The 56,793-nt window shown below is 50.1% G+C and carries 60 protein-coding genes and 1 pseudogene (1 of these 61 only partly in view); 22 read left to right on the top strand and 39 right to left on the bottom strand.

The features are described 5' to 3' along the window. The 16 genes from ACFQRK_RS09680 to ACFQRK_RS09605 form a co-directional block, all read right to left on the bottom strand. Positions 1–106, bottom strand: partial view of a PepSY-associated TM helix domain-containing protein gene (locus ACFQRK_RS09680; protein WP_379005986.1) — the beginning only. Its footprint begins 1,535 nt before the window's first position; the window shows 106 of its 1,641 coding nt (coding positions 1–106); it begins with the start codon at positions 104–106; its stop codon lies beyond the left edge, outside the window. Positions 107–109: 3 nt separating this feature from the next. Then, a complete protein-coding gene (locus ACFQRK_RS09675) occupies positions 110–391 on the bottom strand; it encodes a hypothetical protein (RefSeq protein ID WP_379005985.1) in 282 nt (93 codons plus the stop codon). A gap of 16 nt (positions 392–407) precedes the next feature. Then, entirely contained in the window at positions 408–740 is a 333-nt protein-coding gene (locus tag ACFQRK_RS09670) for a hypothetical protein (RefSeq protein ID WP_379005983.1), read from the bottom strand. Between the two features lies 1 nt (position 741). Beyond that, positions 742–1,962, bottom strand: a complete 1,221-nt coding sequence (locus ACFQRK_RS09665; RefSeq protein WP_379005981.1) for a DUF4374 domain-containing protein — start codon at positions 1,960–1,962, stop codon at positions 742–744. Positions 1,963–1,974: 12 nt separating this feature from the next. Further along, positions 1,975–4,299: a TonB-dependent receptor gene (locus ACFQRK_RS09660; protein WP_379005979.1), complete on the bottom strand. Its 2,325-nt coding sequence runs from the start codon at positions 4,297–4,299 to the stop codon at positions 1,975–1,977. A 414-nt stretch (positions 4,300–4,713) separates the two neighbouring features. Beyond that, the gene (locus ACFQRK_RS09655) at positions 4,714–4,884 is read right to left on the bottom strand and encodes a hypothetical protein (RefSeq protein WP_379005978.1); all 171 of its coding nucleotides are present in this window, start codon (positions 4,882–4,884) and stop codon (positions 4,714–4,716) included. Next, on the bottom strand, positions 4,874–5,098 hold the full coding sequence (locus tag ACFQRK_RS09650) for a hypothetical protein (RefSeq protein WP_379005976.1): 225 nt from the start codon (positions 5,096–5,098) through the stop codon (positions 4,874–4,876). The genes ACFQRK_RS09655 and ACFQRK_RS09650 overlap by 11 nt, the downstream gene beginning before the upstream one ends. 402 nt (positions 5,099–5,500) lie before the next feature. Further along, entirely contained in the window at positions 5,501–5,974 is a 474-nt protein-coding gene (locus ACFQRK_RS09645) for a DUF5675 family protein (protein ID WP_379005974.1), read from the bottom strand. Continuing rightward, positions 5,975–6,532, bottom strand: a complete 558-nt coding sequence (locus ACFQRK_RS09640) for a DUF6266 family protein (RefSeq protein WP_379005973.1) — start codon at positions 6,530–6,532, stop codon at positions 5,975–5,977. Positions 6,533–6,614: 82 nt separating this feature from the next. Further along, a complete protein-coding gene (locus ACFQRK_RS09635; protein ID WP_379005971.1) occupies positions 6,615–7,256 on the bottom strand; it encodes a DUF6266 family protein in 642 nt (213 codons plus the stop codon). Positions 7,257–7,713: 457 nt separating this feature from the next. Further along, positions 7,714–8,229 (bottom strand): beta-barrel fold lipoprotein, encoded by a 516-nt coding sequence (locus ACFQRK_RS09630; protein ID WP_379005969.1) that lies wholly within the window; start codon positions 8,227–8,229, stop codon positions 7,714–7,716. Positions 8,230–8,288: 59 nt separating this feature from the next. Further along, on the bottom strand, positions 8,289–8,606 hold the full coding sequence (locus tag ACFQRK_RS09625) for a hypothetical protein (protein WP_379005968.1): 318 nt from the start codon (positions 8,604–8,606) through the stop codon (positions 8,289–8,291). 21 nt (positions 8,607–8,627) lie between these two features. Next, positions 8,628–9,476 (bottom strand): LytR/AlgR family response regulator transcription factor, encoded by an 849-nt coding sequence (locus ACFQRK_RS09620; RefSeq protein WP_379005966.1) that lies wholly within the window; start codon positions 9,474–9,476, stop codon positions 8,628–8,630. Positions 9,477–9,524: 48 nt separating this feature from the next. Next, positions 9,525–10,604 carry a hypothetical protein gene (locus ACFQRK_RS09615; protein WP_379005964.1) on the bottom strand — a complete coding sequence of 360 codons (1,080 nt, stop codon included), beginning with the start codon at positions 10,602–10,604 and terminating at the stop codon, positions 9,525–9,527. A gap of 45 nt (positions 10,605–10,649) precedes the next feature. Further along, positions 10,650–11,582 (bottom strand): hypothetical protein, encoded by a 933-nt coding sequence (locus ACFQRK_RS09610; protein WP_379005962.1) that lies wholly within the window; start codon positions 11,580–11,582, stop codon positions 10,650–10,652. 80 nt (positions 11,583–11,662) lie between these two features. Continuing rightward, positions 11,663–11,785, bottom strand: coding sequence for a hypothetical protein (locus ACFQRK_RS09605; protein ID WP_379005961.1), 123 nt, complete (start codon positions 11,783–11,785; stop codon positions 11,663–11,665). Positions 11,786–12,112: 327 nt separating this feature from the next. Here ACFQRK_RS09605 and ACFQRK_RS09600 point away from each other — a divergent pair, with 327 nt between their 5' ends. From ACFQRK_RS09600 to ACFQRK_RS09580, 5 genes are all read left to right on the top strand, one after another. Continuing rightward, complete coding sequence (locus ACFQRK_RS09600) at positions 12,113–12,763, top strand: hypothetical protein (RefSeq protein ID WP_379005959.1); 651 nt, start codon at positions 12,113–12,115, stop codon at positions 12,761–12,763. Positions 12,764–12,847: 84 nt separating this feature from the next. Next, positions 12,848–13,342, top strand: a complete 495-nt coding sequence (locus ACFQRK_RS09595) for a MauE/DoxX family redox-associated membrane protein (RefSeq protein WP_379005957.1) — start codon at positions 12,848–12,850, stop codon at positions 13,340–13,342. 124 nt (positions 13,343–13,466) lie between these two features. Beyond that, positions 13,467–13,787: a hypothetical protein gene (locus ACFQRK_RS09590; RefSeq protein ID WP_379005955.1), complete on the top strand. Its 321-nt coding sequence runs from the start codon at positions 13,467–13,469 to the stop codon at positions 13,785–13,787. Between the two features lie 52 nt (positions 13,788–13,839). Beyond that, positions 13,840–14,319, top strand: a complete 480-nt coding sequence (locus ACFQRK_RS09585; RefSeq protein ID WP_379005953.1) for a hypothetical protein — start codon at positions 13,840–13,842, stop codon at positions 14,317–14,319. Continuing rightward, a complete protein-coding gene (locus tag ACFQRK_RS09580) occupies positions 14,265–14,864 on the top strand; it encodes a hypothetical protein (protein WP_379005952.1) in 600 nt (199 codons plus the stop codon). The genes ACFQRK_RS09585 and ACFQRK_RS09580 overlap by 55 nt, the downstream gene beginning before the upstream one ends. On the opposite strand, the gene ACFQRK_RS09575 is transcribed toward ACFQRK_RS09580, so the two are convergent. Genes ACFQRK_RS09575 through ACFQRK_RS09565 form a run of 3 tightly spaced genes read right to left on the bottom strand, consistent with a single transcriptional unit; the run spans position 14,813 to position 20,644 of the window. Beyond that, positions 14,813–16,264: a TlpA family protein disulfide reductase gene (locus ACFQRK_RS09575; protein ID WP_379005951.1), complete on the bottom strand. Its 1,452-nt coding sequence runs from the start codon at positions 16,262–16,264 to the stop codon at positions 14,813–14,815. The genes ACFQRK_RS09580 and ACFQRK_RS09575 overlap by 52 nt on opposite strands. 10 nt (positions 16,265–16,274) lie before the next feature. Beyond that, positions 16,275–17,627 carry a RagB/SusD family nutrient uptake outer membrane protein gene (locus ACFQRK_RS09570; protein WP_379005950.1) on the bottom strand — a complete coding sequence of 451 codons (1,353 nt, stop codon included), beginning with the start codon at positions 17,625–17,627 and terminating at the stop codon, positions 16,275–16,277. An 11-nt stretch (positions 17,628–17,638) separates the two neighbouring features. Then, a complete protein-coding gene (locus ACFQRK_RS09565) occupies positions 17,639–20,644 on the bottom strand; it encodes a SusC/RagA family TonB-linked outer membrane protein (RefSeq protein WP_379005948.1) in 3,006 nt (1,001 codons plus the stop codon). A 659-nt stretch (positions 20,645–21,303) separates the two neighbouring features. On the opposite strand from ACFQRK_RS09565, the gene ACFQRK_RS09560 reads away from it, so the two are divergent. From ACFQRK_RS09560 to ACFQRK_RS09550, 3 genes are all read left to right on the top strand, one after another. Beyond that, complete coding sequence (locus tag ACFQRK_RS09560) at positions 21,304–21,696, top strand: hypothetical protein (RefSeq protein WP_379005946.1); 393 nt, start codon at positions 21,304–21,306, stop codon at positions 21,694–21,696. Then, complete coding sequence (locus ACFQRK_RS09555) at positions 21,696–22,718, top strand: glutaminyl-peptide cyclotransferase (RefSeq protein ID WP_379005944.1); 1,023 nt, start codon at positions 21,696–21,698, stop codon at positions 22,716–22,718. The genes ACFQRK_RS09560 and ACFQRK_RS09555 overlap by 1 nt, the downstream gene beginning before the upstream one ends. A gap of 105 nt (positions 22,719–22,823) precedes the next feature. After that, a complete protein-coding gene (locus ACFQRK_RS09550) occupies positions 22,824–23,945 on the top strand; it encodes a GNAT family N-acetyltransferase (RefSeq protein WP_379005943.1) in 1,122 nt (373 codons plus the stop codon). A 27-nt stretch (positions 23,946–23,972) separates the two neighbouring features. Here ACFQRK_RS09550 and ACFQRK_RS09545 read toward each other — a convergent pair whose 3' ends face one another. After that, positions 23,973–24,335 carry a transposase gene (locus ACFQRK_RS09545; protein WP_379005941.1) on the bottom strand — a complete coding sequence of 121 codons (363 nt, stop codon included), beginning with the start codon at positions 24,333–24,335 and terminating at the stop codon, positions 23,973–23,975. 13 nt (positions 24,336–24,348) lie between these two features. After that, positions 24,349–24,891 carry a transposase gene (locus ACFQRK_RS09540; RefSeq protein ID WP_379005940.1) on the bottom strand — a complete coding sequence of 181 codons (543 nt, stop codon included), beginning with the start codon at positions 24,889–24,891 and terminating at the stop codon, positions 24,349–24,351. A gap of 1,103 nt (positions 24,892–25,994) precedes the next feature. Here ACFQRK_RS09540 and ACFQRK_RS09535 point away from each other — a divergent pair. Next, a complete protein-coding gene (locus ACFQRK_RS09535; RefSeq protein WP_379005938.1) occupies positions 25,995–27,896 on the top strand; it encodes a PAS domain S-box protein in 1,902 nt (633 codons plus the stop codon). Between the two features lie 140 nt (positions 27,897–28,036). Then, positions 28,037–28,282, top strand: a complete 246-nt coding sequence (locus tag ACFQRK_RS09530) for an ABC transporter permease (RefSeq protein WP_379005936.1) — start codon at positions 28,037–28,039, stop codon at positions 28,280–28,282. Positions 28,283–28,372: 90 nt separating this feature from the next. Here ACFQRK_RS09530 and ACFQRK_RS09525 read toward each other — a convergent pair whose 3' ends face one another. Both ACFQRK_RS09525 and ACFQRK_RS09520 read right to left on the bottom strand, forming a co-directional pair. Further along, positions 28,373–28,519, bottom strand: coding sequence for a hypothetical protein (locus ACFQRK_RS09525; protein ID WP_379005935.1), 147 nt, complete (start codon positions 28,517–28,519; stop codon positions 28,373–28,375). A 210-nt stretch (positions 28,520–28,729) separates the two neighbouring features. Then, complete coding sequence (locus ACFQRK_RS09520) at positions 28,730–29,251, bottom strand: AAA family ATPase (protein ID WP_379005933.1); 522 nt, start codon at positions 29,249–29,251, stop codon at positions 28,730–28,732. A gap of 549 nt (positions 29,252–29,800) precedes the next feature. Here ACFQRK_RS09520 and ACFQRK_RS09515 point away from each other — a divergent pair. Then, positions 29,801–30,253 carry a transcriptional regulator gene (locus ACFQRK_RS09515; protein ID WP_379005931.1) on the top strand — a complete coding sequence of 151 codons (453 nt, stop codon included), beginning with the start codon at positions 29,801–29,803 and terminating at the stop codon, positions 30,251–30,253. Positions 30,254–30,719: 466 nt separating this feature from the next. On the opposite strand, the gene ACFQRK_RS09510 is transcribed toward ACFQRK_RS09515, so the two are convergent. Further along, the gene (locus ACFQRK_RS09510) at positions 30,720–31,700 is read right to left on the bottom strand and encodes a DUF1259 domain-containing protein (protein WP_379005930.1); all 981 of its coding nucleotides are present in this window, start codon (positions 31,698–31,700) and stop codon (positions 30,720–30,722) included. A 510-nt stretch (positions 31,701–32,210) separates the two neighbouring features. Here ACFQRK_RS09510 and ACFQRK_RS09505 point away from each other — a divergent pair. The 4 genes from ACFQRK_RS09505 (at position 32,211) to ACFQRK_RS09490 (ending at position 35,497) form a co-directional block, all read left to right on the top strand. Then, positions 32,211–33,002: a DUF6597 domain-containing transcriptional factor gene (locus tag ACFQRK_RS09505; protein ID WP_379005929.1), complete on the top strand. Its 792-nt coding sequence runs from the start codon at positions 32,211–32,213 to the stop codon at positions 33,000–33,002. 87 nt (positions 33,003–33,089) lie between these two features. Then, positions 33,090–33,485: a VOC family protein gene (locus tag ACFQRK_RS09500; protein WP_379005928.1), complete on the top strand. Its 396-nt coding sequence runs from the start codon at positions 33,090–33,092 to the stop codon at positions 33,483–33,485. A 735-nt stretch (positions 33,486–34,220) separates the two neighbouring features. Further along, entirely contained in the window at positions 34,221–34,997 is a 777-nt protein-coding gene (locus ACFQRK_RS09495) for a helix-turn-helix domain-containing protein (RefSeq protein ID WP_379005927.1), read from the top strand. A gap of 74 nt (positions 34,998–35,071) precedes the next feature. Further along, positions 35,072–35,497 (top strand): VOC family protein, encoded by a 426-nt coding sequence (locus tag ACFQRK_RS09490; RefSeq protein ID WP_379005926.1) that lies wholly within the window; start codon positions 35,072–35,074, stop codon positions 35,495–35,497. Between the two features lie 61 nt (positions 35,498–35,558). Here the strand turns inward: ACFQRK_RS09490 and ACFQRK_RS09485 are convergent, their stop codons facing one another. From ACFQRK_RS09485 to ACFQRK_RS09445, 9 genes are all read right to left on the bottom strand, one after another. After that, the gene (locus ACFQRK_RS09485) at positions 35,559–36,083 is read right to left on the bottom strand and encodes an RNA polymerase sigma factor (RefSeq protein ID WP_379005925.1); all 525 of its coding nucleotides are present in this window, start codon (positions 36,081–36,083) and stop codon (positions 35,559–35,561) included. A 234-nt stretch (positions 36,084–36,317) separates the two neighbouring features. Then, positions 36,318–36,767 (bottom strand): hypothetical protein, encoded by a 450-nt coding sequence (locus ACFQRK_RS09480; protein WP_379005923.1) that lies wholly within the window; start codon positions 36,765–36,767, stop codon positions 36,318–36,320. Positions 36,768–36,850: 83 nt separating this feature from the next. Next, positions 36,851–38,017 (bottom strand): galactonate dehydratase, encoded by a 1,167-nt coding sequence (gene dgoD / locus ACFQRK_RS09475; RefSeq protein WP_379005921.1) that lies wholly within the window; start codon positions 38,015–38,017, stop codon positions 36,851–36,853. Positions 38,018–38,028: 11 nt separating this feature from the next. Next, positions 38,029–38,781 carry an SDR family NAD(P)-dependent oxidoreductase gene (locus ACFQRK_RS09470; protein ID WP_379005919.1) on the bottom strand — a complete coding sequence of 251 codons (753 nt, stop codon included), beginning with the start codon at positions 38,779–38,781 and terminating at the stop codon, positions 38,029–38,031. Beyond that, the gene (locus tag ACFQRK_RS09465) at positions 38,768–40,042 is read right to left on the bottom strand and encodes a DUF4380 domain-containing protein (RefSeq protein WP_379005918.1); all 1,275 of its coding nucleotides are present in this window, start codon (positions 40,040–40,042) and stop codon (positions 38,768–38,770) included. Before ACFQRK_RS09465 ends, ACFQRK_RS09470 begins: the two co-directional genes overlap by 14 nt. Next, the gene (locus ACFQRK_RS09460) at positions 40,032–41,261 is read right to left on the bottom strand and encodes an MFS transporter (protein ID WP_379005917.1); all 1,230 of its coding nucleotides are present in this window, start codon (positions 41,259–41,261) and stop codon (positions 40,032–40,034) included. Before ACFQRK_RS09460 ends, ACFQRK_RS09465 begins: the two co-directional genes overlap by 11 nt. Continuing rightward, positions 41,225–42,736 (bottom strand): hypothetical protein, encoded by a 1,512-nt coding sequence (locus tag ACFQRK_RS09455; RefSeq protein WP_379005916.1) that lies wholly within the window; start codon positions 42,734–42,736, stop codon positions 41,225–41,227. Before ACFQRK_RS09455 ends, ACFQRK_RS09460 begins: the two co-directional genes overlap by 37 nt. An 11-nt stretch (positions 42,737–42,747) precedes the next feature. Then, positions 42,748–44,484 (bottom strand): RagB/SusD family nutrient uptake outer membrane protein, encoded by a 1,737-nt coding sequence (locus ACFQRK_RS09450; protein ID WP_379005915.1) that lies wholly within the window; start codon positions 44,482–44,484, stop codon positions 42,748–42,750. Positions 44,485–44,506: 22 nt separating this feature from the next. Beyond that, the gene (locus ACFQRK_RS09445) at positions 44,507–47,551 is read right to left on the bottom strand and encodes a SusC/RagA family TonB-linked outer membrane protein (RefSeq protein WP_379005914.1); all 3,045 of its coding nucleotides are present in this window, start codon (positions 47,549–47,551) and stop codon (positions 44,507–44,509) included. Between the two features lie 132 nt (positions 47,552–47,683). On the opposite strand from ACFQRK_RS09445, the gene ACFQRK_RS09440 reads away from it, so the two are divergent. Next, complete coding sequence (locus ACFQRK_RS09440) at positions 47,684–48,727, top strand: GntR family transcriptional regulator (protein ID WP_379005913.1); 1,044 nt, start codon at positions 47,684–47,686, stop codon at positions 48,725–48,727. A gap of 151 nt (positions 48,728–48,878) precedes the next feature. Continuing rightward, complete coding sequence (locus ACFQRK_RS09435) at positions 48,879–49,049, top strand: hypothetical protein (protein WP_379005912.1); 171 nt, start codon at positions 48,879–48,881, stop codon at positions 49,047–49,049. A gap of 89 nt (positions 49,050–49,138) precedes the next feature. Here the strand turns inward: ACFQRK_RS09435 and ACFQRK_RS09430 are convergent, their stop codons facing one another. The 6 genes from ACFQRK_RS09430 to ACFQRK_RS09405 all read right to left on the bottom strand — a co-directional run bounded on the left by ACFQRK_RS09430 (position 49,139) and on the right by ACFQRK_RS09405 (position 54,356). Then, positions 49,139–50,311 (bottom strand): hypothetical protein, encoded by a 1,173-nt coding sequence (locus tag ACFQRK_RS09430; RefSeq protein WP_379005911.1) that lies wholly within the window; start codon positions 50,309–50,311, stop codon positions 49,139–49,141. Positions 50,312–50,535: 224 nt separating this feature from the next. Beyond that, positions 50,536–51,270, bottom strand: a complete 735-nt coding sequence (locus ACFQRK_RS09425; protein ID WP_379005910.1) for a cation:proton antiporter — start codon at positions 51,268–51,270, stop codon at positions 50,536–50,538. Positions 51,271–51,296: 26 nt separating this feature from the next. Further along, positions 51,297–52,121, bottom strand: coding sequence for a cation:proton antiporter (locus ACFQRK_RS09420; RefSeq protein ID WP_379005909.1), 825 nt, complete (start codon positions 52,119–52,121; stop codon positions 51,297–51,299). 60 nt (positions 52,122–52,181) lie between these two features. Next, positions 52,182–53,090, bottom strand: a complete 909-nt coding sequence (locus ACFQRK_RS09415) for a helix-turn-helix domain-containing protein (RefSeq protein WP_379005908.1) — start codon at positions 53,088–53,090, stop codon at positions 52,182–52,184. A 10-nt stretch (positions 53,091–53,100) separates the two neighbouring features. Beyond that, positions 53,101–53,445: a hypothetical protein gene (locus ACFQRK_RS09410; RefSeq protein WP_379005906.1), complete on the bottom strand. Its 345-nt coding sequence runs from the start codon at positions 53,443–53,445 to the stop codon at positions 53,101–53,103. 134 nt (positions 53,446–53,579) lie between these two features. Beyond that, positions 53,580–54,356 carry an SDR family oxidoreductase gene (locus tag ACFQRK_RS09405; RefSeq protein WP_379005904.1) on the bottom strand — a complete coding sequence of 259 codons (777 nt, stop codon included), beginning with the start codon at positions 54,354–54,356 and terminating at the stop codon, positions 53,580–53,582. A 129-nt stretch (positions 54,357–54,485) separates the two neighbouring features. On the opposite strand from ACFQRK_RS09405, the gene ACFQRK_RS09400 reads away from it, so the two are divergent. From ACFQRK_RS09400 to ACFQRK_RS09380, 5 genes and pseudogenes are all read left to right on the top strand, one after another. Continuing rightward, positions 54,486–54,611: a DUF4160 domain-containing protein gene (locus ACFQRK_RS09400; RefSeq protein WP_379005903.1), complete on the top strand. Its 126-nt coding sequence runs from the start codon at positions 54,486–54,488 to the stop codon at positions 54,609–54,611. Continuing rightward, the gene (locus ACFQRK_RS09395) at positions 54,595–54,915 is read left to right on the top strand and encodes a hypothetical protein (protein ID WP_379005901.1); all 321 of its coding nucleotides are present in this window, start codon (positions 54,595–54,597) and stop codon (positions 54,913–54,915) included. Before ACFQRK_RS09400 ends, ACFQRK_RS09395 begins: the two co-directional genes overlap by 17 nt. A gap of 37 nt (positions 54,916–54,952) precedes the next feature. Next, positions 54,953–55,240, top strand: coding sequence for a hypothetical protein (locus tag ACFQRK_RS09390; RefSeq protein ID WP_379005899.1), 288 nt, complete (start codon positions 54,953–54,955; stop codon positions 55,238–55,240). Then, positions 55,240–55,593, top strand: coding sequence for an IS66 family insertion sequence element accessory protein TnpB (gene tnpB / locus ACFQRK_RS09385; RefSeq protein ID WP_379005897.1), 354 nt, complete (start codon positions 55,240–55,242; stop codon positions 55,591–55,593). The genes ACFQRK_RS09390 and tnpB overlap by 1 nt, the downstream gene beginning before the upstream one ends. Positions 55,594–55,653: 60 nt before the next feature. After that, positions 55,654–56,685 (top strand): annotated as a pseudogene (locus ACFQRK_RS09380) (IS66 family transposase); the annotation flags it as partial. Positions 56,686–56,793: the final 108 nt, after the last annotated feature.

The raw sequence follows: 56,793 nt of genomic DNA, 5'->3' as shown, positions 1-56,793 counted from the left end.
AAAACGAAAAAGACCCTGCGAAGAAAATCACATACAGGATGGCACAGATGATGATGCCGCTGATGGTATGCGTATTGAAATAGATGTTATAATTGCGGATCTTCATACATCAGTAGTTTAACAGGTGGTAAGCACCATAAAATACCCCCATAAGTACCAGGTATATGCCCCATACCTTCCAGCCATTTTTGGATAAAAAAGCCATCAGCAGCAACACGGCCCACAGGAGGTAGCCCGTGATGAACGCGGTTACCACCACGTTCCGTTGGTCAAACAGCTGGGTGAGCAACAGGTGCAGGGATAGCATGACGAAGTAGCCTCCCACGAAACCGGCGGTAATTTTCAGGAAACGCTGCCAGGGAGAGCTGAGGTATTTCTTATTCGCGGGCATGATCAGAAAATTAGGGTTAAAAGATGACCGTTTCCAATAGCAGAGCGGCCGCGGTTACGACCACCAAGCGCACCGTATTGACGTATCGAAGCGGCCTCAGCAGCACAAGCAGGCTATAACTAGCCATGAGGTACCCCACCATGGCAAACGTACCCGACCCCGGCCCCTGCAGGTAGGCGATAGCGGCCCAACAAGCCAGGAAGACCAGCGTACCGAGGGTTCTCGCATACACCGGCTTCCCGGCCATTTTCCGCAGCCACTGCGGTTTGCTTTCCGCCTTCACCTGATCAGAGGCCACGAAAAACAGCAATGTGCCCAGAAAGATCAGTATAAACAGGGTCGTGTACATGTTAATCCAGGTGCTCGATTGCCGTAATGGTACCTCCGTTCACCCGAAGTCCCTGCGTGGCGCTCGCATTGTCCGAATCGATCTTGTAAATGTACCCCACACCCGACTTCAGGTTTACGCCCACATAGCCGTGGCGGCCGTCGCCCGCTGCGTAATTGCTCATGGAAGTCACCGAATTTATGTCGTCCACATCCGGCATGCCGGTAACCAGTTTAAACGACTTGTCGACTACGTTAATAATCCCCAGCCGTTTGCCCGCCGCGTATTGACCTTTCTCCGCTTTGGAGGTAACCAGTACGACGAATTTGTTGCGCCCTACATACAGCCAATCGGTGATGTTATACCCACCGGAAAGCTCTTCGACATTGAAGAAATAAGACTGGTCGAACTCCGTGGTCCCGGCCGGGATTTTGACCACGGCCGATGGTTTGGTGGACGAAATCTTGCCGTCGGTCACCGCTACCGAAGCCGAGAACGCATACACATCGCCGTTTTCCACTTCGCCCAGGCCGTCCACGAAATAGCGACCGATGAAGCTCGTCCGGTTGTCTTTGATAACCTTTTCCAGCTGCATCTGCGGATACGAGTATACTGCAATCCAGGCACTGTCGGGATATGCCGTCTCGAACGAAGCGCCGCAGCAGGCTTTAATGGAAAAATAAGGCGCGAATACTTTATTACCTACCTGCCGGATCCAGCTGAAGTGGGCCAGCTCGCCATTGCCGGAAGGTGCGGCGGTGTTCACTTTGCCTTCACTTTCGATCTGCAGGGTGTTGGTGTTGATGCGGTACCAGCTTGCAAACGGATTGGTGATATTGCGTGATATTTTCATGAGCAGCAGGTCATCGTTTACCGGCGCAAACGCCTGTACGGTTTCCGTCTGGAAGTTGGACAATTTGTTGAGCTTGCCGTCCACGATGTTATAGGTAGTCACCGCCCCCGGGTTTCCCTGTCCGTAAAGCATGCTGAAAAACTTGTTGTTGTGGGTTACGTAGTACCGGTAGGTTCCGTCCTGTTCCACGCCTTGGCCAGCGGTGGAGATGGATCCTGTATCCAGGCTGCTGGCAGTCAGGAGGTAGTCGGCAACCCCTGTACTGGCCGCCGGGGTCACGGCAATGATAAAGTTGCCCGGGTTATCCGGTTTGCGATCGTCTTTGCTGCAGGAAGCCAGCAATGTGGCGGCTACCATACCTAAAAGGAACGTTTTTGATTGGATATTCATCGTTTTTTGATTTTATTTTTTGTTAATGAAATAGCGGAGATTGAGGTAAAAGCCGCGGCTGGGCTTTTGCAGGCTGAAATTGTCGTACATCCGGGTATCCGTGATGTTCTTGGCTTCCAAGGCGATATTGTAACGCCCATCCTGCAGGGAATAGACCACATTGACGTCGTGGCTGATCTGCTGCGGGATATCGAGTTTGTCGCCGCCGCGGCTGGGCCAATAGAGGTAGAAGGCATGCACATAAAGCAAGTTGTAGCCAATATGCAGCGTATTTCCGGCGCGGCCGATGTCGCGCAGCACCACGGCCACATCCGCATTGCCGAAGAGGTAGGGGATATTAGGCATCTGGTCACGGTATACGGGGCTGACGCCGGTATACCCTTCTTCATATTTCTGCGTGTTCACGATGTATTGATACGTACCGGTAGCGCCGGCCATAAGCCAATCTTTGAAGGAATACCGCAGTTCGGCATCACCGCCGAAGGTTTCGACCCCGTCGCGGTTATCGGCCACGACTTTCGACTGGTTGTTATTGAGGCGGTAATAGATATAATCGTACGCGCGCCGGTAGATCAGATTGGTATTGAACGAAAAGCGGTGATTCTCACGTAATGAAAAGTCGTACGCGGCTCCGATGTTGACGTTGTTGCTCCGCTCGGGATTGAGCTGAAAGTTGGCCTCCTGGTTTTCCACGTCGCCGAAGATGTCGTACGCTGTAGGCATGCGATTGGTCAATTCGTAGGAAGCTTTCAGCTGCAATTGGGGGGTCAGGTAATAAGCGGAGGCCAGGCCATACCCCAGCTTGTTCATCAAATTGTTGGCTTCCCATCCGTCACGGTTGCTTTGCAGGATGTATTTCAGGAAGACCGTGGTGCTCCAAAGGTCTTGAATGTCGTAATTATACCCGAAACCCGCGACATTTTTGTAGGTACGCTTGGTACGCTCGTAGTCTGCATTGGTCGGATTGAGCGCGTCGCTGCCCTGCCTGCGGAAGGTGGAGAAGTTGTTGTTGAGCGTAAGCGAATGCTTTTCGGCAAAGCGGTAGTTGACCGTTGCCGTGGCGAGCCCCTCGTTGTTCCGGTATTTGTACAGGGACCGGGATCGTTCGCCACTGTTGGTTCCCGTGGGTTTCGAATTGCCGAACCAGTCAAACCGCGCATTTACGGTGTCGATGTTTTGTTCCCACCCCAGGTTGTAATTGGCATTGACCGTGACGTCCAATCCGTCGACCAAGTTTTCCTTTTTGTATTTCAGGGTGGGCATGACGGTTGTACCACGCCGGTGCCAATCTCCGAATACGGATACCATCCGTGCACCGGTCTGGATTTCCTTGTAATTCTGACCCAGTGTGATACCGGCGAGCAGTTGGTCGGCAAACCGCTTATCCACCAAGCCGACGTTGGCGATGATGGCTTCGTTGTGGTAGGTATCGTGGAAACGACGGACTTTGGTATTCGGCGCATACGCTCCCGTATTGATATCCGCCGCATCCACCGTGACTTTGTAGTTATTATCGGAGTAGTTCTGGTAGGCGTTGAGCCGCACGGTAAACCCTCCCTTTGAGGTATAAGCCGTATTGACGACGGAGCGATGGGTATTGAACGATCCGTACGAATAGGACGCGTCGATGAAGTTCCGGTACCGGTCGCCCGTCACGATATTGATGGCACCACCCAGCGCATCCGATCCCAACCACATGGGCACCACCCCTTTGTACACCTCGATCCGCTCGGCCGTATTGATCGGGATGTTGTTGATCTGGAACGAACTGCCGAAGTTGTCCATGGGAATCCCATCAATGAAATAGCGGATGTGATTGCCCGTGAATCCGTTGAGCGAAAGGTTGAAATTGGAGCCGAGCCCGCCGGATTCCCGTACACGGATACCGGCCACGCGGTCCAGCGCACCGGAGATGTCCATGGTGGTGTTGTAGAGCTTTGTGGCATCTACGGCCGTCACGTTATACGCCTGCCGATTGACCTCCTGTGCCTTGGTCAGCCCCATCACCTCAACCGTCTCCAGTTCGTTGGTCCGGGATACCAGCCTTATATGGAGCACATTCGGCCCCTGTACCAAAGCGTGTGTCTCTGCATACGGTTCAAATCCAAGGGCAGAGACTTCAATACGGACCTGTCGTTGCCGGATGTTGGATAGTTCGAAACGGCCTTCCGAATCGGTGACAACCGTCAGGTTGCCCGCTTTGATTGTTGCCCCATAAATCGGTTCGCGATCGGCACCGGTGATGGTACCCCTGAGGTTGTAGGCCGATTCCTGTGCACGGCACCACACGGCACCGCAAAAAAATAATACAGTTACGTAAAATTTAATATATTGCATTGCTTTTAATGTTCTATTGAAAGTCGGCCGTTGTACCCGCTAAAGTCGATGGCCAAAACAAATGCCGCGTTACGGAGATTGCCGTCTCCTGCGCGGTTTTTTTATTGCCGATTATGCCGTGTCCTTACGTATTTTGTCCATTCTTATTTAGACTATGTTTAAATAACGAAGCAAAAGTACTAATTGCACTGATAAATCAATGGATTATTTTAAAAAACTCTGCTCAGCTTTATTTCTTGATGAACACCGAAATACAATCCAGCATTTTGATATAAAAAAGTGTTACTATTTTTAAACACCTACTTTAAAAATAGTAATGAAATTTTACAATCGAGCCTACATCAATTTTGATAAACTAATCCATATATTCAATTAGGAAGCCGTTTGATCGTTCCATCAAACGGCTTCCTAGCGTTACCGTCTTCGGCACCAACGCTGTAATGCCCAGCTTACCGCGAAGCTTACAACAGCTCCGATAGCAGCCAGCAGCGCCGTGCGCAACACATTGTGCACGCCCAACTGGCCGATCACACTCAATAGTGTTCCACCTGTGGTGCCGATACCCAGCTGCTGATTACTCTTCATCGCCTTCCCTCCTTTCCTTCGCTGCACTTTCCACGGCTTCCAGCACACCCAGTGCCAGCGCCAAGTATTTGGCTACCACTACGAGTTTGGGCGGCAGCTTCAATGGCGAGGCGATAACCAGCTGACTGGCTACCGCGAGTCCTTCTTTGATTCGTTCGTAAATTGTCGGCTTTCCCGCTTCGGGTAGGCCAACTGTTTCTTGGTTTTCTTTCATCTCTTTGTTGTTGTTTTCGGTGATCTTTTTGGTTGCGCTTTGGATACGCAACGCAACTGGGATGGGGGGTCGCAGTTAGCAAGCCCACCGGAACTGTAACGCTCCCGTTGGTCACGTCACTAGGTTCCTTGTGGACTTGCTAAGCTGCTAGGGGAAGAAATAAGTGCCCGCCGGAACTGTAACGCTCCCGTTGGTCACGTCACTAGGTTCCTTGTGGACTTGCTAAGCTGCTTAGGGGAAGAAATAAGTGCCCACCGGAACTGTAACGCTCCCGTTGGTCACGTCACTAGGTTCCTTATGGACTTACTAAGCTGCTTAGGGAGAAGTTAACGCTCCGGATCCAACTCCCCCCAACCTACCCCTTACTGGTTTGCAACCAGTGCAGACACGGCCTAGGAAATCCTAGCGAAGCGACGGAGGTCCAGACGTGGAGCACTGGTTGCAAACCACCACCCGATCATTACCCTGTTCAATCTGCTCCATCAAAAGCGGATACACATACTTATACGCCGCGGCCGAGTGCAGCACCCGGTAATCGCCATCGATCAGCTGCCAGTACGACCCGGTAAGCAAACAACCGGCCGTGTCTGTGTGGTAGTTGCCGATGTGGATGAATACCAAACTAAAGTTTGGGATACCGCGGACTTCAACCATACCCCGGTGCAGGGATGCATAACGATTGCCGTAGTGTACATTCATGCCTGCCGTCGTATTAAAACCTAGCGTATATTCGCCTGCCGGTATAGCCGTCCGTTCCGGAATCTTGCGGTCGCGTACCGCATCTTCCAGAATGTAGCAGCCAAATAGCCCGCCGATGTACAGGTGACCGAGGGTACTGTTCTTCCCCGCAGCCACACGGATGAGTTTGGTTTCCAACTAAAACTCCCCCAAATATTTGCTGTTCGACCATTTCCGCTCCTTGCGGTCATGCACCATCAGGTACAGGTGTACCGGCTTATCTTCCAGCAATGGCGGCAATTCGAGCGCTACGCTGCCATCTTCGCGCAGTCGTTTCTCCTCGTTGATGCCGGCAACACGCAGTTCAGGGTTATAGGCACAGAGAATGAGGCGATCATCCCAAGCTTCACTCCCTCCCTCAGGGTTATCTACCAGCGACTCTACTTCAACGGTGACCATACGCCCGTAACGCGTCACTTCGGTCCGGATGGGATTCTGCAACACACCTTCGCTGAGCCGTACCGCAGCGGGATCGACGTATTGATCGGGATAATTGCCGCCTACCGCACGGAGCAGTACATACGACATGGCCCGGCCGAACGGCGTTTTACCTTTCTTCCGGGTGGCAAATCCCCGATGGATCAGTTTGCGTACCGGCGTCAGAAATTCACTGGCGAGCTTGAAGCGCTGTTGGATGGCCAAGCGGCCGTCTACCTCGTTGCTTTTCTTGCGTTCGTTATTGGATATTACGTTCATGATTTTTCTTCGTTTACTTGTTCATCAACCAAAAGAAGCGATCTGCCCCCGCGGTGGGTGGATCGCTTCTTCGTTTACTGCGTTACGCCAGCGCTACCTCTCCGAGGTATACGCTCCGCGACACATTGCGCCCTTTCCGGTCGGCCGTAAAGATCCATACATGGCCCTGGCCGGTCTGGAAATGGTTGGGCAGTGGGATGTCTACCGTGCCGTCAGCGCGCTGTGGAGGCGTGGGCGCGGTAAGGAACTGGTCGATACCCGGATGGTACAGTACGATGTACACCAAGTCATCTTCCTTTTGTTCATACATGGTATTCTGCACCGTGTCCCACGTCACGGTTAGCACACCATCCGTTGCGCTGGCCGATTCGGTACCCCCTCCGCTATATCCTTCCGCAATGCGCACCTGGCTATAATCCAGCGTATAGCCCGGATAGTCGCCCGTGATCGTGCGGCCGAGGTTTTCCTGGAACGCCACATTCATCGGTGTATGCGTGTCCGTTTTGCGCTGGCCGTAGCCGACCCGGATAAACACCTTCAGCGGTAATAGAAAGCGCATCAACAAGGTAAACTTGGCCTGCTGCATCAGCTGTTCTTCCGTGGCCGGCTTTGTACGTTTCTTGTACAGTCCTTTGATGTAGTCGATGCTCTTCCAGCTGCTGCCGATCACACTTCCTGCTTTTCCTTTGAAGCCTCCGTTGGCTCCTCTTCTGATTACTCCCATTTCTGGTCTCCTTTTTACTTTTAAATTTTTACGTTTACTCTCAACTCCATCCACAACTTTGCAATACCGGTATGCGTTGCTTCATGGAGGCAAACATAGCGTGCTGTAAATCAAAAAATTAGTAACGGAATACGGTTGACGGGGATGTGAAGGGGGGGTATCGGGAAATTGACGGGGAAGTGAAGGGATGGTTGTTTTAGCCCGTTACTCCACGACTGGGACCCCCGGCGCTCCGCTGGCATCTCCTAGGTCGTGTCTCGTAACGAACTAAAACTCTTTAACTCCCTACTTTCTCCTGCCTTTCTCCTGACATCTACTATGCGGGGATTAAGGTTTATCTAATCCGTATCTATTAAATTGATAGTCACCGGATGGATACCGCATAGATACCGCTTACGTTACGGCAGAAGAAAGGCAGAAGAAACCCAGAAGAAAGGGGGTAAAACGTGCGGAATGTCTAAAATGGCATGTAATTATCGGAACTAAAGTAGTCATACTCATCGTGGTAGTCAACCACGAGTTCACCTCCCCTTCCACTGATGGTAAAGTTTTTTTCTCCGATCAGTTTGCCGGCACGGTAAAGCGTGATTTTGGTTTTCATGGTCGATTCCGTTCCTTCTTTGGCCTCGATCATCGCGTGGTATCGCAGGTAGTTTAATTCGTCAGTGGTTTTATAGGTTGCGGCACTTAGTACCTCCAATTTTTTGGAGAAGTATTTCTTCTGACTGCTATGCTGATCGCCTTCCGCTACGGATATCTCGTCCCACGCTGCGCCAGTCACCTCCGCAGTCAGCACTTCGGTTCCCGCTACACCTATGTACATTTGCTGTGTAAAATCCTGGGTTGCCCCCTCATTAACGACCACAACTTTGAACTGTTCGGTTGCTGCTGGCTCGGGTGTGTCATCGGACTTGCACGACACTAATGCCAATGCAACTGCTACTCCAAATAATGCTGCTTTTAGATTTATCATGGTTTCATTATTTGTGCAACGGTAAAACTACTACTTTTTTTTGAAACATCCCTATTCACTTACCCACGCCCCCAATATTCCCGGCGCAGCCGCTCTACGTCGCAATCGCGGAAGTACTTCTTTCGTTTTTTCACTTTGGCTACCGCGATCTCGCCACGCTGCTGGCAGCGCAGCAGGGTGCTTTCGCTGATGCCTACGCGTTCCCAGGTTTCCTTTGCGGTGAGGTATCGGATTTCGGTCTCCTGCTTATCGCGGACGTAATTGAGGATGTTCCTTTGGTCGGCACGGATGCGTTGAATGTCGACATATAGGAGGCTGTAGACCTTGCAGCATACACAATGCGATGGCCTGCCATACCTCAAGGCATGATTTTTCATGGTAGTCGGTTAGAAAAGTGATTAGTCGTTAGGACTGTTATGGTTGTTCATCCACTCAAAAAACTCGGGGTAGCCGCGTCGGGCGCCCGTTGGTAGTTTGATGGTCTTTAATTCTTTAAGCGTCACAGATTTGGCTGCATACGTGCGGAAATAATCGGTATTTAAGATGATACTCTTGTGTATTTGCATTAAGGTGCTTCCATTCACGATTTCCATCACGTGTTGCAGCGTAAGTACGCAGGGTATCCCTTCATACGCCTTGCCAGGTGCCGGCTTCGCCACTGCTATTCCCGCTTCAGCCGCTCGCTGCTGCCTGATCTCTTGTTCAATTCTTCGTTTGTTTTCCTTCCTAAGGTCACTGATGAGAAAGAAATGCGTATGGTCTCGCCTCGACTCGATGTATACAATTTCATCAAAGTTGATTTTCGTCCGGTGGTATCTGATCGGCCCTTTGATCATGAAATAATAGTAGTCATTTCTGATCGGGACCTGCGACTGGGCTTCTGCCGTCAGCGCTCGCTTCATTCGGGTGACCGCCTTGGAAAAGCGTTTGCGCTGTATCGGCTTCAGCAGATAGTCTACGGCCTCCCGATCATACGCGTCGATCGCGTACTGGCGATGTGCCGTACAAAAAATCACCTTCACCTCCGGGGGCATCTGCAGCGTGAACGATAGGCCATCTACCAGTGGCATCTCGATATCCAACAGCACAAAGTCAACATGATTTTTCCGGAGAAACTTCAGTGCTTCCACCGGGTCGGTGAATGTCCCTTTAACGATCAGGTCGATAAATGGTGTGATAGCCGCTAGGGCATGGTCAATGGCGGGCTGCTCGTCATCCACAATGATCAGTGTAAGTTTTCTTTTCATAGTGTTTGGATAATGGTTGTTAAAAAAATCGATTACCTCATGGGTCGTTTAATAGTTAATGGTTAATTCAACGCAATACTCTCCTCCCTCCCTGCGGGTTTCCAGCAGATATGCACCTTCGTATTGGATTTCCAACCGGCGCCTTACGTTAGCCAGGCCGACGCCGTGCGATTTTTGATCGGGCACTGCTTTTATCCGGTTGCGGCACGAAAACCGCATCACGTCGTCTACGAAGCTCAATTGAATGCGTATCGGCTGCGCAGGATCATTGGCCACACCGTGTTTGACGGCATTGTTGACGAAGGATATCAGCGTGGTGGGCGGTATCGTTAAGCCGTTCGTACGATCGGTCAGCTCGTAGCTGACAAAAACGGGAAAATCCGGCTTATTCATCAGTTCCAGGTACAGAAGCATGTAGTCAATTTCCCGTTGCAGGGGTACTACCTCCCTGCCCGGCTCCCGTGCTTCCACGTGGTACATCAGCATGTCATGCGTCTTTTCCATGGATTCCCCTATCTGGCGGAATTGGCCGCCCAGCTGTCCCTTCCAGGTAAGGACCATATTGGCGTAGAAGTGCGGGGAAACTTCACCGGCCAATGCAAGGTATTCGTATTGCTGCTTTTCGTATTCGGCTGCCAGCGCCTTTTCCAATGCGGCTACTTTTGCTTCTGCCTCCAATCGGCGTGCATTGGCATATTCCACGATGCGGTATATCAAGAAAAAAACGATCGCCACCACGCTGAAATTAATCAGCGCTGTGAAAATAGTCTGCAAAAAATAAGGGTTCGTGGCTGCAATCGGCTTGCCATCGTTAAACGGTTCGGGCAGATATGGATTTACCCAGTTTACCAATCCATACGCCAGAAAAAAGACCATCACATAGCCTACCGCCAGTGTTAGTACACCGCTTACTGCGTGGCGTTGCACAAAGATGCGATTCAGTGAAAAAAATACGCCGTGGGCAATCAGCACAAAAACGGGCAGCGTGGCAACCAGTTCCAGCCAGTACATGGGCGGATACCCGAATTGGTTTTTCAGGAAGTAATAACCGGAAAAAATCGCCCAGCAAGCCACAAAGAAAATCGCTTTAAGTCGTTTCGGCCAATTAGGCAGGTTAGCTAATTTCATAACGGTTTATGTATGTAAGTTTGGTGATTAGCTAAGGTAGTAAAATTATTTTAAAACGATTTGGCGAAGCCGCTCATACAGTTGCGCTGGCAGGCGGTATGCCCGGTACGAATCTTTATGAAGCAAGAAATAATGTTCGCGCAGCCTAAACGGCAAATAAAAACGAAACAGTTCATTGATTTGCACGGTTTCCTCATTCACCATATCGCCATGCACGTAAAACCATCCCTCCCATTGCATCGGATCGTTCCGCACCACATCTGCAAGTCGCCGGTAAATCAACTGCATCGTTGCGGTGATCCACGCCGTACGGTCTTCGCTCGGTCCGATCGGATCGATATGGGGTAAAACATCGAATCGGGGCCGCTGAGCCCTGCCGAATAAGGCGCATATCGGATATATCGGCACACCGGCCAGCCTTGCCACATCGGCAACGCCCGTACGCACACGGATTTTGTGCGCCAAAAAATCCACGATCAGTTCCGATCTGCTTCCGGCGCTGCCACTGCCCATGTTGCCGTCTACGTATACCAGTAAAAAATGTCCCTCATACAGGGCACGGATCATCTTGCGGATCACCAGGGGATCTTCGGCTACGAGCATCGTAAAATCGCCCTTCTGTGCACCGAGCGATCGGTACCACGTATCGTACGTTTCTCGCTGGCTTTTCATCACATCTGCGGATACCACCAACGTAAGCGATATACCCTGTTGCACGAGCCACATGGGCAGCAAGCGGTACTGACCGGTGTGGTAGGTAGCAATAACGCCGGGCCGGGTACAATCAACCGGTGAACCAAGCGTACATGCCTCTGCTTCCAGCCACTGCGTGTGTAGCTGATCGTCGGCGACCAGCCGTGCGAAGTGCACGGCTTCTTCAAACAGCTCACCGTGGCGTTCGTAAGGAATCTCGGGTATCAGCTTTTGCACATTTGCACTAAAAAACGCAAATGCGCGCAATTGGTTATCGTCTATCATTGTTGTTCATTTGGGTACGTCCAGGTTTCAATGATCACGGAAGGTAGGGAGGCGGGCTTTTGCCCACCTCCGCTAGCCACTCAGATAGAACGGTAGCACTTGCGTTCTTTCGGAAAAAGCGTGTACGTATCCATCAGTTCTTCCATCGTGAGCGGACTATTCATCAGCGTATCGAGTAACGCTACTAACATTGTGTGATCCATCGAAATTGAATTTTGAACCGTAAAACCATGTTGCCCGGACCCGGACCGGACATTTCCGACTTCGATATTGGCCAGTGAAGTTTTTATGATATCACGGCGACCAAAGTGCAAGAAAAATGGCTAAATGAGATAAAACAACGACGAAAGGCAACTTAGCACCGGTCAATTGCTGGTTAGCCCGGTAATTACATACCAAGTGCAGATTCACCGGAGGCAAATGCACTTTCATCCGCGGGCAAGGTGCCTTACAACGAACCTTGAATCGAAAACCAAAAAATATTACCAACTTGAAAACCAAACACATACCACTTAGTAACAGACCGGCTTATGAACACGAACTCCGCATCCGAACTGTACACCGCTATCCGTGACACGTTGTTGCCGCTATTCGATCTGCCCGAACCACGCCGAGCGCAGGTTACCGAAGAGCTGCTGCCACGGGTTAAGATCTATCATACCACCCAATACCAATTGCTGGAAGAGCCGGGGGCAGCCGAAGAAGGCCAGTTTATGCTGGTCTTGCAGGGGCTGGTGGATAGCTACTATCGCTGTGGGTTTACCGACAAGTTATGGGGCCGGCATGTGTATTACCGGAACGATCCGATCTTCGCGCCGGAAAGCTACTATCGCGGCGAAGCCCGCACCGACTATATCCGGGCATTGGAACCTTCTACGGTGCTCAGCTTATCATTCGCGAGCCTCCGGGCATTGGAAGAATGGCACCAAGAACTTAACGCCAAACTCCAGCTGCTCAGGAGCCAAAATACCCGGTATTTATTGGAATACAATCTACGCAATACGTTGCCGGCTGACGCCCGCATACGGGCGTTTTTAGCGCAGCATCCTACCTTGCCCCATCGCACTACCGCCGAGGTCTGCGCCATGCACAATCACATGAGTCGGTATTGGTATTCAAGAACCGTTAAAAACATGACGTCGAATAAAAGCAGCCAGGTCGGCGAATGTAACGTCGATTAACCGTCGAGCGTTGTCAACTACCTGCCAAAAAAACTGACAACTCGTTGCTAACCACTTGCGTGCTTTGCTGCCTACCTTCGGTTTATGGCACTTATGAAATCCGATATATTGACCGATGATATGGCGCGTTGGAAACATAAACCGGATCGCCGTACCCTTACCGTCGAAATCATTTCCGTTTTGCTCATGCTGTTATTCGGTTTGACGGCTATCGATAAAGCCGTGCAGTTTGAACGTTTTTACACCGAGCTGGGCAAATCGCCATTTTTGATGGACTACCAGGGCTGGGTGGCGTGGGGCACGCCGATTGTGGAGGCCATCGTGGTTTTCCTCTTAATTTACGGCGGTACCCCGCAATTATGGGGGCTATATGCATCTGTCTTTCTGATGAGCTTATTTACCGGCTATATCTACCTGTTACTCAATTACAGCTATTATACGCCCTGCCTTTGCTCAGCGGCGCTGGAAAGTCTTACATGGGAACAGCATTTGGCTTTCAATTTTCTGTTTCTGGCATTAGCAATTACCGCTACCGCCTTACGCGAAGGACAACCCACACACAAAAACAATAAGCCATGAAAACGAAACAATCACTCATTTGGAACCGCCCCCCTTGACCGGTTACTTGCAACCGTCGGAAGGCAATGGAATTGATCTTTCCGCTACAATATAAAAATCAAGTAATCATCTAACAATACGCATTATGACAACGGCAAATAAATTAAAAACAGCAAGCAAACTCGGAACGTTGGTATTGGCTGCAACGGTCTATGTCCTCCTCGGTTCCAATCAATCGGGTGTCGAAGTGAAAGAAGATCCCCAAAAACAGGTAACGGTGCTAGACACCACCTATCAAACCATACCTCAAGAGGATGGAGGGCCTTCTGATCCGCAAATGGCAGGCACCAGGGAACAATTGAAATCGACGGTTTGCCCCGGTGACGGACAACTATGTGCTGTCGCAATCAATCCGCCCAATCCGGAGGACCAGATTTTCTGGGACGGCGGTTCCAACAAGTTCTAAGTAACGGCAAGGGGCTGCACGATCACTGCAGCCCCTTTTACAAAACCGAGCTATGAAGATTTTCATTAAGATCTTGTTGGTGATGGCAATCTCCATCATACCCATTCTTTTTATCTTTTATCGGGCAGAACTGCCTAACAGAACCGACAATGGATTCACCCGGCGCTTCGTACGGGAGCCACCCCATTTACTCAAGGAATTCGATCTCGGGCGTGACGTACGAGGTATCATCGGTACGCGACAAGGAGAGATTCTCCTGTCGACCGACCGCGCCGATCAACTAATCAGCATTTCCAAAGCTACCGGTGCGGTCCGATCTATACCAACCACTGCTTCACCCATCATGCAACACGCATTGAGCACAATCCATACGTTCGCCACGCGATTGGAGGATGATATTTATACCTTTATGATTTCAGCCGGACCGCGTTGTATGCGCTTGATCCGATTAACGCCCGGCTTGAAAACACGATCCACATGGGTTTCTTTTGCAGTGTCATTGCCGCCATGCGCCCTGACGTCGCCATTGTAAGGGGATATGATACCGCACGTTCTTCTCTGTTGTTCGGCAAAATTTCGGCAGCAGGAAACACGCTATGGGAAGATAACATCTCGCTCCCCAGCCTTGACGGCGGTCTCAGCACGGACGGCCAGTTGATCTACGATCGCCCATCCGGCCTCTTATCTTATGTGCATTATTACAACAACCGGGTCAGCGTGTTCGACACCCTGCTCCAAGCTAAGCATACGTTTACCACACTGGATACCGTAGCCCCGAAGCTCCGGCTGGATCCTACCAAGCCCCGTTGGATTATTAATAAAACAGCTTGCATCCACGAGGGAATCCTGTATGTCTGTTCGAACCTCCGGGCAGACAATGAAACCTACCAAACCTACATGAAAAACATCCCGGTGGATCGCTACGATGTAGGGACTGGCAACTATTTGGGCAGTTTTTATTTGCCCGTTGACGACGGCAAGCTGATCCGGGATATGCAGGTCATCAACGGGCGCTTGTATGCATTTTATTTCAGTGGTAGGCTTGCGGTCTTTTCATTGCCCGGCACCTCGTCATAAACGCGCAGCACGGGCACCTCTCGTTCTTCCTCCACCAGGTAAAGTCCATACCGCTTCAACTCTTTTTCCAGCACCACCATATCCAGGGGGTTGTTTACAATCAGGCCACGCCTCGGATTACGCAATTCGGATTGGGAAAAATCAATTTCAATATCAATCGGACCTTCGATTCCGCTTTCATCAAAAATCGGTGGCCCGTCGGCAAACCACGCCAGTACTTTGACAAACTCGGAAATAGCTTGGTTTCTAATCTGAACGGTCGTGTGGTTGAACGGCGCAATTGGCTCTCCACCCTTACTTTCTAATAACGTTGGTGCCTCTTTATCCGCTCTGATGAGGTAGCAGCGCTTGGTTTCGCTTACGATCTCCCCTTTGATCGGCCATGCTTTGTTGAGGTCCTGAAAAACATAAGTCAGGATCAGGCTGTCCGGGGTTGCCGGCGGAAACGACGCATTGTAGGAAAAGAGATTCTCTGCCTCATATTCCATCCGGTTGGCATAATGCAGGTACGGAAAACTGTTGGGCAGGAACGGGATCGGCAAATCCTTATTCGCGTACCGCATCCGCGTTGCGGGGTCTTTTATATCAACCTGGAGGCGCTGCGGGTTAATATTGCCCATCACGCCGACCGTAAATAACGAAAACACCTTATAGAACATGTTTAACGGGGAAACCTCCAAGTTGATCGTGTGGATGGATCGATCTTGCTCATACCTGGTAATCCGCGCCCTGCCCTGCGCACCCTTTTTTAATTGGGCAGACCAGAGCAGCATGCTATCTACCCCGCGGTCGGGGTCGTTACCCGGATCCGGCTGCTTGGCGATTCCGTCGTCCTTCACCAGCCAATCCGTCTTACTGCCGGACAGCATGGCGGCCATATTAGCGTCGGTAATCTCTTCACCGTGGGTAATTCCCTGAACCACACCTTCGGGGCTTATCACAATCACATGAGGGATGATGCGGTGCGGGAACGCCTTGCGCAACACGCTATCCTGAACAGCAAACGGTATTGCAATGCCCGCATCCTTGATTACCTCCGACCGGCTCAGCAACCTTCTGACGTTTTTTTCGGTATCCGAAGTGACCGCAATGAACTGCATCTCATCGCCGTAACGATCCTGCAAAGCCTGCACCTTCGGTAAAGCATTGATACAGGGCTGGCAGAAGGTTTCCCAAAAATCCAAGATCACGTATTTTCCGCGGAAGTCGTTCAATGTAGCCTGCGGATTCCCGAAGTTCATCAGGTAGCTTCCCAAAGGGAGGTCCGGCAAGGTATCCCCTACCGTATAGGGTTTGGCGTCCGGCGTCTGTTGGCCGAGCGCCTTGGTTAGAAACGTAGCCAGTACGGCTAGTACGATAATTACCTGTTTAAGCATGGTGTGTATGTTAAGTCCGATCATTTCCTTTCGTTTAATAGCCGTCGTTCTGCGGCACCAACTCCGGATTCCGCTGCCGCTCATTCAACGGCAACGGCCACCAGGCATCCGTGGGTTGCCAACCCGGTTTCACGGCAGTCAGCACCTCATCAATCGTTCCCGAACGCTTTAGGTCCAGCCAGCGCAGCCCCCACTCCGTAAAAAATTCCGAACGCCGTTCGGCAGCGATGGCCTGCAGGAGCGCTTCTTCCTGCACATCAAGCCCATCCAGTCCGGCACGCTGCCTTACCGCATTCAAGTCGGCCAAAGCGCCCTCGTCATCGCCAAGCATGGCCCGTGCCTCCGCGCGGATTAGGTACGGCTCCGCCAACCGAAGCACCACCAATCCCTCCGTAACCGGGTTGTTGCCGGATGCGACTTTATACTTATGGGGGTAGGTATATTCCACCTCGCCCACCACGTTGGCCGCCATCCATTCCCGCCGCCGCTCATCGCCGGCAGGAAATGCACCAACCCCGTCCGGCGCCAGGTAGAACGTCGGAATGATATCTTGCCGTCCGGGAATATAAGTAGGTGCCTGTGCCGGAAAGTTGTATGGAAGGAGCTGCCAGATGGTTTCGCGGCTGCCCAACGAGAACGTTGCCGCCGGTGCCTCCAGCACGTAGGCCGGATCATCAATAACGGCTGAAGCGGCCGCTTCGGCCCGCTGCCAGTCGCTCGAAACCCAATAAACCCGTGCCAGTAATCCCTGCACCGCACTGCGGTTGATCCGTGCCCGATTGGCAGAGGGATAGTCGCCCGAAAGCAATTCATCCGCTTTCAGCAGGTCGGCAAGGATAGCCTCCCGGACCGTGGCTGCGGGGGTGCGCCCCACGCGCTGATTGGTGCGGTAGTCCGTATGCGTGACCAGCGGAACATCGCCCCACAGGTTAGTGAGGTAGAAATAACAAAACGCACGGATGGCCAGCACCTCGCCCACCAATCGGCTTTGCAGCGGCGGGGATATTTCCCCGGCGTCTGCCAATCCCTCCAATACGGCATTGCAGCGGTAAATGTTGCGATAAAAGGCAGTCCATAGGTTATGTATGTAGCCATTGGTTTCGTCGATGCTGTTCTCAAAGAACTGCATTAACCCATTGTCGTTGCCAGCATACACCAACTGATCGGCACATAGTTCCGCAGCAATGCCCAGATTGCCCAATTGGCCGCTGGCATCGATCAGGCCGTTGTAAATGCCCGATACCACGGCGGTCGCACTCTGGTCTGACGTATACACATTGCTCCGCACCAACTGGTCTTTGGGTGCCGGGATTTCAAGAAAATCACAGCCCGCCGGCAGCCACAAAGCGACCAGCGCGAGCATATAGAAATAAATTGCTTTTTTCATGAGCGTAGGGTTTATAGCGTTATTTGTAGCCCCATGGTGAGCATGCGTAATGGAGGCAAGACGTTTAAATTGCCCGTTTCCGGATCGTTGCCCACGTAAGACGTAAAGGTGAACAGGTTTTGGCCCTGCACGTAAATGCGGCATCGGCTCACTTGCAGGCTACCCAGGGCCAGCCCGGTGAGCTGGTAGCCCAATGACAGGTTTTTGAGCCGGATGAACGAAGCATCCGAATAAGCGCCCGTAGACGAACGGAACCGATTGAATGGTGTACGGCCATCGTTGTTTTGCGTGTACCGTTGGTAAGCGGACAAGCCCTCACCGCCCTGCCACCGGTCCTGCGCCAGTACAGGTGCATTGTACCGGTATCCCGGCGGGTTGATCAGCGTCGCTATTGCATTCATTTTTTCCTGCTTCACGAACTGGAAAAACACGCTTGCCTCAAAACCCTTATACCGGAGCGTGTGGTTCCACCCCCCGTAAAACCGTGGCGTCTCATCGTAAAAGATGCTCTGCCCCATTTCCATATCCACCGTATACAGCCCCGTTTCCGGATCAATGCCCGTGTACCGCCAAAGGAGCACGTTATCCAACGGCTCTCCCACCTTGTACCGCGATGCGTTGTTCGACGTTTCCAAGCCGGGATATTCCAGCAGTTTGTTGCGGGCAAATGTCACATTGAGATCGGTGGTCCACGAAAAATCACGGCGCTGAACGGGCACAGCGTTCAGCTCAAACTCCCATCCGGCGTTCTGCACCAGCGCGGGCAGATTGCGTGTGATGGTTGCAAACCCCACCTGCGTAGGTAACGCATCTTGCAGCAGCTGGTTGCCGCTGCGGTTGCGGAACCACGCAGCCGAAAAGAGGATCCGATCGTTCAAGACACCCAGGTCAAGCGCCGCTTCCAGCTTTCGGTTGGTTTCCCACGCATAATCCGCATTGAACAACCGGTTGGGATAAAGACCCGCGATTCCCTGGTACGGATTGGCGGTGCCATACGTGTCCAGGTATTGGTAATTGCCGATATTGTCATTACCGGTGATCCCATAGCTGGCACGCAGCTTACCAAAACTCAAAACCCCGTCAATGCCCTTCAGCCAGCTTTCTTTGGAGAATATCCACGCTGCACCGACCGCGCCGAAGTTGGCATATCGCCTACCGCTTCCAAAGCGGGATGAACCATCGCGCCTCGCCGTCAGATTCACGATATAGCGCCCGGCCAATTCGTAATTGACCCGGCCAAAAAGGGATTGGTAACGGTATTCGTTATGGGACGCGCTGTTGATCAGTGTTGCAGCCCCGCTGATGGAACCCAATAGCGCCTCGTTGGAATAATTGCTGGCCTGTACGGCGGAAGCGTTGGCCGTCGTAGCCTGCCAGGTAGCTCCGGCAAGTATGCGGAGTTGCGACGCATTTGCCAACGGCGCTTCGTACGCGATCTGCGGCTCCAAAATCCACGAGTTGTTCCGGCTGGTGCTGAAATCGGCAAGCCCCGAACCGGCATAGGTCGGCGCAAATGTTGCCTTAGGCTGGATCCTTTCGCCATCCATCGTCGTTTGCGTAAACCCACCCTGAACCCTGACCGAAAGATTCTTTACCAACCGGTATGATAATATCATGTTGGTGATGAGGTTGTCTGTAGTCGATAGGTTTGTCCGGTACAATTGCGCCAGCGGACTGCTGAGCACCGATCCGTTTTCCTCCCAGGCCAGATCACCCGATTCGGTGAACGCCAATTGATTGGGCGGTGTGTAGATTGCGGCCGTGCGATCGTTCATCGCAAGGTCATTGGCATTGTGGCTGTACCCCACGCTTACGTTGGCATGCAGCCGGTTATCGGCAGATCGGTGCGTTACGTTGAGCTGAGCGGAGCCCCGTTTATCCGCTTGGTCATCACCGGGGAACACCGTGGTTTCACGTCTGTAGGAACCCGCAAGGCGGAACTGCGTACCCTCGCTCCCACCCGATAAGGCCACCTGCACGTCACTTACCTTAGCGGTGTTACCGATCATCAGTTTTTTCCAATCCACGTAGCGCGTGGTATCCCAAAGCAGCAAATCGGGTGCGTTGGTCGCTGTCGGCTCCGCGCCGTCGTTACGGAAGGCCTCGCGCCGCATCTGGAGGTATTGCTGGGTGTTCATCAGCTCCATGGTGCGAGTTACCCTGCCGAAGCCGGAATAGAGATTTACGTCCACGCCCGTCCTGCCGGCTTTGCCGCGCCTGGTGGTAATGAGGATCACGCCGTTGGCCCCGCGGCTGCCATAAATCGCCGTGGCATCGGCATCTTTGAGCACCTCGATGCTTTCGATATCCGCCGGATTGATGCTGTTGAACGGACTGATATCGCCCGCTGCCCCGCGCGTCTGGAATTGTGTGAGGCTGCTGCTCAGCCACGGCACTCCATCGATGATGTACATCGGCTCATTGCCCTGCTGGATGGAGTTGCGGCCGCGGATGCGCACGTTTACCGTGCTTCCTGGCACACCGCTGGTCTGGTTGATTTCCAACCCCGGAACCCGGCCCGCCAAGGCGAGCAACGGATTGCCCACGGGCTGTTTTGCAATCGTCTGGGCGGTAACCCGGCCCACACTGCCTGTATTGAGCCGCCGGCTGGTGGTGCCATAGGCGATGACCACGGTTTCGTCCAGCGTATTATCCGCTGTTTCCATCGAAACATCGATGGACGACCGGCCATTTATCGGCTCCTCGTATTCCTGGTAGCCGACAAAGGAAAAGATCAGAATGTCATTGACCTGTGCGGAGATGCGGTACTCCCCCAGCCTATCCGTGGCGGTGTGGATGCCCGTCCGTCTGTTGGTAACGGTGGCACCCGTTATTGCCCGGCCATCAGCAGCGGAGATCACCCTGCCGGAAATGGCAAGACGCTCCTGCTGCTGGGCGCGGGCTTCCAAACACATGATCGTTGCTACAGCCAGGAGGCTGAAATATTGTATATAAGTGTATTTAAGTTTATGTTTGGAAAGTACATACTCCTCCCCTGTGCGTAAATTTAGCTTCATGTAATTGCTTGATTTAAGTGAAAAACCGGGATAACTAATCGCTGATTTTCACTTTGATCAAGCAGGTTTGCGAATCACGTTTTTTTGCAGGTTTGCGGTTGTAATCGACCATGCAACGGAAACAATGGCGGATTCCGTACTCCCTTGGAGACGGTGGCTGGTGGTTAAGTAATGTGGTCTTTTCATCGGTCGTATTGCTCAGTTTATACTGGCGTTGACCGATGAATCTATGTCAGGAAAGGTGGTGGCCTATATCGAATAGCGATGGGCCGCTTACCTTGTCCCCCACCGAAGGCCCTAGGAAGCCGCATAGAGAGAACAAGAGCCAGCCCATCGCTACCCGCAAAGGTAGTGATTGGGCATTGGACTCCTGAACTTGCTCTATTGAAAATTTCCTAGGTTTTCGATGGCAAGTTTCAGTGTCAAACACCAAAATAATTTTAAGACATACAACTACTTATATGTCTTTTGACGGAGCTAATATAGATAGTATTTTACAAAAACGCAAACTTTCCTCGAAATAACATTTTAGTGTATGGATGTGCTGTTAAGTATCATGCATTATGATTACCATAACGCCTTTATCGCTATTCATAATAAACCGAGTGAAGCTTCGACGGCTGATTTTAGGTATTCCGGCTTCAAGACTTTCAAATTTCTTGAAACACGATGATGCCTATATCTTCAACATAGAAAAAGAACAGTTAAAAGGCCAATACCCTACCCATGAATACCCCGGCTTGGCTGCTGCCCTCAACTGGACCGTCGAAGACCTTCTGCCTCCCGACGACTGGCCTATCGGCGATGGCACTAAGGTCCAGAAGAAAGTGTTGAGTTTATCTAATCCGGATGATATGCGGCTGGTGTTAAACGGCATGATTGACAATGGATTTTTCAATGAGCCGAAGTCGCTAAGTGACACAGCGAAACACTTGTATATCGATGGCAAGGAAGAAGAGAAGGCTTTGAAGGGGATATTGGCGGAACTTGTAAGCGAAAACCGAGTCGAGGTATCCGGCGATCAGGAAAACACATTCCAATCAAGAAAGTAATGAAAATAAAAATCTTGTGTTTCTCATTAGCTATTTTCTTACTGTCATGCACAGGATCTCCAGAGCTACATTTTAGAGATGTGGAGGAAGGCAAGAGAATCTTACTAGGTGAGTCGATAGACCTGACGATCGAAGGATTGCCCACAAATATCGATTCGATTCAGTATTACATCGACAACGAGATTTTCAACGTTAAAAATGGAGCTGATGGGTTGGTTGTCAATCCAGATGAACTAAAGATGGGGCAACACACCACCTCCGCCCTCGTATTCCTCAACGCCGGCAAAAGATTGCGGGTTTTCGCTACGTTTACCATTGTGCCCCCGCCAGCAAAGCAGTTCCGGTATGATGTTGTCAACAAATTTCCGCACGATTCCACCGCGTACACGCAAGGTTTGCAAATTGAGGATGGAATACTCTATGAGACGACCGGTATCAAGGGGGCTTCAACACTGCGGACGGTTGATTTGAAATCGGGGAAAGTCACCCGGTCAAAAAAAATAGGCGATAGTTATTTCGGCGAAGGGATGACTTTTGTGGGGGATAGTATCTATGTATTGACCTATCGGGAAAACACCTGCTTCGTATTTGACAAGCATTCGTTCGGGCTGATTAAGACCTTCAATTATGATCAGCCGCGCGAAGGCTGGGGACTAACGTATGACGGCACGAAACTGATCAAAACGGATGGTTCAAATGTATTGTACTTTATTGACCCCAAAACGTTCCGTGTAACGCATACCATCCCGGTATTTGACGATAAGGGGCCCATAACCCAATTGAATGAGCTCGAATATATCAACGGAAAGGTCTATGCAAATATTTACCAAGAAGATTATATCGTGGTAATCAATCCACTAAATGGCGTCGTTGAATCAAAGATAAATCTGATTGGGATATATGATCACAAGCCGGAAAATAACGAGCTGAACGGCATTGCTTACAACAAGCAGGACAGCACGCTCTATGTAACCGGGAAAATGTGGCCTTACTTGTTTGAGATTAAGCCGCAGGTGCTTTAAAACAATGCCGTTAAAAAAATATCATAACTTTGCATCAACAGTACACGCCGCGCTACCCATCTGAACAGCGTCCCAGAGCGTGTCTTTTGCTTTACAAGGACCTGAATGATTGTCACCATCGTAAAAAGCAGCGTACGCAAACCAGCGAGTTCATACGTGAATATTTCACGGATGGACTATGAGCTGGTGTGCAACGTATTACTGCTGTTGGAAGAAACAGGCATGGACGACGAGGAATTTTCCTTCTTGCTAGGCAAGCGCAACAAATACTTCTTTGAGTTGATAGATCCTCGAAAAAAGCAGAAGCTGAAAACCGACCAAGCGGATCCCCTCGCTCCCATCTTTGGCAAACCACACCGCCAAATCATACCGCTCGATGTAGCGCCTGGAGAAATGATTCAGTTGCACCACGCTATACGCACGGTGGACGAGGATGAGAAAAGCAAAACAGTGACCTATAGCCATATCGTTTATCCGGAAGGAGGCGGCGATGGTAAAAGGGTTATCTGGCAAAAGACGTCCGTGAAGGGAGAACGCTATAAAATCAAAAGCGAGGTCTTGTCTTTTTTGAAGGCTAAGGTCAGCGCTGGCTACTTTAGTAAACCGCGCCTGGCATTGCCGTTATATTTAGAAATGAAACAGACGCTGGAGCCCGGATCGTTCGCTGCAATGGATTTGGAGCGGGCATTGGCGAAATTGCTGCGGGGCAAGGGTGAGTTGATGTGCGAATCTATCGATACGCAAGAAAATTATTTTGAGCGCCACGAAATTTTCACTGCGCAGCCTGCCGATGTGAGCCGACTGGTGGAAATCTGGGAGGCGTCTGTCCGGGCCACACACCATTTCCTGTCGGAGGGCGATATCCGGTATTTCCTTCCCCTAGTACGCGACGAATACATCCCTTCGCTGGAGGTTTACGGCATCCGCAACCTCGATGGTAAAACTATGGGTTTTATGGGCCTTGCTGAGAACAAAGTGGAGATGCTATTCATCCTCCCTGACAACGCCGGTCGCGGCTTGGGGGCTTTCTTGATATCAAAGGCCGTGAAACTGAAAGGGAAGCCGCTGTTTGTGGATGTAAACGAGCAGAACCCTGCAGCAATCCAGTTCTACGAGCGGATAGGGTTTAAGTCAATCGGCCGATCCGAACTGGATGCTACCGGCAAGCCTTTTCCGATTATCCATATGGAGCTGCCGGATAGCGGAACCGAAAAAGGTGAGGAATAGAAACGGAAATGGGGGTGGAATGCTCCCTCAGCTAGCTACATCCAAAACTAAAAAATTCCAATCAGATTTGTTGTTGTTGTTGTCCTGTTGTAATGTGGGAAACTGGCGTCGGCCATTGAGTGTTGGGAGTTTTCCATATTTCAACAGGAATTCTATCGGCGTCAGGTTTCCTAATGCCGAATGCGGTCTTTCGTTGTTGTACATCCAGGCCCAGGCATTCGCATATTTCCGGATCGCCGACAAGTTATCGAACATATAACTATCCAGCACATCTTGCCGGAAAGTCCTATTGAAACGTTCGATCAGACTGTTCTGCGTGGGTTTCCCGGGCTGAATAAACTCCCATTCTATGCTGTGTTCGCAACACCACTCCATCATCGCTGCAGACATGAATTCCGGCCCATTATCTGATCTGCTTTTTGAGCTGGCTGACCACTTTTTTGTTGGAGTACATGCCCTTTGTGGTCGCATGTAACCGGTTACCGGCCATGCTTTTCATTACCTGGAGATCCTCATGGTGCCTTGTGAGCTGACGGAGCTGGTAAAAAAAAACTCCCATTGGCGACCAGCTATCCAGGCGCTTCTCTGCGCCCATCTGGGCGAGTCCACGTGCGTCGGTACGGTCATTCTTGGATTTGAGCCCTGAAGCCTGGAGGTATTTCTTGGCCTTGTTGGGGAGGATCACCGATACGGTGTAACCGGCTTTATGAAGGAACAACGCACAGTTCTCAAAATAAATGCCGGTTGCCTCCATGCACACCACAAGGGGGCTGTCTTTCTGTTTGTGGTGGCGGCTCATCCAGGTATCTAGTTCTCTGAAGCCTTTGGCTGTATTTGACACCTTACGGGTCGCCTTGACCGTAACATTTTGCATTGCATCGATGAAGGAAATGCAGCAATGGATCTCTTTGGCCGATACATCCAGCCCTACTGAATACTTTGACATTAATCTAGCTGTTAAAAGCAATAGTTCTTCCTGTAATCGCCATTTCTCATTGTCTTATCCGGGATTGTCCGGCAACCGCGGACATCACTAAGTACTATTGCGGCTCGCCAGAAAGAAACCGGAACAGGCTTTCCTAAACCCCAGCATCGTCAATGCACGTGCAATGATTGACTACAGGTTGCTGCCCCGGCTCTATTGATTCCTCGAATTTACCCAAAATTTATCATGGTTCGAAAATATGAGGTTGATAGCCCCTAATCCCATTGGGGCGGATTCCCGTTATCTTTCAGGTGGCGGGTTTCTCTTTTTATCACCCCATTGTCTTTTTGACATGTCTTAACAATCCCGTTGCAACAAAGTGGGGCCGGAATGCGTTATATAGTCAGTTAATAAAAATTGTCTTTTCATAGTTTAGGTTTATAATTGGTTAGTAACAAGCCCCGATTCTCCCCGTTTCGAAGCTTTGTTTTTGCCCTACATAGCGTGTTTAGTACACTGAGATTAGCAGTACAATTGCACCAGCTATGGGAAAAACATCATGGGCATTAAACGCCGTTCATTTATTTCCGTCATAGCTAAAAGAAAGAGGCATATGAACCGTATCACCAAAACCATAACGTTTGCGTTATTTACAATAGCCATGGTCAAGCTCGTCAATGGCCAAGTGATTAGGCTGGGGGAGAATCCCCATGCGCCAGGTGTCGTGTTGCGGGAAGGACCGTTTTATCTTTTGATCGATAACAAGGGAAGCTTGACAACGGTTGAGCCGGAACTTTTTCACCAGCCGATGTCCGTCTTTGCAGTTTCCGCACATCAGCGTATGACAGCCCCGTATAGCAGCAGAACGCGAAGTATCGCGCACGTATGCCAGCCTTGTTATGGGAAGATTCCTTTTGGGCTATCATGTCCAGTTGATCGGGCGCGAGGCAAGCACCAATCTTCACATCATTGGTAGAATCATTATCCTTTACGTTCAACTTAAAATCTTAAATATGTAATAGATACAACTGCGCCGGTCAAAAAACTTATGGGTATCAGCTTCTATAGAATTGCTATCTTGGCATAAAATTCTGGAATAATCAAGGCAGTATTGTGACGCGACTATGGAAGGTATAAATGAACTTTATGAAAAGCTTGCCCGGCTGGAAAAGAACAACGCAGCGCTTAAACTCCGAAACGAGGAGTTGGTCGACTTTTTCGAAAATGCCTCCATACCGCTTCACTGGGTGGATGGAAAAGGTCTCATTATTTGGGCCAACCAAGCCGAGCTGGATGTGCTTGGCTACACAAAAGAAGAGTATGTCGGATTGCCCATCAGTAATTTTCATGCAGATCCGGAGACTATACAGGATATCCTGACCCGCTTGTCCGATAATGAAACGCTCCATAATTATCCGGCCAGGCTCAAATGCAAAGATGGATCGATCAGGCACGTATTGATCAGCTCCAATGTCCTGAGGAAGGACGGTAAATTCGTACACACAAGATGCTTTACCAAGGACGTCACAACAATCGTCGAAGAGGAGAAGAGAAGGAATAGCTTACTGCTTCAACTGGAACAAAGCGAAGCAAGGTTAAGGATGGCCATAACGTCCACCAATCTTGGTGCGTGGGACTGGGACACCCAAACAGCGAATATCTACTTATCAGAGGAATGTAAAAGGATATGCGGCTTCACTTCGGAAGAACCGGTTTCTTTTGAAAAGCTCTCAGATCTCATCCATCCGGATGACCGGCGACAGGTAAACCAGGAGGTAAAACTCTCGACCGAACTGGGCAGCGACGGCCTGTTCGATATAATATTTAAAATCCACCGGTTTAATGACCATAGGCTATGCTGGGTAAGGGTACAGGGCGCTGTTTATGTGGACGCCAAAAAGGATTCAACGCGGTTCACCGGCACGATGCTGGATATTACCGACATTAAACAGGCAGAAGAAAAAAGTGCTCAGTTGGCAGCTATTATCAGAACTTCCAATGACGCTATAATTAGCGTAACTTTGGAGGGAATTGTCACCAGCTGGAATGCTTCAGCGCAGCGGATGTTCGGTTATACTGCTGAAGAAATGATCTGCCAGCCAATTTTGAAAATAATACCCGAAGACCGGCAGGACGAGGAAGCGCATGTCCTTTCACGGTTAAGGAACGGCTTGGAGGTGGAGCATTTCGATACAAAACGCCTGACGAAGGCAGGAAACCTTTTAGACGTGTCCCTCACCCAATCACCCATTAAGGATGCGAAGGGACATATCATCGGCATTTCTAAAATAGCCAGGGATATAACCGGAAAAAAACAGGAGGAACGGCGAAAGAACGATTTTGTAGCGGTGGTCAGCCACGAAATGAAAACGCCATTGACAGCTATCACCGGGTTTGCGCAGATATTGATAAACCATTCCAAAAAGGTTGGTGATAATTTCAGTTTGCGTGCGATGTCAAGAATCGAGGCGCAGGCTAAAAAAATGGGTTCGATGATTCAGGGCTTTCTCAGTTTGGCAAGAATCGAAGATGGGAAGATCGAGCTTCGGAAGGAGGTTTTCGAATTAGATGCATTGGTGAGCGAAATTGTGGATGATGCCAAATTGTTAGGCACAAAACACTTTTTCAAGTTGATAGAAAGCGAACCGGCGACCGTATACGCCGATCGCGAGAAAATAGGGCAGGTGCTGATGAATTTGGTCAGCAATGCGATCAAGTACTCTTCAGCTGGAAGCACAATAACCATTGGCTGCGAAAAAAAAGTCGGAAAAGTAATAGTATCTGTGCGTGACGAAGGTATAGGGATCAGTGCTGCAGATCAAAAAAGATTGTTTGAACGTTTCTATCGTGTAAATAACGACAAAATTCAAAACACAACCGGCTTCGGTATAGGACTTTACCTTGTTTCAGAAATCCTGCGCTACCATAATAGCAGTATTCTGGTCGAAAGCGAGGAAGGCATGGGCTCGACATTCTATTTTGGAATAGACGTTCCAAGCGGCCACATCGAAGAACACTTGCAATAGCAAAAGGGTCGCTAAGCGTTAGAGCCTGTACTTTTTTAGTGATTGTTATATAACCAGTTAGTAAACTTGTTTTTTCATAATTTAGGTTCTGCGATTTCCACCATGTCGTGGTACTTTGCTGCGCTGACGATCGTGATTTCGTGCCTCGGCTTGTTCGGGTTAGCCACCTTTACGTCCGCAAAGTGCTGGGTGCATCTGTGTCGGGAATTGTTAGCTTGCTCTCCAAAGATTTCGTCAAATTGGTGTTGACTGCCATCATCATCGCCTCCCCAATTGCCTGGTGGGCCATGAACACATGGTTGGCCGATTTTGCGTACCGTACCAGCATCCAATGGTGGATGTTTGCCTTAGCCGGATTGGCGGCTCTGGTGATTGCGCTACGGTGAGTTGGCAGGCCATTCGGGCGGCAACAGCCAATCCAGTGGCTAGTCTGCGGGACGAGTAGTTATCGGAATTACGGAATGAAAGGTTACTCTTTACCCCTTCGTCAAGCGCCGCTCCAATTCCTTTTTGCGGAATATTCGCGCCAGCTTGTATTTGAAACTTTGTTCGCTGTCTGCACCGATGTAGAGTGACCCATTGGGATTGGTGTATTTCGGATTGGGCGTCGCCATTTCCGTCAAAATGCAGCATTTGGGCTACATCCTTGGGACGTGCTGAATAGCGCTCTTTTTGAGCGTTATAAGCTTTCCATTGACCCGCTTTCGAGCCGTTGAGCAATATTTTGTTTATTATCTTTGCGAAAGCCGAATTTTCTACTTTAGCATGGCGCAGAAATTGGGAGAAGGTCAGCGGCGCAGGGTGTTGGCCGGGTCAACTCGAAGAAGATGTAACTATAATGCTTCTTTATGAATTCTGTTTAATACTTGTTTTTTTCTTTGTTCTAAAGTCCCTTTTACTTCCAGAACTTCATTATTCAAATCCCAGATCCAATTTGATAAAATATCGTTTACTTCGCGTCGTAACGCTGGCAGATCTGATTCTTGGCATACTATTAAATCTGGTGATTCCAAGGGAACAAAAACGATGATGTCGATCAGGGACATTGCGTTCGTCATTTCATCATAGTATGTTTGTGTATTTTCAGTCTTGCGTACCGCCTCGATGTAAGCCAGTATATCTAATGGGCAACGGTCAAAAACCACATTGTTTTCACTGTCTTTTAGTTGTTTTACAGAATAATTGAATTGCTCCATATAATCGTCCAACGTTGGGATTTCTGAAAACAAGTAACCGGCCTCTTCAAGTTCAATATAAGGCTCATTCTTAAAGCCGAAGTTTGGCAAGTTGCTTCCGATTTCTTCAGCCAAAGTCGTTTTTCCGACTCTATGTGATCCTGTAAAAGCTATCCGCATAATCTATTAACGTGTCTGTGACCCTCCTTTTTTCGGACAGCCGTTAACTCCTTATCTCGCCTGGTCTACCGTCACGCAAGAAGACACGAAGTTTATGGCGAGAACAAAACAAAAACGACTTTTGGTTCATGTAAAATATCTTGCTCAAAATTAAGAATGTGCTCTTCTTTCAATAGTGGGTAGTCTTCAAGGATTTCAGTGTTGGTCATGCCCGACCAGTCAGTGGAGAATATCAACAACCGCAATACGCGTACCCTTTAATACACGGTTTCCCGAAACGGATGCTAGGGTTGATCTCGATATAGGATGAAAACTGTTCCATGACATAAAAATATAAAAATTTCAGTAATGTCAAAGAAGGAAATTGAGCTGTTGTCGAACCGCTTTGTCACATTTCACGGCACAAATTCAAGCACTTGATTTCACTGATTGCAGCCTCAATCAGGGTAGTTGTACCAACCTTTTTGCCAAACAAGCAACTGAATAAACAAATTTGATTATTCAATTTTGTAGATTATAGTTGTCTAACTGAACTTGAATAATGACAGGATGGACAAGGAAATCTCAATATTGAAAGGAATACACCCCGGCTTGTTCCTCGACAGAGAACTGAAGAAGCGCAAGTTGGCTAGGGGTAAATTTGCGCTGCAACTGGGGGAGTACCCGCAGCTCATCGGCGAGATTACCAAGGGGAAACGCCGCCTGACCCCGCGGGTAGCCCTCAAACTCGACGACGCATTGGGCAAGGAAGAAGGATTTTTCCTAGTACTCCAAGCGCTCCACGATGCCAGCGAAGAGCGGAAGAAATCACAACCTACGCACCGGCCCGACGTATCCCGGTTCCGCCCCTCTGTTTTTTGGGATACGGATATCCAAAAACTGGATTGGCAGGAATGTAAACCCGGGATGGTTGCGGGCTTTGTTGACCCCCTCGAAATACAGCATCAGCTCGTTATGTCGCTGGGTGTCGACGGTCGTATGGGAGGAAAACAGCTCGGATAATGCAGCTGTGTCAAAGTGCAGGAGCTCTTCAAGCGAATAGCCGCTTGCGGCAAACAACTGCATATAGGTGTTCACCGTATTGCGGGAAACCCCCAATACGGAGCCTATCCGCCGATTGCTGGCTCCGTCAAGATGAAAGGTTATTCTCTGTTTCAAGTCCATCGGATCAAGTATGTTGGCCATGTCGCTGTATTTACGTAAGGCGACAAGGTAATCCCTGATCTCTCAAAGTGGCACAAAACGAACCGTAATTGTTCCGCTCTATAATCTCCTCAACGGAACATCCCGGATGGATAGTGGCACCATTCGAACCGTAATGGCAACCATCAATATCAACCTAAAATGGCATCATTTGAACCGAAATAACTGGCATCATCCGACCGAAATGGCTGGCACCATTCGAACCGTATATCCAATCCGTCCTACAATCAAAAAAAATTTCATTGAATTGGATCATCAATCTGGCTTAATGAACTGGATTTACTTGCTCCTTCCCGGTTTGATCTAGCGCCGCTTTAAGCCCCTTGGCTAGCTTTTCCGCCGGGCCTACGCCCCAGTAATGCAAAAAGAAGATACGCGGCTGCTCATGCACCATGTGATTATGAACGGCTACCACTTCAATGCCGTTTTCAACCAGCGCTTTAATAACCGGAGCCACTTCATCAGCCAGCATCGTAAAATCGCCGGCAACTGCCGCTTTCTCCGGAGTTCCTTGCCAGCTAGCCCAGGTATTAAAGCCTAAGAAGGTGCTTACAGGAGCTCCATGTTCCCGGAGATCCACATCCGGCCGGCCGATTGTTACTTTGTAAACACCTTGGCTCGTTGATCCGCTATGCCCCAGGGTTTGCGCGATCATGGCCGTGTCCAGTGAGTTTTCTACTTCAATCTTGGAACCATCTGCTGGATTGCCACCACGGACCGTTGCAACTCTGTCCAGCACGGCCTTCGCTTTGGCAGCCAGCTCTGCTTCGTCGCCTATTCCTCCGAGGTGCATATACATGACATTCGGCGTGTTCCGGACAAAATGGTTGTGAATGGCTGTGATGGTCAGCCCCTGCCGGATCACTTCCTGTTGCACGGGCCAGAGGTCGTCCTCGGTGACCACCACATCACCCATTAGCATCGCCCCTTCCTTGGCCGGCGCAAAGGCTAACCAGCTACCCAGCCCCATCGGCGGAATGATTTGAAAACCATCCACCATAATCTTCAAATCGTTCTGAGGAACCGTGACCTTATACTCCCCGTTATTTTCCGTCCCTTTCATTCCCAGGGCATTTTCAATAGCAGCGATATCGAGCGGATCGAACTTTGCTTCCGCCTGAACCTGCCCAGTTCTTTTAGCCTCTTCACCTGCTTGCTCTTTTCCTGTTTCAGGTTGATTGCAAGCAATTAGCAATGAGACCGCAGCAAGGCTCAGCGCTATGTTTGTCACACTTAAGGTTTTCATTATGTTCGATTTTTTAATTTATTCAACAAGTTAGTCATATTTTTTGATTTTTAAATCGTCAAAGTACGTTCACACGATAACAATATAAAACCTTTAGTACTCACATGAAAAACAACCTAAATACAGTCTGGGTTAGGGCCTACATAATTTTTGCAACCTTCCATGGCTGTATTCGGTCAACAGGTAAGTGTACTTTGATAACCTGGGATATGGGGTGGTAACCAAGGTTAGCGAAAGGCCTTCATCCTTCGGCGGAACGATGTATGCCGCCTTGATTCGATCTAAAGAATAGCTAAAGACGTCTATTCGGCAAAAATAACGGTCACTAATGGCGTGTTGATATATATCAAAAACTTTGCGAGTTCCAACATATCGAAGTTTTCTGCTTTTTAGTTACTTTAGTGCTGACAACGGCGGAAGTGGTTTCTATTTCGGCACAACTTTTAGCCTTAGCAGATAGCGGTCATTGTGAGACCGACACCAACAAGATCGACAACAATAAAAAATTGAATGTATCAGATAATAAGACCGCCAGACCACTTAAAAAAATACATTGACAACTTTTGGTGGGGTGATGACTTGGACTTGCCTCAACGACCCAATATTTATCATTCTGTTGCAACCAGTAAATTAGAATTGCTGTTTTTTGACCAAGGCATTTATTCACATAACAACAATGGAAAAAAAGAAGCAATTTTTCGGGCAGGATTTTATGGTCAAACTACGTCGTTCAGTCATTATTACGCTTCTGCAAAAAGGACAACCATTTTTGGAATTACATTCTCACCAATTGCAGCAGTCAAATTTTTTAGAATACCCGCAAACGAACTGACTCATCAAAGAATTGAGATAAATACTTTATTGGACAACGGTAACGAACTTTCGGATAAGATTTTCGAAGCTCAAACCTTTCAGCAGAAAACAATCGTTGCGACAAACTTTTTTAACGACGGATTAAATGAGTTACACTTCAAGTATTTAGCAATTGAAAAACTTATCCTATCATTAGAGCAAACTAATCTTAAATCAATCCCTCAATTAGTTGCCCAATCATCTCTTTCTCAACGACAGTTTGAGAGAACCTTCAAAGAGTTGACCGGATTTTCGGCAAATACGTATTTGAAAATTAAGAGATTCGAACGATTTATTGAGAAAGCTTCTGCCAGAATCAATACATCAGAACATAAATTATTGGATATAGCACTTGATTTAGGCTATTATGACCAAGCACACCTTAACCGACATTTCAAAGAATTCACAGGCTCAAATCCAAAAGCATACTTTCAAAATGCAATCTTATAAGGCAGTAAATCTAAGAATGTCGTTTTGATACAATTCTAGCTTTTGTCAAATAGAGAAATTTGCATCGTAAACTAAAAAAACGATGCAATGAATATTTTATCACTATCAGTTTCACTAACGGTAAATAATGTTAAAGCTTCTGCCGACTTTCTAATTAAACATTTCGGTTTTAAAGAGAAAATAGAGGCTGAGGGATTTGCCTCTCTTATTCATGAAACATCAGGTATCAATATCATTTATATGCAAACAGGCATTGAAGTTCTTCCTGAATTTCTGCGGAATATACCCGTAGCAGGAACACTCCTTGCTTTTGTAACTACCAATCTAGAAGCTGAAGAAGAAAGGCTTCGTTCAGCAGGTGTTTCAATCACATTGCCATTACAAACCGAAGAATGGGGCGAAAAACTTTTTATGGTTACAGACCCAAATGGTGTCGTTATCGAAGTAGTCGAATGGATAACAACAGGCGAAGATAATTGGTAAAATGGTACGGCGGAACTGTAATCCCCACGGAAATCAGCTACAGCAATCAATAGAAATTTAGATTTTTTCTCTATTTCTTCATAGAAAGGAGTTTCCATGATAAATACATCATGCAAACAAATATAAATTATCTTTGCATGAAAGGTGGATATTGCGGCTTAAGCTGACCCCCAGCGACGGTCGACTCGTCAGCAAGTATGGCAACAAAGCAATTCTGGTTTTAGGACGGCACAGCTTTGACATCTACGATTTGATAGCACGGACTCCAAAAGCAGGGTGAAATATTATGAAGTACCGGCAAATTACGGGCAATATGATGCAGCTATTCTCTCCAAAAACACATAATAAAAAAAACCCGTTACTCGTAAGCAACGGGCCGCCCCAGGGTGCTGGGGCTACCTAAACCTAGGATGAAGATAGGGAGTTCAATTCTTTCATCCAAACATTCGGCTAAAAAAGGTATTCTCCCGATAATGAGGATTAATTCTAAATAATTTTTTTTCCTAATAGTTTTCTTGAGTTTTCGCTCCAATAGATAGCCTGATAGACGATGGTGGAGCATTTCGAGAAAAGCGCAATTACAAAAGAAGGAGTAGCGTCGATCTTGTGGCCGATCGTAACGCGCTAGTCGAAACCGAAGCAAATAATTAAACGGTAATTACCCCCTTATTTGTCGCATATGCCCCGCAAACGCAAAGCATAGAGGTGATATCTTTGGTATCAGATTACGATCATATGAAATCATTGTATCTCCATCCGGCTCCCTGTATTGCAGAATACGTGCATGAACTGCTTGTTATTGAAAACTTCCAAGTAACGACCCCTTTTTCTTTGCCTCTTTTTGCGAATGGTATGCCCACACTGCTTTTCCAAACAGCCAAAGGACGGATAGGAAATTCTACGAACTACCTAACCTTATTTGGGCAAACGGTATTCCCAGACACCCTAACCATCGATGAGGATTTCACGCTGATTGCTTATTTCTTTAAACCGTATGCCCTGAATTCGCTGTTTGGGGTCTCTGCCCAGGAATTGACAGACAACCCCATCGAGCTGAACGTATTGCCGGCATCCATCCGGACCGGCCTGCAGGAGCAGTTGTTGAACGCATCCTCAAGCACGGAGATGGTCGCCATCCTGGATAGGTATATATACAGCCTCGTTACGAAAATCAAGACCGATACGCGCATCATGCAATATGCCGTTGAAAAAATTGCCGCCGAACCCTCCAAAAAAAACCTGGCGGCGATACAGTCGGAACTTTGCATGACGGGGCGCACCTTCCAACGGTTATTTGAGAAAACCATCGGCATTATTCCCACCCGCTACCGGAGAATCCGCCAATTCAATGCCGCTTTCCGGCAACTGAACAGCCTACAGTTCACAAACCTGACCGCACTTTCGTATAGCAACGGCTATTCAGACCAAAGCCATTTCATCCGCGCATTCAAAGAGTTTACTTCGCTAACGCCCGGTGAGTACCTAGCCTTTAGCAAAGCAGGGGGAAACTGATTTTGTCAGTTTTGTTCTATTTCGCGGCTTAGGTCTTCTATACCTTTGAATCGTAAACAAAACAGTTCAAAAAAATGGAAAACAACATTTATCCTTGTCTCTGGTTTGATGGTCAGGCCCAGGCAGCAGCAAAATTCTACTGTTCGATTTTCAAGAATGCCAAGATCAAGGCAGACAACCAGATGGTGGTCGAATTTGAGCTCGATGGCAAGAAATTTATTGGCCTGAACGGCGGGCCAGCGTTCACGTTTAACGAGGCGGTCTCATTTGTGATCGACTGCGAAACGCAGGAAGACATCGACTATTATTGGGAAAAGCTGACAGCCGATGGCGGCAGTGAAGGCAACTGCGGTTGGCTGAAGGACAAATTTGGGGTATCGTGGCAGGTGGTACCCACTATTTTACCAAAACTGCTCAGCGATCCGGATAAAGCGCAGCGGGTGATGGCGGTTTATATGAAAATGAAAAAGTTCGATATCGAGGCTCTGGAAAATGCCTGAGCAGGATGGGTTTGAGGCTGCTTCCGATGTTCCGCAAAACAGGGAAGCAGCCTACATTAGTTTACGCCTTCCAGTCTGCCGGTTTAGCGTAAGGCTTTAACTTCTTCTTCAACTGTTGCCGGGCCATATGGATCCGGGTTTTTACCGTTCCGATCGGGATCTGGAATTGCTCGGCAATTTCGTGATACTTATATCCCTCGTAATACATGGTAAAAGGATAATAGTATTCCTTGGAGAGCTTCGAAAGCGCGTATTCGATATCTTTCATCACAAACTTTCCTTCGGCCTGATTGCGCAGGGAACTGATGTAAAGGTCGGAAGAAGAAAGAGATTCAGATTTAACGATCAATGAATTGGTTTTGACCTTTCTACGGTAGTAATTGATAAATGTATTCTTGAGTATGGTATAAAGCCACGCCTGTAAATTCGTTCCCTCCCTGAATTTGTCGTAATAAGAGAACGCTTTCAGCATCGTGTCCTGTACCAAATCATTTGCATTCTCTGGATCCTGCGTAAAATAACGTGCGTAACCTGTCAGTGCTCCTGTTTCCTGAACTACTTTTTGGCTGTACTCTCTGTGATTCATAATTGTGTTTTAATTAGGAAGAAGTAAATAAACAATTATCGTCGCTTGTCTAGTATCTTAGTTCCTTGTGTCCGGCAGAGAAGTAGACAAAACCAGCCTGAAATTGTTTGAATTTATTTGAGATTTATCAGATCCACCCCGGCTTGCGCTTCAGATCGTCCGCCGTGCTGTGGGCTAGGGATAACCTTTTTACCCGGCGGTTGCCTTGACGCATTTGTTTTCCGTATTGAGAGCTTAACGAGTCGCGTTCCGGTTGACGGCGTTATAAACGGCCGCGGTGACCAGTCCGCCGATCAGGTAATACAACACCGTCAGTGCCTTCACGTTGCGGTTGCGGTTAACAGGTTCGTCATTTAGCCCAAGCGGCTTGGTCAGCGTTAGTGCGCCGATGCCCGCGGCGGTGCCCAACAGGAGCCCCTTTGCCCAGGTCTCCTTCGGGCTGTTACCACTGATCGCCCGGAAAAAAGCGGTGTTGGCAACGATGTCACCCGCCAGCGCCATGCTATACAGTTCTTTCTCTTGCGGTGGTTTGCTGCCCGCGGCCCGCCATGTCTTTTCAATGCCCTCCTCGGCAATTTCATTAATTCGGGGGGCATTGTCGAGCCGTTTGCGCCCCAGCTCGTGAATGATGTTGAGTACCAAAGAGCCTGCCAGTGCAGGCAGTATATTTCTGAAAAAACCCATATGCTTTTTTCTTCATAAACAATGAAGTGCCGCAATTGTTGGCGACGATATCAAATGGGCTTCGGCAGAAAACTGCCTCTTCGCTAAAAATAGGCACCCGCCTCCGGTGGCCGGATATCCGTGAGCGTACCCCGGTAATGCCGGAGATCCCGGGCTTCATAGGGATGGGCCAAGATTTGTTCTTCCACCAGATCGATGCCCAGTCCCGGCAGATCGGGTATTTCCATTTCCCCGTGCCTGTTGAACGTTATGCGTTCGGTACTCACATCCCGCCGCCAGGGGATATCGTTGCTCATCGTTTCGAGGAGGTAGAAGTTGGGAACACATGCGGCCAGTTGCAGGGTAGCCGCATTGGCAACCGGGCCACTGGGGTTATGCGGACACACCGGAAGGTGGTAAGCTTCGGCAAACGCTGCTATTTTTTTGACTTCCGAAAGCCCGCCGGCATGGCTGACATCCGGCTGGATCACATCGGCAGCGCGCAGTTCAAACAGGCTCCGGAATTCCCACCGGTTGTATAAACGTTCGCCTGCGGAAACGGGTACCTGGACCCTGCGTTTTACCTCCGCCAACCCCTCCAGATTTTGCGGCGGAATCGGCTCTTCGTACCACAATATACCGAACCGGGTAAGTTCGTTGCCGATGCGGACCGCTGTGGGAACATCAAAGCGACCATGTGCTTCAATAATGAGGTCGGCTTTTCCTTTGGTTGCGTCATAAACGGCTTCCACACATTCCAGGGCATCGTGCAATGCCTTTGTCCCGATATGCAGGTAACTGGCGCCAAACGGATCCCACTTCAATGCACTGAACCCCTGCTTTACCGCTTTTTCGGCTTTTTCCGCAAACGCTTCGGGCGTCCTTGCGCCGGCGAACCAGCCGTTTGCGTAGCAGCGAATGGCATCCCGCACTTTTCCGCCCAGCAATTGGTAGACGGGCACGCCAAGATCCTTGCCCTTGATATCCCACAATGCCATCTCGATGGCAGAAAGCGCACTCATCAATACCGGGCCGCCCCGCCAATAGGCATCGCGGTAAATCAGGTGCCATAGGTGTTCGACCTGATGCGGATCCTGGTGTATCAACGTCCGCTCCAGTTCCATGCAAGCAGCAGCTACGGCGTGTTCTTTGTATTCCAGGGTTGCTTCTCCGACACCATATAGCCCGTCTTCGTCCGTCAACACTTTGACGAACACCCAATTGGTACGGTAGGCGTGGCAGATGTATGTTTTTATGGCTTTGATCTTCATGGCTATCTGTTTTAATGAATATAGGCGCCGCCATTGACATCCAAGGTGGCTCCGGTAATGTAGGCAGCTTCATCACTGCACAGGAAGGCCACGGCATGGCCGATATCCGCTGGATTTCCCAGCCCTAACGGAATGGTGGCCGCAAGTTTTGCCACCCCCGCATCGCCGTGTGTAGCGTGAAGCAGCTCCGTGGCGATGATGCCGGGGGCTACGGCATTGACCGTGATCCCCAAAGGAGCGCCCGTGCGGGCCAATGTCTTCATCAACCCCAATTGGCCGCTCTTGCTGGATGCGTAGTGGACGTGGCCAAATAGGGCTCCCTGGTGGGCCACCATGGAGGTAATGAAGACAATCCGGCCGTAGCGCTGCTTTTTCATCAACGCCATGGCGTGCTTGCAACAATAATACCCGCTGGAGAGATTGGTGTCCAGTATCCGTTGCCAATCGGTGTCCGTAATGTCAAAAATGTCTTTCGATTGGGAGGTGCCGGCATTGTTGATGAGCATATCCAACCGCCCGAAGTCTGCTTCAATGCGTTCAAAAAGTGCGGCCACTTCTTCGGGCTGGGATACATCGGCTTCCACGTAAACCGGTGGATGCGGCACGCCTTGAAAGGAGGCCAGCAGTCCATCGGGGAGCGGGTCAAAAGCCGGACCGTTCAGAATCACCTGGGCGCCCTTCCTAGCAAGCGTGAGGGCAATGCCCTGTCCGATTCCCCGGGTGGAGCCGGTAATAAGTGCAATTCGCTGATTAAGTGACGACATAGGTATGCTGATCAATGGTTTCTTTAAAAATTCCTTCTATGTAAAGGTTAAGCTGGACGATCACGCCCGAACCCCAGGGCATTTCCGCTTCATGGAGGCATACGTCGACTTCCACGGGTTGCAGCGGCGACACCTCCAAGTCGGCAATCGGCGTAAATACTTCCGGGGCTGAATCTGCTTTGTACCCAATCTTCAGCGTGCCTTCGGAAAAGACGCCGTATTTTCCGCGGATGCGTAAGTCCCCCTTCTCCATCGAAATCCTAAGCGACGAAACGGCCACTGAAAATGCGGTTTTGCGGATCACATGGTAGTGTCTCGGCACTTTGCAACAGCTGATCTGATAAGCAAAGGACGCGGATTCGCCCGGCGCGAGGGTAAATAGGGGCGACAGCAATTCGATCTCCAAATACGGTGGATTGTCCAACGGATCGTGGGGAAAGTGCCTGACTTCATTTCGGGAGTAAACCTGACCGCTTCCCTGGGTCCAGATCTGCACCGACGTACCTTCCGGATAGACGGCATTTTCCTCGTAGTTGAACGTGGCAACCAATACGTATCCACTGAGGATGTCTGTATAAGCCACCCAATTTGCACGACTGTCCAGCCCGACTTTCCCGACGATATATTCGTAGCTCACGAGCAGGTTGTTGTGGCCGTCGCGACCGAATTGGGGATTGTTGACCAAACCGTGCATCACCTTATACCCTTCTGAAAACTGGCTATCCGGAGCCATCGGGCAGGAAACAATCGACGTCCCTTTTACAGCATCCGGCGTACTAAGCTGCAATACGGGCCAGATGGACCACCGGCGCACAACGGCACTGGTATTGAGGAAGGTGGCCTGTACCGATACACCCGATCGGTGTTCGGACAATTCGATGGCTTTCTCGATCTGGAGCCCGGTGTACGGGTCTGCCTGACTGCGCATGCGGATGTAGCGCTTTCCACTTGCGGAACCTTGTGCCAATACGTCGTACGGGCCGCCGTCGAGGACGGGGTCCGGTGGACCCGGCCAATGGTCAGGCAGCCCCCACCCCTGAGGAGCCGGCCAAATCTTCTCGCCTCCATAATTCAGCCATTGACCTGCCCGCTCGCTCGTGGGGACCGCGCCGTGCAGGGTTTCGTTGTTGAAAAAATAGGGATAGCCGCCCAGTTCGATCTGCATCATGCGGCCACCCAATTCGGGTGTAATATACACCGTCAAAAAACGGCCTTCCAAAATACAGGCCAGCCATCCGCGGTAGTTTTGTTTATCTTCCAAACGCATAATCTTTGTTAAAAAAATGTACCCTTGCCCAGGTTAGCAATAATCCGCAGATCCCCCATACACCGGCAAGCAGGGCAAACCCGAAAGAGAGCCCTAATCCGGACTTCAAATACCCCAATAGCAGGGGCGATGTGGATCCGACCACAAACCCGACCATCATCATCACCGCGGAAGCCGAAGATTGATAGCGGGCGGGAATGACATCGTACAACACGCTGTACGTGTTGGCATCAAAAAAGGCGCGTGTAAAGCCAAATCCGGCAAGCCCCACATAAACCCATAGCAGATTGTCTGCGAATGCCATCAACAGCAGGAAGGGTATGGCGCCCCAAAGCCCCCAGGCCTGCATGCGTAGGCGTATTGAAGGTGTACGCCGGGCGGCGCGATCCGACCATTTGCCGGCCAATAGGATACCCACCAATGCAAACAGGTGTGTATAGAACATGGAATGGAAGCCGGCTTGGGTAAGGGTCATTCCAAATTTCTCATACAGATACGTCGGCGTCCAGGTCAGGTAACCGGTCAGCACAAAGATGAGTCCGCTGAACGAAAGGGTCAGTAACAGCGCGGTAGGGATTTTAAAGAGAATGCGCAACGCTTCCCAGAAACCGATGGCCGGTTCCTTACTCGCAATAGGCTGCGCCTTTGGCGGATCCTTTAACCGCCAGGCCAAAATCAGGCCGTGCAGGATACCTATTGCACCGAAAAGGTAAAATGCATTTTTCCATCCCCAGCGTTCGCCCGTGTAGCCTGCCAGGTAACCACAGGCGATGATGCCGACATACAGCGAAGTTTGATGGATGGACATGGCTGTCGCACGTGTAGACCGGTGGTAAGCGGCCAGCAATGTATAATTGGCCGGCCCGAAAAAGGCTTCCCCGCCACCGGTGGCGATGCTGCGGAACAACAGCAGCGACAAGAGTCCCTGGCTGAATCCGGTGAGCATGGTGGCAATACTCCAGAACAGGATGCTGCCGACGATAATCCAGCGGCGGCTATACCGATCTGCCACGTATCCGGAAATCGGAACCAACAGGGCGAAAGCCAGGTTGAAGCCCGTGGCAATGATGCCTATTTCGACGTCGGACAGCCCCAGGTCTTCCCGGATGAGGGGCAACACGACATTGAATACCTGCCGATCCGCCTGATTGATAAAAAAGGCGACCCAGAGCAGGGCTAGAACTTCCCACTTGTAGCGCTGCTGATTTCCCATGCAATAACGGCGTTTTTGCCTGCTTTTCCGTGTGTAAATTCGTAGGTTTTGCCTTCCTCGACCGTCAGTTCATACGTTTCGTTGGCTTCGAGCCGCCCTGAATAGGTCGGATCGGTTGTCAGGTTGTTATGCTGCTCATCAATGATGTATTTCCTGACAAGAACTTTGCCGCCTCCCAATGCATCGGCTAGGCGGTCCACCGTAAGTTTGACGGACTGTGGATGATCGGCATAATTGACCGCCTCCAGCAGGACGGTGCCTTTCGAGCGCGAACCGATGACAAGCGCCGACGCGTTCAGCGGATTGGCAATTTCGATCTCCCTGCCCCGGTGCATGCTCAACAGTTTCATGGATACCCCGATCGGCAGCATCCGGAGGTCTTTTGCCGGTGTATGCAGCTGGTTATCCCCCTTAAACCACATAAAACGGGTCTGGATGTTCTCGTCGTGGTACAGGGCCCACGGAAAGATGCGCATGTTCGGGCTGTATAGGCTTGCGTAATAGAGCGTCCGGACCAACCCGGCGGCGTTGATTTGATTCTGTCCGGCACTATCGGCCTCGAAATGGATGGGATCATGCTCCGTGATGAACAGCGGTACATGGTCATCCAGCCGGTGCTTGCGGAGGGTATCCCGTATTTCGCGTTCACGGAAAGCGGTGGCCCGGACGGGTTTGGTGTACTCGTGCCAGGAGACAAAATCCAGCCGTTTAGACGGATTGGGGTCGGCGGCGAAACGTTGGGCAAGCTGGTTAATCTCCTTGGAAATTGCACCGGTAGACACCGGGCCGCCCACCAGGATGCGGTTTTCGCCTGCCAAGCCCAGCTCTTCGTTCACCTCGTTGACTGCCTGGTAACCCAGCTCGTAAAATTGGTAGTACTCGTCGGCGGTGGCCGCCATAAACGACTTCAATGAATATTCGTTGCCCACTTCCACATAGCGGATATTCGGATAACGCTCCTTATAATGCTTCAGACCGGCCTTGAAGATCATTTTCCAGTCGGCTTTGGTGATGGGCAGCGCGTTGTCCAGAATATCCCGCTCATACCGGCGTATGGTCAGCATGATGTGCTGGCTGGTGGACGAGAAGGCACTCAGGTAGTCGTAATAACGGATGGGGGATTGCTGCTCCCAATCCCAGGTTTCCCGGTGTTTTTCCTTGATGTCTTTGTATTTATCCACACCGATTTGGAAATTGAAATCGAACTCGCGCGTCCGGTAGTCCCACAATTCATCCAGGTTTAACCAGCACCTCGTAATGTCGGGCCTGCCGAATTCCTGTTCGGCGAGCTTTCCAACGGCTGGCGCCGGTGTTTTCTGCAACGAGGTATTGAAATAACCGGCTAAAGGGGGAAAATCCCGAAGGGTCTGCATGACGTCAACCGACCGGCTGATCAGGTCTTGGCTTTGTGCGGGGCTTACCGCCGCGACGAGTAACGCGGCGAGCAACAGGAACGTTTGGGGTACTTTCATCATAATTGTGTAGCTCAGTAATTGGGGTTTTGTTTCAGTTTGGGATTCGTCAGGATCTCCTTTGCCGGAATGGGCCATAGATACTGTTTGGACTCATCAAATTTACGGTCCGTCAGTTTCAGTATCTGCCCGGCCTGCAACATTCCGGAAAAATCGGGTATACCATCTTCATCGATCGGCGTGACCGACGGGAAAAACCACCCGCCGGGCTTCACGACCCGCTCACGGAGGTCGGCCACATCCAGCAATCCGTAAATGGGCTTGTTCAGCGCTTTTCCGGCAAGTCTCCACCGGATGAGATCGGCGTAGCGCCTTCCCTCGAACGCAAATTCCATCCGGCGTTCGATGCGGAGGATCCTGCGCAGTGCAGCGGGATCCGTTTCGGTGACCGCCGGATAGGCTTCGATGTCGCCAGGATCCACGCCATAGGCCCGTGCACGTACCTGATTGATCACGTCGGTGACGGATGCGTCGATCTCTCCCAGTTCAATCCGGGCTTCGGCGTACATCAGCAATACATCGGCATACCGGATGACCGTATTGTCCGGATCGGTCAATAAATCTAACCAATCTTCGTCGATTTTCTTTTTCCAGGTGAGCCCATTGTAGGAGGCATATTGGTCGACCGCCCGGCTGTCCAGGTTGCTTTGCCGCATTCCGGTATTGAGGTTGAGCACGGTAAGCGAGTCCGGATGCGGCTGATGGATATAACCCAGCCAGGGCGTCTGGAACGGAACGATGGTAGCGGCAAGCCGCGGATCCCTATTTTTGAACGGCTCATGCGGATCGTACTGCGGCGACTCGTCGATGGGGAGCCCATCCGCACACAGGAACGCACACAACAGGTCCCACGACGGACCGCCATTACCGAAGCCGCCCGCAATGCGGGTAAGGGGTTCCTTGGCCCTTCCAGCTCCGGGAATGACCACGCCAAGCGCAACCGAACGCGGAGTTGCGAAGACCGACTCCGACGAGTTTTTCGTTTTGGACAGAAACAGGGTGTAGAAGTCGGGATATAACGAATAAACACCCAGATCCATACAGGCTTTTGCCGCATCCCGTGCGGCGGTCCAGTCGCCCATGTAGAGCGCAATGCGCGCCTTCATCGCGTAGGCTGCGCCTTTGGTGGGGTATTGGATGGTGTTGCCGCTATAATTTTCGGGAAGATGCGTAGCGGCAAAATCATAGTCGTCGTATATCGCCGCAAGGATCGTTTGCTTATCGGTCCGCCCCAGGTCCATCGCCGCTTCAATGGCCAATACATCCGTATAATAGGGAACATCCCCGTACAGAAAGATCAGTTTGGCATATTGGGAAGCCCTTGCAAACCGCGCAACGGCTTCATAGTGGGCGATTTTTTCGGCAGTCAGGTTAGTGGACGCATGGGAAAGGTTTGCGATGACCCGGTTGGCGGCCGCAATACACCGGTAAGCATACGCCCAGGTAATCGTAACCACATTGGTCTGACTGTTGATGGTTGCGGAAGTAACGGCGCTTAATGAGGCCCGCGCGGTCCAGTCGTCTGTATAGGTATCGGTCCAATCGTGGCTGTAGCCCCCTCCCGCGGTCGAATTCCGGGTGAGTTCGCTATCCCAGAAGTCGATATTGAAAAGGTGCGCGCAAGCCATATTGACCTCATCTTCGTTGCGGTACCACGTTTCGGACGAGCCCTCCGATAGCGGATTGAGATCCAGATCGTTGCAGCTTGCAAACAGCAACAGGATGGCCGAGGTAATACGAATCGTTTTCATGGTTATCTTTAGGATTAATGCACTAAAATCTGATGGAAAGCCCGGACAAATAGGTAGTTGGTATCCAATAGGCGCTGCCTTCCGGATCCCACCCTTTCGGATAGCGGTCGAATGCGCGCAAGTCAGATACACTGACATACAGCCGAATTGACGATATTTTTGCCTTTTGCGTCCAATTGACGGGGAGCTGGTAACCCAGGGTGATGTTTTTGATGCGCATATAGGCACCGTTGAACAGCCAGAAATCCGAAAACGCGTAGTTATTCGCATCGCCGGTGTTTGAAATCCGCGGATACCGGGCATCGCGGTTGGCTTCTTCCGTGTTATAGACGCTCCAATGGTTGCCCACAATCAACTTCGGCACCTCGATATACTGTGCGCGGAACGGCTGAACCATATCGGTGGTCAGTTGGGCGGTCTGCTTACCGATGCCCTGGAATGCCAACGAGAAGTCGAAGGCTTTGTATCCGAGCCGGACGTTGCCCCCATAGAGGTATCTGGGGAGCGAACCGCCCAGCAATACCCGGTCGTATTCCGCGGATATCAGTCCGTCCGGGACGCCATTCGGGCCGCTGATATCGGCGTATTGGACATCTCCGGCCCGGACCTGCGCATTTAATCGGGCAGACCCATCCACTTGTTCCTGGTTCTGGTAAATGCCGAGTGCCCGGTAACCGTACCACTCGTTGAATTCACTGCCTGCAAATTTTACCTGGGAGCCCAGAAATTCCGTTCCGCCCAGGTCTCCCATGCGGGTTCTCGAATCCGAGATATTCACGGCAACGGCATAGGAGAACTCCCCTTTTTGGTCGCTCCACCCCAATTCGGCCTCCCACCCGCGGGTATGCATCCTGCCCGTATTCTGATCGGGGTTGTCCAAACCGATGTAGTCCGGTATTTCCAGCGCCAGCAGCATATCTTTGGTCGTTTTCCGGTAATAATCCGCGGTGACATTCATGCGTCCGTCAAAGAACCGAGCATCCAGCCCGATGTCGTAACTCGTGGTAGTTTCCCAGGAGATGTCCTGGATCGCGTATTTCTCCACCGCAGCCGTCTGTTGGGATACGACATTGTTTCCCTCGAAGAAAAGCGCATTGCTAAATCCGATGGTCGATTGGTACGGATAGTTTCCGATGCGCTCGTTACCAAGTGTACCCCAGGATGCCCGCAACTTGAGGAACGGGCGATTGGGAACGTCGCGGAAAAAAGCCTCTTCGGATAGCACCCAGCCTGCCGATACCGATGGAAACAGTCCCCAGCGGTACCTGCGGTCAAACCGGGAGGAACCGTCGTACCGGGCGTTGACCTGCACGAAATAACGATCCTTGAAATTATACATGGCGCGCCCAAAGAAAGAGCGGTACGCATTTTCAAAGGCGCTTCCGTTATTGTACTGATAATTTTGGTTGCCGATGTCGAGATACGGAAATCCCGAAAGCGCATATTGCTCGCGGCGCGCGCCGAGGGTTTCGTTGAAATAATTGTAGTTCTCGTTACCGACCATCAGATTCAAATGATGGGCGCCCATTGCTTTCACGTAGTTGGCAAAAAACTGGGTGGTTACCGCATAGTTGTCGTTCCGGTTTTCTACCAGTTGGGTCTGTGTATGGCCTTCGATATATCCGCCCGTCACGTTGGGATCATCGGCCAGTGTGTAGGAGATGGCTTTGGTAAAGGCCTTGCCCTTGTCCATATACAGTTCGGGCGACACCACCGCCGTTAACTTTAAGCCCTCAAGCGGCGTATAGTTGAGTGCGAGCCGTCCGCGTACCACATTAGCCATGGTACGGGAATCGCCGCCGTTCATGAGTCTTGCATACGGGTTTACGCCGGTTTTTCCCGATGCGATCCGCCCGTCCTGCCAAGTCGCCGCATAAATCGGTGCCACGCCGGTTGCCGGCGTAATGCCGAATACCGGCTGTTCGCTTACGGAATAAATGCCGTTGATGTCAAACTCGGCATTGAGGTCTTTCAGGATCGTAAAGTCGTTGTTAGCGCGGACCGTCAAGCGGTCGTATTTACGCCTTACGTAAAATCCGGGGGTCTTGTCAAAAGCCAGGGAAACCTTGCTCCGCACATTCGGCGTACCGGCCGTGAAGTTCAATACATGGCTTTGCCGGGGCGCCGTTTCCCGCATGAGCAAGGGAAGCCAATTGACGTTCGGGTAGAGATCCGGATTTTCGGCGTGCAGCGCCCCGTAGTTATCGATGGTTTCCCTCGAAAAGATGGGGTACTCGGTGCCGGTATTACCGTTGTCGTTCCAGTTGCGTTCGTTGATCAGCCTCATGTAGGTCTGCGCATCGGCATACTCAACCGTTTCGGTGGGCTTTTCAATGGAAAATTCGCCGATGTAATCCAGGTTTACGACGCCCTGTTTGGCCCGCTTTGTGGTTACCAGAATAACCCCCGCCGCCGCCCTTGAGCCGTAAATAGCGGCCGAAGCGGCATCTTTCAGCACGGAGATGCTCTCCACGTCATTGGGATTCACCCAATCCAGGGCGCCGGGGACACCGTCAATGATTACCAGCGGGTCACTGTCTCCGATGGTGGTGACACCCCGGATACGGATCGTGGCAGACGTGTTAGCCGCCCCGCCGGACCGGGTGACGGTGACCCCGGAAACAGCCCCCTGGAGTGCCTGCGAAATCCGCACGGTTTTCCGATCGGCTACATCTTTCCCCGATAGGGCAGCCACCGCCCCGGTAAGATCTTTTTTCTGCACGGTACCATACCCCACCACAACGACCTCTTCAAGATCATTTACGGTGGGTTGGAGCGTAAGGGTGACCGTATCCTGTCCAGTCACTTTGGATTCCGCGGGCTCATAGCCGACACTCGTGGCTAGGAGCGTAAATTCTGCCGGAACGGCCGTGAACGTAAATTTTCCCGAGGCGTCTGTCAACGTCCGTTGATCGGTTTCTTTCAGGGTAATGCTCACCCCGGCAATGGGAACGCCGTCGGGCGAAACCACGGTTCCACTGATCCTGGATTCCTGGGCTGACAATAGGAAAGAATGAATCACGCATAGCAGGAAAATCAATCCGGAATGCAATTTCTTTTTTGTCATAATTTGATTGTTATAATTCGTTTATATTGGCATCTTTGCACCACACCACATTAGACAACATTACTGTACTGTGGTGTAGTGTGGTACAAATATACCATAGGTTTTTATTTTTGCAAGAATTTTTTTGTTTTTATGGCCAAAAAAGACAAGCAGTTGCTACTGGATTTCCAAAGCCAGGTTCCGGTTTATAAACAGCTTATCCAGCTGTTCAGTGACCGGATTGCAGCCGGAGCTTACCGCGTGGGGGAAAATCTGCCTTCCATGAATGAACTGAGTGCACAATTGGAGATATCCAAGGAAACCGTTAAAAAGGTATATTCCATTCTGCGTCAACGGGGATTGATCGAATCTGCGCACGGCAAGGGTTTCTTTGTAGCCGAAAACGGGGGCGACCGCCGATTAAACGTGCTGATGCTCTTCGATAAATTGAGCACCTACAAATTTGTATTGTATCAATCCTTTATCCGCCATGCAGGGGACCGCGTCAGCACCACCATCCACTTACATAACCAGCATATCGACGTATTCCAGGGACTGCTGGAAGACCACCTTGACAACTACGACTATTATATGGTGACGGCCCATTTTCCGTTGGACAAGAAAAGCCAGGCAAATGCCCTGAAGCTTCTGAAGCGCATACCCAACCGGAAGCTGATTCTTTTGGACCGGTTTCTTCCTGAACTATCCGGAAATTACGGCGCCGTATACCAAGACTTCGGTGAAGACGTGTTCCATGGATTAATGGAGGCAACAAAGCTGCTGAAGAAGTATGAGCACCTGCATGTGATCGCCTCGAAAGGCAGTCTCTATAGCTCCGTCATTTTAAAGGGTGTCCGTCGGTTTTGTAAGTCCACGGGCATCGCCGTAGACATCCATAAGGAGCTGAGCGCCGACCATATCACCAAAGGCGGCGTTTATTTTGTTTTAAACAGCCAACTGGATGTTGAGCTGATTGAACTTGTCCGCATTGCCAAAGCCAAGCATTTAACCATAGGGAAGGATATCGGGATCCTGTCGTACAATGAAGCGCCTATCAATGAGATTATACTTGACGGTCTTACGGTATTATCCACCGATTTCGAAACCATGGGTGCAAAAGCCGCGGAAATGGTGCTATCCGGTAATCTGTCTAAGGTTCATAACGACTTTAACCTGGTCGTTCGAAAAACGTTGTAAACCACCTGCGCTTAACCGCGGATCGGTGATTTTTTAAAACCATTTGCTTTTTCAGCGGTTATCCTACACAACAACAAGTAAAAACGCATCGCAAATGCGGCTGTCGCTGAGCGAGGCAAAAGCAAATTCATTGTTAACTAAATTAAAACAAATGAAGACGATTAAACTATTTTTCGCTGTCGTGGCAGCGACTGTGTTTTTAGGAGCGTGTAACAACACCGGGAGTAACCAACAACAGGATGCGGACACCATGGAGATGGCGCCAACACCTGCGCCCAGCGACACCATGATGAACGATACGATGATGAACGATACCCTGTAGGTGTTCAACGTTAGAAAAAAGGCTTTTTCCATTGGGGGCTGCCGCCCGGCACCCCCCTTTTTCTGGGCTGCGGAACAAACCACACGGCGCTACATCGGCAGCAACCGTTCGCCGGTCTCTCCGTTATAATCCAGTGACGTCTCGCCCCCTTCAAACACGATATGGACATCGACATGGCGTTCCCTTCGAGGACCCGGCATACTCCATCGGACGTCTTTGCGAAAACCGATATACATAATATCTTCGATGTCATAGTCTCTCGCCGCATCATCCAGCGCTTTCTTCAAGACGTCATACCGAACCGAATCTACGGTGAAGAACCGATCGTGATCGTCCGGCGAGGAAGGCATGAAATACGCTTCGACGGAGTTGCCGCGGATGGTCGCACTCCGCACGTGACCGGCTTTATCGGTCTGCTCCACTTTTACGGCTGTAAAGTCTTTGTAAAAAAGCAGCGATTCGATGCGTCGGTCGCCGATATAGGCGATGGCCTTGTCATAGGCTTTATTGAACGCTTCGGGATTGAAATTGCCCTTATCCTGAAAAATCAGTTTCTGTGGAAAGTACTTCATTCTCAACCGGAGCCAGTCCACATTGCCCGTAACGACATACGGCGAAAAAAAGCCGAAACCAAATAACGCGAAAATCAAAATGAAGCTTACCGACCGCGCAATCCGGTTCGGATTGCGCCCAACCAAGAGCCACAGCCCGGTTCTCCGCCGCTCGGGATAAACCGTATCTGCCTGATACGTTTCCATATCCGCCGGGATTTCTCCCACCGGCAAAGTGGGGAATACCCTACCGTATCCGCGGTCGTGCGGATCTTCGTAGAAGGTGACCAAGGCTCCCTCTTGGAGCTGATCAAGATCTTCGGCAGTCATGAATTGACGTACCGTGGTTTGATAAGGCGCATTGGACCTGGGAAACACGGTTACCTGGATGATCGTCAGCTCACGTGTCTCCATCATCCGTACCCCACCGAATTGAATCGAATCTATGCGTGCCGGCGCAGCATAGCTGCTTGCATGCGCCCGGTCCTGCGCCAAGGCACGTGCGCGTTTTCGGTCGATATACCGGAACAACAACACGCTGAACAACCACCCCAGCCCAATCGCACCCAAAACATGAACAGCAATGAACCAGATGGGCATAAATCCTTGTATCTGGGCCACAAATGAACCGATAACGACACCCAAAAAAAGCCATACCAGTGCTTTATAGCAAAAGATGCCGAACCGCTCAAGTTTTTGGGTTGTCTGCATTCGTTTCACGCGATCAAATATCGTCTTTTTTAAAAACGCCAACGCTTTGACCATTCCGCTTGATGCACAATCATGGCGCCGGCGATCAGATCATAGCACACCTGTATCATAGCAACTTGGATAGCACCCTAGTAGACAAGCGGAAAAATAACAAATAACCTTTAAATACGCAAAACCACATGTCACTGATCTAACTACGTCCGCTTATGTCAACCCTATCCACCTTACACAATCCGTAGCCGCTCCTCCTCCAGGTCCAGCTGGTATAATTGCTGGCGGATAATTTCTTCGTCGATCTTCGGGTCTTTGTTCAGTTCGGTCAGGTATTCACGCTGCGAGGCGAGGAGCTCTATAAAAATGGTTTTGGTTTTTTCATTCATCCAGGTATCCGCCTCCATCGATTTCGCACGCTCTTCCCATTGCTTCATGAACTTATCCATCCCGGCCATCCCGATCAGATCCGCTTCGTATTTATTTTTGAGAAATTGATAAACGTGCTGTTTCAATCCCTGTTTCATTTTCATACGGGTGGCTTCCTCCTCCTCTTCGTTAAAAATTCCATCGAACAAAGCGGTCCTTTTGATCAAATACGGCAGTGTGAACCCCTGCACCAGCAGCGTGAGCAAAATGGCCACAAAGGTGATGAAGAGAATCAGATCCCGGTGTGGAAATGCCATTCCGTTGTCAAGCTTTACGGGTATCGCCAACGCTGCGGCCAATGACACCACGCCCCGCATTCCTGTCCAACCCAGTAGCATCGGCATCAGCCAACGCCTCCCCGCCGAAGTAAATCGCGGACGCACACTCGGCCGGAAAATGGCGGTGGCAACCAATGCGGCATACGAGCTGATGATCCTTGCTCCGATCAATACAGCTGTGACCAAGATGCCGTACCCGATGGCCGTTCTTAACGGAATGCCCTGCGCACGGATACCGGTTACGATTTCGGGAAGCTCCAATCCGATAATCAGAAAGACGATTCCGTTTAAGATGAAGACCAGGCTCTCCCAGACACTGTGCCCCGGATCCGGCTCGTACTGTTTAGAAACTCCAGTCTTTTCGCAGACATCAGCAAACCGCCCGATACTACCGCCAGAACGCCCGACGCGTGCGCCTGTTCCGCCGCCCAATACATGAAATACGGGCTGATCAGGGTAAACACGATGTCCGACGGTGCATCGGTTGGCAGCCTTTTGTGGATTTGCACAAACAGCCAGGCCAGGAATAGGCCCATTCCGGCTCCGCCGAAAACCATCCATAGAAAATCGGCAGCGGCTTCCTGTAGGACGAACTGCCCCGTGCCGACGGCCACCAATGCGAAGCGGAAAATAATGAGCGAAGACGCATCGTTCAGCAAACTTTCGCCTTCCAGAACCGCCGACGTGGACCGTGGGATTTTCACAAATTTGGTGATGGCTCCGGTGCTTACCGCGTCGGGTGGCGATACGATGCCGCCCAACAGAAAGCCCAATGCGATGGTAAAGCCCGGAATGTAATAGTTGGCAACCAATGCTACGGTGAGTGCGGTGAAAAATACCACCAGAAAGGCGAAGCTGGTAATCATCCGCCACCATTTCCTCATTTCCTTAAATGAAGCGGACCACGCAGCGTCAAACAGCAAGGGTGGCAGGAAAATGAAAAAAATCAGATCGGGATCTATCTTCACCATCGGTAGGCCCGGAATAAAGCTGATGAGCAATCCCGCCACAACCAGCAATATCGGATAGGCGATTTCCAGTTTTTTGGCCAGCATATTCAGCAGCACGATCAGTGCCACCATCGCTAACAGAAAAGGTAAAAGCGTGTGCATAATTTAACAATGATATGGTACGATCAGGTGGTTACGATCAGGATTAGCGGGGTTATCCGGTCAATTAAATGATTGCCGGAACTCCAACGGACTTTGCTTGGTCTTTGTCTTAAACAATTTGCTGAACGATTGTGAATGCTCAAAGCCCAGCGCATAGGCTATCTCACTTACCGATAAATCGGTCGTGGACAATTTTTCCTTGGCTTTTTCGATCAGCTTCTCGTGTATGTGCTGCTGGGTGGATTGTCCGGTTAACTGCTTTAACAGACTGCCCAGGTATTTGCTGGATACGTTCAGGGTATCGGCTATGTACTGAACGGTCGGCAATCCTTTTGCAAGCAGATCTCCCTGATTGAAATAATCGGCCAGCACGCTCTCGAGGCGTTCTAAAATTCGGTGGTTGGTAATTTTGCGGGTGATAAACTGGCGTTCGTAAAACCGCTGGGCATACGTAAACAGCAATTCCAATTGGGCAACGATTACATCCTGGCTGAATTTGTCAATATTGGCATGATATTCCTGCCGAATATTCTCAACGATGGCATTCATCAGGGTCTCTTCCTTTTCGGAAAGAAACAATGCTTCGTTGGTGGCATAGCCGAAATATTCGTACTGCTTCATCTTTTTGGCCAAAGCGGTGTTCCATAGGAAATCCGGATGAATGAACATCATCCAGCCCTGCAAATTGGGTGGCACCCCACCTTCCTCCCCGCGCAAAATCTGCCCCGGCGACATAAAAGCCATCAGGCCTTCGTCAAAATCGTATTTCTGCTGCCCGTACAGTAGATTATTGCAGCCTCTTTTAAGCGATACCACATAGAAGTCGAGCACGATCGCGTTTACATCCGATTGGTTTTTGATCTGTGAAACATCAATGATGCTGATCAGCGGGTGATGGGGCTTCTCCAACGCTGCCAGTCGATGTGCGTCCGCTATGGATTTTATTCTGAATGGGGTCATAATTGCCATCGTACAAAAATTAGGATCTGAACGGATATTTCAGCCATATCAACAGCAACGGCATCGCCAGGAACGGGATTTCCATCAGTGCCATTTTGTAATCACCCGCCCGCAGGGACAAAGCCATTATCAGCACAATGGTAACCGCATTTAAGACGTTACCAATAAAAAATGTTAGCGGGAAGAACAGCATCAATCCGATGACAATGGAAAAAACACCAAAATATGGCATGACCGCCTTCGTGATGCCGAGGTTGGCCATCATTTTTGCCTGTTCGCCATTGGCGGGTTGAAAGGCATCCCAACCATGCTTGATGCTCAGGAATGCGGATACTAACAAGAGAATGGAGGCTACGATTTTCATGTAATTAAATTTAGCTGTTATGGGTGATGAAGCTGAGGATTTTTGAAATCGTGACGCTTCATCCATATGCGTATCTATTGTTATTGGATTTCAGGAATAAATATAAACTATTTTTGGAAAGCCTGGTATAGCGACTATTTTCCGTACATAAAAGATGCGCCCGTTTTTCCTGCCTGCGCAATCATGAATTTCGGAGCGAGCCGGCTCATTATCCGGATCAATTTTGCGGCACCGGGATAGATTTCCGTCTGACCATTTTTCATTCCCTTAATGGCTGCCTCCACGATTTTGTCGGGTGCCATCAGCATATTTGTGTTGAACCCGTCTTCATTCACGAATTTGTCATTCAACGAGGTGGAACTTCCGGGTGCCACCAACTCGATGACCTTGATATTGGTGTTTTTCAGCTGTACCCTCAGGGCCTGCGTATAGGAACGTAACCCGGATTTGCTGGCACCGTAAATGGGTGAAATTGCGAAAGGCATCAACGCAATTCCCGACGTGACGTTCAAAATCGCTGCATTTTCCTGCGTTTTTAAGTGTGGCAAAAATTGCTGCACCATCCGGATGGGGCCCATCAGGTTAATTTCGATTTCACGGGTGATGTCTGCCAGATCATGACTGTGGTGCAAGCTTATTTTCCGCATCTCGCCGGCGTTATTGATGATGATGTTCAGTTTGGGGAAGTTCTGCATAATCTGATTGTATAAATCCACAATGTCTTCCGATTTGCTCACGTCGCTCTGCAGGGTATGTACCTGGGGAAGCTTGTGCTGAACTTCTGCCAATTTCTGGGCATTTCTGCCGGTGATGATGACCGTATTCCCCTGAGCTATCAATTTTGACGCAAATTCGAAACCGAAACCGCCGGTTCCGCCGGTAACCAAGATGGTGTTGTTCTGTAGATTCATTTTCTTTGATCGTTTATTAGGCAAAGTTCGTTGGTATTCGAGAAAGGGATGTAGCCAAAAGTCGCAAGGGTGTAGCCGGAAAGCACAAACCCTTTATTATCTTTGTAAGAGGCTACTAAATATGTTTCGATGCCTACATTATTGAACGAAAGTGGATTTAGGTTTTTCTTCTATTCGCCCGAGGGAAATGAGCCTGCTCATATTCATATCAAAAGGAGACGCGGTAGGAAAGATTTGGTTGGAACCAACCTTTGAGCGGGCCTATCTAAATGGGTTTACTAAAAAGGAAGAAAAGAAGTTGCTGGACATTGCGGAAAGATCAAAAGAAGAATTTAAAGGATTTGGCATGAATACTTCAACAAATAATTACGATTCGCTTGAACAATTGATTTATTCGGAAAACATTAGCATACAAGCCATCGATATTCATTCCGATCAAGACCTGTTGATCATTCTATTAAACACTGGCGGTATTTCGAGAGACAACATCTCCAAATATCCTCGCCTAAAAGCGGCTTCAGAACGTATCCGCCCGACCAAGTACATATTTTCTGATTAATTGATCCGCTGTAGTTTTACGCCCAAATATTATTGATATGAAAGAGCGTAGAGACTACATGTTTACCCTTGTCCGCCAGTGGCGTGAGAGCGGTTTGACCCGGAAAGAGTTCTGCCTGCAGCATGGCATCACCCTGGGTAAGTTCAGTTATTGGATCAATCGCTGGAAAGAGGATGAATCTGGCGGGGATAACGTTTTTATTCCGATGGGTTCACCCGGGACGGCAGGTCATCCTGTTTTGTCGGTTGTTTATCCCAACGGTGTACGGCTGGAAGTGCCTTCGGCCGATCTGGGATTATTGTCCAGGCTGATTGCGCTTGCCTGATGTTCAGCCTGGGTTCCTCGCACCGTTATTATCTGTACGGAGGCCATTGCGACATGCGGAAATCATTTGACGGATTGTGCGGGCTGGTGTCCTCCGGTTTGGGCCGGGGCGCCACGGGCGGTGATGTGTTCGTGTTCCTGAACCGCCGCCGCACGCATATGAAGCTTTTGCACTGGGAACACGGCGGGTTCGTGCTGTATTACAAAAGGCTGGAGGGCGGCACTTTCCCGCTGCCCAAAACCGGTTCGCCGGGCGGGGAGATCGACTGGAGCGAGCTGGTGCTGATGGTGGAAGGAATCGTTGTGGAGAAGAGCCGCAGGCGGCACCGGTTCAGTCTGAAAAAAGTGGTCTGAAGTAATCAGAAACATCGTTTTTCACTTGTGTAACCCACCTTTTATTTGTATTTTTATGCCATGCAAGCGGCAATGGAAGACTTATCGAAAGAGGACCTTTTACGGGTTATTTCCAGCCGTGATGAGAAAATCGAATACCTGGAATCGCAGCTTGCCATGTACAGGCGCATGCAGTTCGGCCAGAGCCGTGAACGCTTTGAGGGCGACCCTAACCAGACATCCCTTCCGTTTGAACCGGAGCCGGTGGAAGCAGAGCATAAGGAAGAAGAAATCAGGGAAAAGATCGAATACGTCCGCAAACGCCCGAACCACAAAGGGCGCGCGAAGTTACCTGAACATTTACCCGTGGAAGAGATTGAGATCCATCCGGAGGGCGATCTGTCAGAGATGGTCTGCATCGGCAGGGAAATCACCGAGGAACTGGAGTGCGAGCCTGCCAGGTTCTACATCAAGCGTTATATCCGTTACAAATATGCCGCTAAAAGCGGTGAAGGGGTAAAGATCGCGGAACTTCCCGAACGGGTCATCGACAAGGGCATCCCCGGGGCAGGGCTACTGGCAATGGTACTTACCGATAAATACGTGGACCATTTGCCGCTCTACCGCCAGAAACAGCGCTTTGCCCGGGAAAACATACAGATCGCCTCCTCCACGATCGAGGGCTGGACCAGGGAGGCACTGATCAAACTGCACCCGCTCTATGAACAGCTTATCTTCGACACCAAAGCCAAAGGATATCTGCAGGTCGACGAAAGTCCGATAAAAGTGCTGGACAGCGATAAAAAAGGCGCTGCCCACCAGGGATATTATTGGGTATACCATGCCCCGCTGGACGGAACGGTATTGTTCGATTACAGTCCCACCCGTGGCAGGCAGGCACCGTTGCCCATACTGGGCAGCTTCAGGGGTTACCTGCAGACGGACGGGTATGCCGTATACGAGAAATATGCACGGAGCAAAAACGTGGTCCACCTGGCCTGCTGGGCGCATGCAAGAAGAGAGTTCGAGCGGGCACTGGATAATGACAAAGTCAGGGCGGAAAAAGCCCTGCTCATGATCCAGCGGCTCTATGCGTGTAATCGGGAAATAAGGATGCACAGTTTTTGGCAATTAGGAGTGCACCATTTTTGGCAACAAGAGTGCACAGTTTTACAAAGGTATATTTCTTGATTTAAGTTTCAAATATTGTTTTCCTGTTTT

Source organism: Parapedobacter sp. GCM10030251, from assembly GCF_042666505.1.
Classification (GTDB): Bacteria; Bacteroidota; Bacteroidia; order Sphingobacteriales; family Sphingobacteriaceae; genus Parapedobacter.
This window is presented reverse-complemented; position numbering and strand designations above follow the sequence as displayed.

Bases quoted from the DNA above. Each gene is read 5' to 3' on its own strand.
- ACFQRK_RS09675 (WP_379005985.1), bottom strand. From the start codon at position 391: ATGCCCGCGAATAAGAAATACCTCAGCTCTCCCTGGCAGCGTTTCCTG.
- ACFQRK_RS09605 (WP_379005961.1), bottom strand. From the start codon at position 11,785: ATGGATCACACAATGTTAGTAGCGTTACTCGATACGCTGATGAATAGT.
- ACFQRK_RS09510 (WP_379005930.1), bottom strand. From the start codon at position 31,700: ATGAAAACCTTAAGTGTGACAAACATAGCGCTGAGCCTTGCTGCGGTC.
- ACFQRK_RS09635 (WP_379005971.1), bottom strand. From the start codon at position 7,256: ATGGGAGTAATCAGAAGAGGAGCCAACGGAGGCTTCAAAGGAAAAGCA.
- ACFQRK_RS09500 (WP_379005928.1), top strand. From the start codon at position 33,090: ATGAATATTTTATCACTATCAGTTTCACTAACGGTAAATAATGTTAAA.
- ACFQRK_RS09670 (WP_379005983.1), bottom strand. From the start codon at position 740: ATGTACACGACCCTGTTTATACTGATCTTTCTGGGCACATTGCTGTTT.
- ACFQRK_RS09515 (WP_379005931.1), top strand. From the start codon at position 29,801: ATGGACAAGGAAATCTCAATATTGAAAGGAATACACCCCGGCTTGTTC.
- ACFQRK_RS09445 (WP_379005914.1), bottom strand. From the start codon at position 47,551: ATGACAAAAAAGAAATTGCATTCCGGATTGATTTTCCTGCTATGCGTG.
- ACFQRK_RS09460 (WP_379005917.1), bottom strand. From the start codon at position 41,261: ATGGGAAATCAGCAGCGCTACAAGTGGGAAGTTCTAGCCCTGCTCTGG.
- ACFQRK_RS09435 (WP_379005912.1), top strand. From the start codon at position 48,879: ATGAAGACGATTAAACTATTTTTCGCTGTCGTGGCAGCGACTGTGTTT.
- ACFQRK_RS09655 (WP_379005978.1), bottom strand. From the start codon at position 4,884: ATGAAGAGTAATCAGCAGCTGGGTATCGGCACCACAGGTGGAACACTA.
- ACFQRK_RS09420 (WP_379005909.1), bottom strand. From the start codon at position 52,121: ATGCACACGCTTTTACCTTTTCTGTTAGCGATGGTGGCACTGATCGTG.
- ACFQRK_RS09595 (WP_379005957.1), top strand. From the start codon at position 12,848: ATGGCACTTATGAAATCCGATATATTGACCGATGATATGGCGCGTTGG.
- ACFQRK_RS09505 (WP_379005929.1), top strand. From the start codon at position 32,211: ATGTATCAGATAATAAGACCGCCAGACCACTTAAAAAAATACATTGAC.
- ACFQRK_RS09400 (WP_379005903.1), top strand. From the start codon at position 54,486: ATGCCTACATTATTGAACGAAAGTGGATTTAGGTTTTTCTTCTATTCG.
- ACFQRK_RS09495 (WP_379005927.1), top strand. From the start codon at position 34,221: ATGAAATCATTGTATCTCCATCCGGCTCCCTGTATTGCAGAATACGTG.
- ACFQRK_RS09580 (WP_379005952.1), top strand. From the start codon at position 14,265: ATGGGTTTCTTTTGCAGTGTCATTGCCGCCATGCGCCCTGACGTCGCC.
- ACFQRK_RS09610 (WP_379005962.1), bottom strand. From the start codon at position 11,582: ATGATAGACGATAACCAATTGCGCGCATTTGCGTTTTTTAGTGCAAAT.
- ACFQRK_RS09665 (WP_379005981.1), bottom strand. From the start codon at position 1,962: ATGAATATCCAATCAAAAACGTTCCTTTTAGGTATGGTAGCCGCCACA.
- ACFQRK_RS09390 (WP_379005899.1), top strand. From the start codon at position 54,953: ATGAAAGAGCGTAGAGACTACATGTTTACCCTTGTCCGCCAGTGGCGT.
- ACFQRK_RS09440 (WP_379005913.1), top strand. From the start codon at position 47,684: ATGGCCAAAAAAGACAAGCAGTTGCTACTGGATTTCCAAAGCCAGGTT.
- ACFQRK_RS09620 (WP_379005966.1), bottom strand. From the start codon at position 9,476: ATGAAAAGAAAACTTACACTGATCATTGTGGATGACGAGCAGCCCGCC.
- ACFQRK_RS09540 (WP_379005940.1), bottom strand. From the start codon at position 24,891: ATGTCAAAGTATTCAGTAGGGCTGGATGTATCGGCCAAAGAGATCCAT.
- ACFQRK_RS09470 (WP_379005919.1), bottom strand. From the start codon at position 38,781: ATGTCGTCACTTAATCAGCGAATTGCACTTATTACCGGCTCCACCCGG.
- ACFQRK_RS09650 (WP_379005976.1), bottom strand. From the start codon at position 5,098: ATGAAAGAAAACCAAGAAACAGTTGGCCTACCCGAAGCGGGAAAGCCG.
- ACFQRK_RS09550 (WP_379005943.1), top strand. From the start codon at position 22,824: ATGATTGTCACCATCGTAAAAAGCAGCGTACGCAAACCAGCGAGTTCA.
- dgoD (WP_379005921.1), bottom strand. From the start codon at position 38,017: ATGAAGATCAAAGCCATAAAAACATACATCTGCCACGCCTACCGTACC.
- ACFQRK_RS09555 (WP_379005944.1), top strand. From the start codon at position 21,696: ATGAAAATAAAAATCTTGTGTTTCTCATTAGCTATTTTCTTACTGTCA.
- ACFQRK_RS09630 (WP_379005969.1), bottom strand. From the start codon at position 8,229: ATGATAAATCTAAAAGCAGCATTATTTGGAGTAGCAGTTGCATTGGCA.
- ACFQRK_RS09590 (WP_379005955.1), top strand. From the start codon at position 13,467: ATGACAACGGCAAATAAATTAAAAACAGCAAGCAAACTCGGAACGTTG.
- ACFQRK_RS09480 (WP_379005923.1), bottom strand. From the start codon at position 36,767: ATGGGTTTTTTCAGAAATATACTGCCTGCACTGGCAGGCTCTTTGGTA.
- ACFQRK_RS09485 (WP_379005925.1), bottom strand. From the start codon at position 36,083: ATGAATCACAGAGAGTACAGCCAAAAAGTAGTTCAGGAAACAGGAGCA.
- ACFQRK_RS09430 (WP_379005911.1), bottom strand. From the start codon at position 50,311: ATGCAGACAACCCAAAAACTTGAGCGGTTCGGCATCTTTTGCTATAAA.
- ACFQRK_RS09660 (WP_379005979.1), bottom strand. From the start codon at position 4,299: ATGCAATATATTAAATTTTACGTAACTGTATTATTTTTTTGCGGTGCC.
- ACFQRK_RS09545 (WP_379005941.1), bottom strand. From the start codon at position 24,335: ATGTCTGCAGCGATGATGGAGTGGTGTTGCGAACACAGCATAGAATGG.
- ACFQRK_RS09570 (WP_379005950.1), bottom strand. From the start codon at position 17,627: ATGAAAAAAGCAATTTATTTCTATATGCTCGCGCTGGTCGCTTTGTGG.
- ACFQRK_RS09410 (WP_379005906.1), bottom strand. From the start codon at position 53,445: ATGAAAATCGTAGCCTCCATTCTCTTGTTAGTATCCGCATTCCTGAGC.
- ACFQRK_RS09565 (WP_379005948.1), bottom strand. From the start codon at position 20,644: ATGAAGCTAAATTTACGCACAGGGGAGGAGTATGTACTTTCCAAACAT.
- ACFQRK_RS09640 (WP_379005973.1), bottom strand. From the start codon at position 6,532: ATGAACGTAATATCCAATAACGAACGCAAGAAAAGCAACGAGGTAGAC.
- ACFQRK_RS09520 (WP_379005933.1), bottom strand. From the start codon at position 29,251: ATGCGGATAGCTTTTACAGGATCACATAGAGTCGGAAAAACGACTTTG.
- ACFQRK_RS09455 (WP_379005916.1), bottom strand. From the start codon at position 42,736: ATGATGAAAGTACCCCAAACGTTCCTGTTGCTCGCCGCGTTACTCGTC.
- ACFQRK_RS09615 (WP_379005964.1), bottom strand. From the start codon at position 10,604: ATGAAATTAGCTAACCTGCCTAATTGGCCGAAACGACTTAAAGCGATT.
- ACFQRK_RS09415 (WP_379005908.1), bottom strand. From the start codon at position 53,090: ATGGCAATTATGACCCCATTCAGAATAAAATCCATAGCGGACGCACAT.
- ACFQRK_RS09625 (WP_379005968.1), bottom strand. From the start codon at position 8,606: ATGAAAAATCATGCCTTGAGGTATGGCAGGCCATCGCATTGTGTATGC.
- ACFQRK_RS09535 (WP_379005938.1), top strand. From the start codon at position 25,995: ATGGAAGGTATAAATGAACTTTATGAAAAGCTTGCCCGGCTGGAAAAG.
- ACFQRK_RS09575 (WP_379005951.1), bottom strand. From the start codon at position 16,264: ATGATCGGACTTAACATACACACCATGCTTAAACAGGTAATTATCGTA.
- ACFQRK_RS09600 (WP_379005959.1), top strand. From the start codon at position 12,113: ATGAACACGAACTCCGCATCCGAACTGTACACCGCTATCCGTGACACG.
- ACFQRK_RS09405 (WP_379005904.1), bottom strand. From the start codon at position 54,356: ATGAATCTACAGAACAACACCATCTTGGTTACCGGCGGAACCGGCGGT.
- ACFQRK_RS09450 (WP_379005915.1), bottom strand. From the start codon at position 44,484: ATGAAAACGATTCGTATTACCTCGGCCATCCTGTTGCTGTTTGCAAGC.
- ACFQRK_RS09490 (WP_379005926.1), top strand. From the start codon at position 35,072: ATGGAAAACAACATTTATCCTTGTCTCTGGTTTGATGGTCAGGCCCAG.
- ACFQRK_RS09585 (WP_379005953.1), top strand. From the start codon at position 13,840: ATGAAGATTTTCATTAAGATCTTGTTGGTGATGGCAATCTCCATCATA.
- tnpB (WP_379005897.1), top strand. From the start codon at position 55,240: ATGTTCAGCCTGGGTTCCTCGCACCGTTATTATCTGTACGGAGGCCAT.